Source organism: Endozoicomonas acroporae, assembly GCF_002864045.1.
In the GTDB taxonomy this organism is placed as follows: domain Bacteria; phylum Pseudomonadota; class Gammaproteobacteria; order Pseudomonadales; family Endozoicomonadaceae; genus Endozoicomonas; species Endozoicomonas acroporae.
Genome location: NZ_PJPV01000068.1, coordinates 1 through 50,668 on the forward strand (window position 1 = coordinate 1; position 50,668 = coordinate 50,668).

Annotated in this window: 42 protein-coding genes, 2 tRNA genes and 1 riboswitch; of the genes, 17 read left to right on the top strand and 27 right to left on the bottom strand. The window is 49.1% G+C overall.

The features are described 5' to 3' along the window. Positions 1-98: 98 nt before the first annotated feature. Both CX664_RS11845 and CX664_RS11850 read right to left on the bottom strand, forming a co-directional pair. A complete protein-coding gene (locus tag CX664_RS11845; protein ID WP_101746940.1) occupies positions 99-1,643 on the bottom strand; it encodes an ArnT family glycosyltransferase in 1,545 nt (514 codons plus the stop codon). Next, on the bottom strand, positions 1,640-2,674 hold the full coding sequence (locus tag CX664_RS11850; RefSeq protein ID WP_244910653.1) for a glycosyltransferase family 2 protein: 1,035 nt from the start codon (positions 2,672-2,674) through the stop codon (positions 1,640-1,642). Before CX664_RS11850 ends, CX664_RS11845 begins: the two co-directional genes overlap by 4 nt. A gap of 172 nt (positions 2,675-2,846) precedes the next feature. Here CX664_RS11850 and CX664_RS11855 point away from each other — a divergent pair, with 172 nt between their 5' ends. Beyond that, a complete protein-coding gene (locus CX664_RS11855; protein WP_101746941.1) occupies positions 2,847-3,521 on the top strand; it encodes a response regulator transcription factor in 675 nt (224 codons plus the stop codon). Further along, positions 3,514-4,818, top strand: coding sequence for a sensor histidine kinase (locus CX664_RS11860; protein ID WP_101746942.1), 1,305 nt, complete (start codon positions 3,514-3,516; stop codon positions 4,816-4,818). Before CX664_RS11855 ends, CX664_RS11860 begins: the two co-directional genes overlap by 8 nt. A 25-nt stretch (positions 4,819-4,843) precedes the next feature. Here CX664_RS11860 and CX664_RS11865 read toward each other — a convergent pair whose 3' ends face one another. Then, entirely contained in the window at positions 4,844-5,269 is a 426-nt protein-coding gene (locus CX664_RS11865; protein ID WP_101746943.1) for a GtrA family protein, read from the bottom strand. 44 nt (positions 5,270-5,313) lie between these two features. On the opposite strand from CX664_RS11865, the gene CX664_RS11870 reads away from it, so the two are divergent. Further along, the gene (locus CX664_RS11870; RefSeq protein WP_101746944.1) at positions 5,314-5,589 is read left to right on the top strand and encodes a transposase; all 276 of its coding nucleotides are present in this window, start codon (positions 5,314-5,316) and stop codon (positions 5,587-5,589) included. A gap of 155 nt (positions 5,590-5,744) precedes the next feature. Here the strand turns inward: CX664_RS11870 and CX664_RS11875 are convergent, their stop codons facing one another. The 6 genes from CX664_RS11875 to CX664_RS11890 all read right to left on the bottom strand — a co-directional run bounded on the left by CX664_RS11875 (position 5,745) and on the right by CX664_RS11890 (position 10,625). After that, positions 5,745-7,208 (bottom strand): S41 family peptidase, encoded by a 1,464-nt coding sequence (locus tag CX664_RS11875; protein WP_101746945.1) that lies wholly within the window; start codon positions 7,206-7,208, stop codon positions 5,745-5,747. A 122-nt stretch (positions 7,209-7,330) separates the two neighbouring features. Beyond that, positions 7,331-8,494 carry a murein hydrolase activator EnvC family protein gene (locus CX664_RS11880; protein WP_101746946.1) on the bottom strand — a complete coding sequence of 388 codons (1,164 nt, stop codon included), beginning with the start codon at positions 8,492-8,494 and terminating at the stop codon, positions 7,331-7,333. Between the two features lie 158 nt (positions 8,495-8,652). Continuing rightward, positions 8,653-8,781 (bottom strand): hypothetical protein, encoded by a 129-nt coding sequence (locus CX664_RS27775; protein ID WP_276328483.1) that lies wholly within the window; start codon positions 8,779-8,781, stop codon positions 8,653-8,655. Then, a complete protein-coding gene (locus CX664_RS11885) occupies positions 8,765-9,538 on the bottom strand; it encodes a hypothetical protein (protein ID WP_244910654.1) in 774 nt (257 codons plus the stop codon). The genes CX664_RS27775 and CX664_RS11885 overlap by 17 nt, the downstream gene beginning before the upstream one ends. A gap of 17 nt (positions 9,539-9,555) precedes the next feature. Beyond that, positions 9,556-9,705, bottom strand: coding sequence for an ATP-binding cassette domain-containing protein (locus CX664_RS25665; RefSeq protein ID WP_145999957.1), 150 nt, complete (start codon positions 9,703-9,705; stop codon positions 9,556-9,558). A gap of 140 nt (positions 9,706-9,845) precedes the next feature. After that, the gene (locus tag CX664_RS11890) at positions 9,846-10,625 is read right to left on the bottom strand and encodes a hypothetical protein (RefSeq protein ID WP_101746947.1); all 780 of its coding nucleotides are present in this window, start codon (positions 10,623-10,625) and stop codon (positions 9,846-9,848) included. A gap of 260 nt (positions 10,626-10,885) precedes the next feature. On the opposite strand from CX664_RS11890, the gene CX664_RS11895 reads away from it, so the two are divergent. Beyond that, positions 10,886-11,857, top strand: coding sequence for a ribonuclease Z (locus CX664_RS11895; RefSeq protein ID WP_101746948.1), 972 nt, complete (start codon positions 10,886-10,888; stop codon positions 11,855-11,857). 74 nt (positions 11,858-11,931) lie between these two features. Here the strand turns inward: CX664_RS11895 and CX664_RS11900 are convergent, their stop codons facing one another. The 10 genes from CX664_RS11900 to CX664_RS11945 all read right to left on the bottom strand — a co-directional run bounded on the left by CX664_RS11900 (position 11,932) and on the right by CX664_RS11945 (position 21,450). Continuing rightward, entirely contained in the window at positions 11,932-12,702 is a 771-nt protein-coding gene (locus CX664_RS11900; RefSeq protein WP_101746949.1) for a hypothetical protein, read from the bottom strand. Between the two features lie 145 nt (positions 12,703-12,847). Further along, the gene (locus tag CX664_RS11905) at positions 12,848-13,834 is read right to left on the bottom strand and encodes an ABC transporter substrate-binding protein (protein ID WP_101746950.1); all 987 of its coding nucleotides are present in this window, start codon (positions 13,832-13,834) and stop codon (positions 12,848-12,850) included. 3 nt (positions 13,835-13,837) lie between these two features. Further along, a complete protein-coding gene (locus CX664_RS11910; protein WP_101746951.1) occupies positions 13,838-14,590 on the bottom strand; it encodes an ABC transporter permease in 753 nt (250 codons plus the stop codon). 3 nt (positions 14,591-14,593) lie between these two features. After that, on the bottom strand, positions 14,594-15,376 hold the full coding sequence (locus CX664_RS11915) for an ABC transporter ATP-binding protein (protein ID WP_101746952.1): 783 nt from the start codon (positions 15,374-15,376) through the stop codon (positions 14,594-14,596). Positions 15,377-15,391: 15 nt separating this feature from the next. Next, positions 15,392-16,210: a bifunctional hydroxymethylpyrimidine kinase/phosphomethylpyrimidine kinase gene (thiD, locus tag CX664_RS11920; protein ID WP_101746953.1), complete on the bottom strand. Its 819-nt coding sequence runs from the start codon at positions 16,208-16,210 to the stop codon at positions 15,392-15,394. Positions 16,211-16,353: 143 nt separating this feature from the next. Further along, a riboswitch (TPP riboswitch) is annotated at positions 16,354-16,454 on the bottom strand. A gap of 53 nt (positions 16,455-16,507) precedes the next feature. Beyond that, the gene (locus tag CX664_RS11925) at positions 16,508-17,287 is read right to left on the bottom strand and encodes an SDR family NAD(P)-dependent oxidoreductase (protein ID WP_101746954.1); all 780 of its coding nucleotides are present in this window, start codon (positions 17,285-17,287) and stop codon (positions 16,508-16,510) included. A gap of 11 nt (positions 17,288-17,298) precedes the next feature. Continuing rightward, positions 17,299-17,874 carry a DUF3833 domain-containing protein gene (locus tag CX664_RS11930; RefSeq protein WP_101746955.1) on the bottom strand — a complete coding sequence of 192 codons (576 nt, stop codon included), beginning with the start codon at positions 17,872-17,874 and terminating at the stop codon, positions 17,299-17,301. Next, the gene (locus CX664_RS11935; RefSeq protein WP_101746956.1) at positions 17,859-19,106 is read right to left on the bottom strand and encodes an SAM-dependent methyltransferase; all 1,248 of its coding nucleotides are present in this window, start codon (positions 19,104-19,106) and stop codon (positions 17,859-17,861) included. The genes CX664_RS11930 and CX664_RS11935 overlap by 16 nt, the downstream gene beginning before the upstream one ends. Further along, positions 19,103-20,038, bottom strand: coding sequence for a DUF1365 domain-containing protein (locus CX664_RS11940; RefSeq protein ID WP_101746957.1), 936 nt, complete (start codon positions 20,036-20,038; stop codon positions 19,103-19,105). Before CX664_RS11940 ends, CX664_RS11935 begins: the two co-directional genes overlap by 4 nt. 2 nt (positions 20,039-20,040) lie before the next feature. Continuing rightward, positions 20,041-21,450, bottom strand: coding sequence for an NAD(P)/FAD-dependent oxidoreductase (locus CX664_RS11945; RefSeq protein WP_241693345.1), 1,410 nt, complete (start codon positions 21,448-21,450; stop codon positions 20,041-20,043). 600 nt (positions 21,451-22,050) lie between these two features. Between CX664_RS11945 and CX664_RS27010 the strand changes: the two genes are divergently transcribed. The 8 genes from CX664_RS27010 (at position 22,051) to CX664_RS11985 (ending at position 32,916) form a co-directional block, all read left to right on the top strand. After that, the gene (locus CX664_RS27010) at positions 22,051-23,094 is read left to right on the top strand and encodes a J domain-containing protein (protein WP_206679241.1); all 1,044 of its coding nucleotides are present in this window, start codon (positions 22,051-22,053) and stop codon (positions 23,092-23,094) included. A gap of 271 nt (positions 23,095-23,365) precedes the next feature. Beyond that, positions 23,366-26,839: a coiled-coil domain-containing protein gene (locus CX664_RS11955; RefSeq protein WP_101746959.1), complete on the top strand. Its 3,474-nt coding sequence runs from the start codon at positions 23,366-23,368 to the stop codon at positions 26,837-26,839. A 424-nt stretch (positions 26,840-27,263) separates the two neighbouring features. After that, complete coding sequence (locus CX664_RS11960) at positions 27,264-27,851, top strand: sigma-70 family RNA polymerase sigma factor (RefSeq protein ID WP_101746960.1); 588 nt, start codon at positions 27,264-27,266, stop codon at positions 27,849-27,851. Continuing rightward, the gene (locus CX664_RS11965) at positions 27,848-28,504 is read left to right on the top strand and encodes a ChrR family anti-sigma-E factor (RefSeq protein WP_101746961.1); all 657 of its coding nucleotides are present in this window, start codon (positions 27,848-27,850) and stop codon (positions 28,502-28,504) included. Before CX664_RS11960 ends, CX664_RS11965 begins: the two co-directional genes overlap by 4 nt. Positions 28,505-28,610: 106 nt before the next feature. Then, on the top strand, positions 28,611-30,731 hold the full coding sequence (gene rmuC, locus CX664_RS11970) for a DNA recombination protein RmuC (RefSeq protein WP_101746962.1): 2,121 nt from the start codon (positions 28,611-28,613) through the stop codon (positions 30,729-30,731). A gap of 277 nt (positions 30,732-31,008) precedes the next feature. Further along, on the top strand, positions 31,009-31,515 hold the full coding sequence (locus tag CX664_RS11975) for a lactoylglutathione lyase family protein (RefSeq protein WP_101746963.1): 507 nt from the start codon (positions 31,009-31,011) through the stop codon (positions 31,513-31,515). A 244-nt stretch (positions 31,516-31,759) separates the two neighbouring features. Continuing rightward, positions 31,760-31,850 (top strand) — tRNA-Ser (locus tag CX664_RS11980). 442 nt (positions 31,851-32,292) lie between these two features. Then, positions 32,293-32,916: a MarC family protein gene (locus CX664_RS11985; RefSeq protein ID WP_244910656.1), complete on the top strand. Its 624-nt coding sequence runs from the start codon at positions 32,293-32,295 to the stop codon at positions 32,914-32,916. A 237-nt stretch (positions 32,917-33,153) separates the two neighbouring features. On the opposite strand, the gene CX664_RS11990 is transcribed toward CX664_RS11985, so the two are convergent. Beyond that, on the bottom strand, positions 33,154-33,903 hold the full coding sequence (locus CX664_RS11990) for a hypothetical protein (protein ID WP_145999958.1): 750 nt from the start codon (positions 33,901-33,903) through the stop codon (positions 33,154-33,156). 410 nt (positions 33,904-34,313) lie between these two features. Between CX664_RS11990 and CX664_RS11995 the strand changes: the two genes are divergently transcribed. Both CX664_RS11995 and CX664_RS12000 read left to right on the top strand, forming a co-directional pair. Continuing rightward, entirely contained in the window at positions 34,314-35,309 is a 996-nt protein-coding gene (locus tag CX664_RS11995) for a hypothetical protein (protein ID WP_145999959.1), read from the top strand. 275 nt (positions 35,310-35,584) lie between these two features. Further along, the gene (locus tag CX664_RS12000; RefSeq protein WP_101746967.1) at positions 35,585-36,205 is read left to right on the top strand and encodes a sugar O-acetyltransferase; all 621 of its coding nucleotides are present in this window, start codon (positions 35,585-35,587) and stop codon (positions 36,203-36,205) included. A gap of 506 nt (positions 36,206-36,711) precedes the next feature. Here the strand turns inward: CX664_RS12000 and CX664_RS12010 are convergent. Beyond that, positions 36,712-38,706, bottom strand: coding sequence for an F-box/WD repeat-containing protein (locus tag CX664_RS12010; RefSeq protein ID WP_101746968.1), 1,995 nt, complete (start codon positions 38,704-38,706; stop codon positions 36,712-36,714). Between the two features lie 260 nt (positions 38,707-38,966). On the opposite strand from CX664_RS12010, the gene CX664_RS12015 reads away from it, so the two are divergent. Continuing rightward, positions 38,967-39,542 (top strand): hypothetical protein, encoded by a 576-nt coding sequence (locus CX664_RS12015; protein ID WP_101746969.1) that lies wholly within the window; start codon positions 38,967-38,969, stop codon positions 39,540-39,542. 135 nt (positions 39,543-39,677) lie between these two features. Further along, positions 39,678-39,754, top strand: a tRNA-Arg gene (locus tag CX664_RS12020). 226 nt (positions 39,755-39,980) lie between these two features. Here CX664_RS12020 and CX664_RS12025 read toward each other — a convergent pair. The 5 genes from CX664_RS12025 to CX664_RS28125 form a co-directional block, all read right to left on the bottom strand. After that, positions 39,981-40,922, bottom strand: coding sequence for an ankyrin repeat domain-containing protein (locus CX664_RS12025; RefSeq protein WP_101746970.1), 942 nt, complete (start codon positions 40,920-40,922; stop codon positions 39,981-39,983). Between the two features lie 227 nt (positions 40,923-41,149). Continuing rightward, on the bottom strand, positions 41,150-42,973 hold the full coding sequence (locus CX664_RS12030; protein WP_101746971.1) for an ABC transporter ATP-binding protein: 1,824 nt from the start codon (positions 42,971-42,973) through the stop codon (positions 41,150-41,152). Between the two features lie 11 nt (positions 42,974-42,984). Continuing rightward, positions 42,985-44,850: an ABC transporter transmembrane domain-containing protein gene (locus CX664_RS12035; RefSeq protein ID WP_241693347.1), complete on the bottom strand. Its 1,866-nt coding sequence runs from the start codon at positions 44,848-44,850 to the stop codon at positions 42,985-42,987. A 354-nt stretch (positions 44,851-45,204) separates the two neighbouring features. Then, positions 45,205-46,494, bottom strand: coding sequence for an SET domain-containing protein (locus CX664_RS12040; protein WP_101746972.1), 1,290 nt, complete (start codon positions 46,492-46,494; stop codon positions 45,205-45,207). A gap of 142 nt (positions 46,495-46,636) precedes the next feature. Continuing rightward, positions 46,637-46,744, bottom strand: coding sequence for an Mpo1-like protein (locus tag CX664_RS28125; protein WP_420810356.1), 108 nt, complete (start codon positions 46,742-46,744; stop codon positions 46,637-46,639). 80 nt (positions 46,745-46,824) lie between these two features. Between CX664_RS28125 and chrA the strand changes: the two genes are divergently transcribed. Next, a complete protein-coding gene (gene chrA, locus CX664_RS12050) occupies positions 46,825-47,967 on the top strand; it encodes a chromate efflux transporter (protein ID WP_101746973.1) in 1,143 nt (380 codons plus the stop codon). Between the two features lie 177 nt (positions 47,968-48,144). On the opposite strand, the gene CX664_RS12055 is transcribed toward chrA, so the two are convergent. Next, positions 48,145-50,406, bottom strand: coding sequence for an alpha-protein kinase family protein (locus CX664_RS12055; protein WP_101746974.1), 2,262 nt, complete (start codon positions 50,404-50,406; stop codon positions 48,145-48,147). Positions 50,407-50,668: the final 262 nt, after the last annotated feature.

Here is a 50,668-nt window from a genome sequence, read left to right on the forward strand (position 1 = left end):
GCTATGTGACCGGAGTTGTAACGCCGCAGAGTGACTGTCCACTTAGTCAGAAAATATGATTTCATTTGGTTAACTACTTAAAGCAGAGAGTTGTTTCATCATATTCTGGCTCCGTTTACAGGCTGGATAGCGTTTGTTGTCCACAGACTTCGCTCTCGGCCTTCCACAATCAGCCTGAGTTGTTGCTGAACTCCGGGGGGAAGACGACGATAATCTTTTGGTTTCAGAGCCAGATAAATGGGTTGTGAAGAAGGTTCGGTAACCGCTTTATTCAGTATTGCAAGAAGTGCCTCTTCGTCCCTGATTTCTATAGCTTTGCCGCTGGAATAAAACTGTCCGGAGAAAGGTCGTTTCGGCCAGAAATAGAGGGCGGAGGATGAATAATCCGGTTGCTGCCTGTACACATCGAGGATGCCTGCGGCGGAGTTTTTGTGATCCTTGATGGTGATACAGATCACCAGGATCAATAGTGGCACCAGGCTGCCGGGCAAGGCTAGCCAGTAACGGAGTTTCCGAGGATTTCCCACAGTCCGCTCAGCGGCGGATATCTTATTAACCATGTCGCCCAGGTAGTCGGCGATCAACAAAGCCAGAGCCGGAATACCCGGCAATACATATGTCCACAGGATATTACTGGCCATAGTGAAGAACAGCATCGGGCTTAACATCCAGCACCAGAGAAACAGCCGCCACTGCCGGGTCTGGTTAGCAGCCTCTGTACACTGACTGGCATGACTATCCGTCATCTGTCGACTTTTCCACCAGGCCAGGGGTAATACAATATTCCAGGGCAGGGCGGCTCCCAGCCAGAGCAGCCAGATCATGCCTTTGGGTTGAATATGGGCAGAGCCATAAAGGTCGCCCTCCCAGCCCCCTACCAGGAAACGGCGGAAATGTTCACCAACAATAAAGTAATCCAGAAAACCGGGGCTTGCCCGCTCTGCCAGAACGTACCAGGGAACGGTAATTGCCAGCATTAAACAAGTGCCTTTTATCCAGGGAAGCCTGGACCAGATAGTCAGCAACCGTTGTTCAGGCAGGCACCAGAGAAACACGGGTATTCCCGTTAAAATAAAGGTAATGGGACCTTTTGCCAGCAAGCCGATGGCCAGTCCCACAAAAAACAGGTAACCCCAGATAGCTGCACCGGGACGAAACCAGGACTGCCAGAATGACACCAGGGTCAGGGTGGTACCGGCTAACAGAACCGTATCGGTCATCACCGCACCAATGCTGATGGAAAAAACGACGGTGGTTGCCAGCACAGCTAACGCCATGGCTGCCCGGATACGGTCACCCTGGTCAGCGGCCAGTTTCCAGACCAGCGCCAGTACCAGCATCCCTGTCAGAAAGTGTGGAAAACGGGCGCTGAACTCACTGACACCGAAGAGTTTGAAACTGATGGCAGAAAGCCAGGTGTACAGGGGAGGCTTACCCCAGAACGGGACATTGTAGTCAAACTGGGGCGTAATCCAGTTGCCTGTTTCCGCCATAATACGGGCAATCTCACCGTACCGCGCTTCTGTGGTATCCATCAGCGGATAGAGACCGAGACTGATTAAGCGAACCGTCAGGGCAACCACAACCACCATTATGGATAACTGCATCATACGTAATGCCAACGACTTCTGACTGTGCATCATGAAGCAACCCCAGTGAGACGACGATTTGCAGGTTTAATGGATTTTTTCATCACCAGGTAAAGGGGGCGTTGTTTGGTTTCAATAAAAATACGCCCGATATACTCCCCCAACAGGCCAATGGCCAGCAGCTGAACGCCGCCCAAAAACAGTGTTGCCACCATCAGTGAAGCGTATCCCGGAGGTGCGATACCCAGGGTAAGCGCCTTGAACACAATCACCAGGGCATAAAGCACCGCCAGGGTGGCGGTAAGAAAACCACCCCAGGACGCCAGCCTCAGGGGTTGAATGCTGAATGAGGTAATCCCTTCAAATGCCAGGCCAAGTAACTTAAGGTAGTTCCACTTGGTCTCTCCGGCTGCCCGGGGATCGCGATCAAAGAACAGTACTTTCTGCCGGAACCCCGGCCAGGAGAAAAGCCCTTTCATATACCGGGTCTTTTCCGGCAGTGCATTGATATGATCAACCACACGGCGACTGAGCAGGCGAAAATCACCAACATTTTCCGGGATCGGTATATCTGAGAGGCGGTTTAGCAACCGATAGAAAACGTCTGCCGACGTTTTTTTCAGCCAGCTTTCACCGTGGCGCTCACGACGGCGCATATTGATAATGTCGTAGCCTTTACGCCATATATCCACCATATCGGGAATCAGTTCCGGTGGATCCTGCAGGTCGCTGTCGATCAGGATCACTGCGCTGCCCCGGGCAGCTTCAATACCAGCGCTCATGGCGGCTTCCTTGCCAAAATTACGACTGAGCCTGATTAACACCTGCTCGCTGGTATTCTGGGATAACAGCTGGAGTTTGCGCCAGGTTTCATCACTACTGCCATCATCAATGTAGATAATTTCCGAACCGGTGGACATGGCATCCAGAACACAAGTCAGACGACGATGAAACTGCTCCACCACCGCCGCTTCATTGAACAAAGGTACTATTATAGATAACTCAACATCCGTTTTTGATTGTTGTTTTATAAGTTGATAGTCGTATTCCTCCGACTGGTAAGAGGACATTGCATAGAGGGACATGAACGTACACCCTGAATTCTAATAGATGGTCAGCATCTTAAGTGGCAGGACGTGAAAAAAATGTCCGAGACATAAATTTCACTTTTTTTATGATAATTTCCGCCTCGGTACACCCTTGGAATGAATCAATCCATCCGAACATAAACCCATATGCGTTGAGAGGATACGCCCTATGCGCTTACTACTGGTGGAAGATAGCCGTGATGTTGCCGGTATCCTCTTCGACTACTTTGAAGCCCTTGATTACGAGCTTGATTATGCCGCCGATGGACGACAGGGTCTGACTTTAGGCCTGGAAAACAGTTATGACATCATCCTTCTGGATGTCATGCTGCCAGGCATGGGTGGCTTCGAAATCTGCGCCGCGCTGCGCCAGCAGGGCATCACCGCCCCCATTCTGATGCTGACCGCCCGTGATACCCGGGAAGATACCTTATGTGGCTTTGGACAGGGAGCAGACGACTACGTTATTAAACCCTTCGATCTGAATATCCTGCAGGCTCGGATTGAAGCACTGGTCCGCCGGGTTCACCCGGAACGTTTCCAGCAGACATTACGCTGTGGCTCACTGCAACTGGATATGCGCACACGGGAAGTGTTCCGCGAGGGACAGAGAATTATCCTCAACCCCACCGGATTCCGCATTCTGGCCCTGTTGGCTGGTAAAGCCCCGGCTACGGTTACCCGGGAAGAGATAAGTTATAGCCTCTGGAAGGACAATCCTCCGGATGGTGATATCCTGCGCAACCATATCTATCAACTCCGGAGCCAGGTAGACAAGCCCTTCAATAAAGCACTGATTGTCACAGTACCCAAAACCGGTTACCGGCTTGACTGCAATGAATAACACAGGGCGTAAAGGTATTGGTCAATACTCAAGGCGGTCTTTCCGGTTTCAGATCACTTCGGCATTTATCCTGATGGCTTCCGTGGTTGTGCTGATTCAAATGTTTCTTTTTGGCGTGGCTATCAAGGACTCTGAAGACGCCGTGATAGAACGCCGCCTGAGCTTATACCGGGATATCGCCCTGCGTGGCTTCCAATACCATATGGATAATAACGGAGTGTTATCCATAGATTCGCTGACCACAGCCTACAAAGGGCACGGTCATTTACCGGATCATTTGCGCGAGAACATTAATCAAGGGTGGCATGGAGTTCAGGAAATCTCCCTGAACAACGACTCGGAAGAATATATGGCGCTGACAGTTTATGAACCGTCGGTAGCCAGGGACGAGTTGATTTATATTATTGAAAATATCTCCCAGCTGGAAGCCAATGAACATCAGAGTGCACTGCAAGTCGGTGTATATTCCATCGCCGGTATTATTCTTTTTGCCCTGACCTGCCTTTCCATGGTTTTTATTGTTCGGAGGCTGACGGCTCCCTTAATAAAACTCAGTCATCAGCTGCATCATGCTGAATCCGACGATTTATCATTACTGGATATTCCAAAGTACGCGCCGGAAGAAGTACGACAACTGGTCACCAACCTCAATCATTACCGACAACGTCTGAAGCACCTGATTGAACGTGAAAGATCTTTTACCAGTTTCGCAAGCCATGAACTGAGGACACCACTGACGGTTATGCGTGGAGTCGCGACATTATTGACGATCTCTACCGAACCATCGTTTATTCAGCGACAGCAGCAGCGTCTGATCAAGGCCACAACAGACATGAATGACGTTGTAGAAACCCTGCTGGGTCTTATTCGTGACGCAGGACAGGAACGCTCTGTCCCGACAAGCATTGGCAGGGATATTCTGGAGCAGGTGCTGGAAGATAACCGTCAGCTATTGACCAGCAAAGCGGTTGATGCCGGGGTTATTCTAATCAGCAACCCCATTGTCCGGGCACCAGAATCGGTTATACGGATCCTGCTTTCTAACCTGGTGCGTAATGCAATGGCCCATACGTCCCACGGCAGTGTCACGGTGGAGGTCAATGATCAATACCTCAGGGTCATTGATAGCGGAAGTGGTCTGAACACACAATCACAGACCCATGAAGGATATGGTATCGGACTGCTGATCGTTAATGACATATGTCGTAAATATGGCTGGACATTTTCACTGACCGGTAACAACGGGCAACCGGGCTGTACCGCATCGGTACAGTTCAATCCCGGTCCTGACCAATAGCCTCGAAATGCTACAAGGCATTTCCTCAGGTTTTCATAAAAATAAACCGCCGGGTTAACAGGTAGTTGAAAATAAGACCCACACTAATACCCAGAGCCTGAGCCAGCAGCGGCCAGTACGACAGCGGCGTAAAGTGGATCAACAGCCAGAATGTACCTACATTGGGCAGAAAACCTGCTCCCGACAGCACCATATAACTGAACCACTGCCTTATAAGGGATAAAACAGTCTGGCCTGTCAGGGTTTGCCCGTAGGTAAACACCCGGTTGCAGAGCCAATTACAGCTTGCCGCTCCCCAGAAAGCAATAATCCGGGCATCCATCACCTCCATACCCGCTTTCATCAGGATCATTAACAACAGGCTGTCCACTACAAACCCTGATCCTCCCACTAGACAGAAACGCAGGAAATAACGCTGATGCTCCTGCCCTCGGCTGATAAATATCTGCATATAAAAAAACGCAACAATTAATGGCTTCAGGCTCCGTACCCTACATGAACCTGTGTGAAAGAAACGTCTTCGGACGCAATTTTCACATTACTCACGTCCACTGCGGTCTGATCATCACCCGCCATGTGAGTCAGTCACCCAACGATAAAAAAGAAGTTACCCCTACACTAAACCAGCTAAAAATTCTGGAGCCGGTACTTGGTAAAGCCAAAGGACTTCTGGGAGACACAGGCTACTTCAGCGCATCGAATGTTTTGGCTGTGGATAAAGCGGGTGTGACACCCTATATTGCTGTCAAAAGAGATGTCCACAACCAATGACTGGCTTCAGAAGGCTTGTGGAGACTTCTGAGGCCAGACTGGTCAAAAATCACATTATGAGCAGCCTGTGACCGTCAGTCCGGCAGGCTGCTAGTGCAGAAAGGCGCTAATACCACACAGCTATCAGGAACCCGGTGACGAGGCGCAGGCGTCTTCTACGGTGTAGTTTTCATTGGCTTGAGCGCAGCCGTCTTCTTTTCTTCCGGTTTAACGGCAGTAATCGTATTAATGTGCATCCCTTTTAATACATTCAACGCCTGATTCAGCTGATAATCCTCGGCCAATAGCTCCGCTACCTCTTTCTCTGCCTTACTGGCCCTGGCTTTCTTACTGTTGGATACATCATCTTTATTGCCATTGCTAAGATGTCGTTGCAAATCGGCTTCCTTATACTGCTGAGGGGCATCAATCGGGGTTACTTTGGCACGCTGGACCAAAATATCCGGCTTAATCCCTTCGGCCTGGATGGATCGGCCATTGGGCGTATAATACAAGGCAGTGGTCAGTTTTAATCCCTTGGCTGCATCAACACTCAACGGTAAAACGGTTTGTACCGACCCCTTGCCAAAAGACTCGGTTCCCATCAGCACAGCACGCTTATGATCCTGCAGGGCACCGGCAACAATTTCGGAGGCTGAGGCTGAACCGCCATTGATTAACACCACCAACGGGACGCCCTCTGACGGGTCATCAACCGATGCGCTAAACCTCAACTCAGAGTTTGGAATACGACCTTTGGTGTAAACAATCAACCCTTCGCTGATAAAGGCATCGGTAACGCCAACCGCAGCCTGCAGCACACCACCCGGATTGTTACGCAGGTCAAGAACCAGCCCGTTAAGTTTGCTGTCTTTCTGTGCTTGTTTGAGTTCTTTCAAGGTATCCACCAGCTCATGGCCGGTATCCGCCTGGAACTGACTGACACGAATATAACCATAACCCGGCTCAAGATGCCTGGCCCTGACACTCTGGACTCGGATAACCGCCCGCTCCAGGGCAATCTCAAGGGGCTTCTCCACACCCTCACGGACAATCGTCAGCTTGATCGGGGTGCCTGCCTTACCGCGCATCTTATCCACCGACTCTCCCAGGCTCATTCCCTTAACCGATACATCATCCAACTTGATGATCAGATCCCCTGCCTGAATGCCGGCCTTGGAGGCAGGAGTGTCATCAATGGGGCTCACCACCTTGATAAAGCCATCTTCCATGCCCACTTCAATACCCAGGCCACCAAATTCTCCGGAGGTATTTTCTTCCAGCTCCTTGAAGTCATCCGGTTTCAGATAAGCAGAATGAGGATCAAGCCCGCTGAGCATTCCCTGAATGGCATTTTCCAGCAACGTCCTGTCATCGACTTCCTCAACATAGGCTTTTTTGATGCGTTCCATGACTTCGGTGAAGGCCCGAAGTTCATCAAGAGGCAGCTTTCCTTTTGGCTGCTCACCGTGCCCGGTGTCCTGAGCTACTGGAGACTGGCTGTTGATTTCAGCGGCAGGCGCCTTTGGGGTCTGTTCTTCCTGAACAGCCGTATCAGCCCAGCCATTGAATGCCAGTCCGGTAGCCAGCACCAGGGCCGATGCCTTGATAAGCCGGTGGAGGTTAAAAATCAAATTCATGAATGCTCCCGAGCATTATTTAATTCAGTGAAGTATAGAAATTACTTATCGGTATCACCGTTTGAAACTACACTGAGTTCGGGATACTCTCCGACAGTGGTACATGGTTTGGATTCCCTTCCTCACTTACGGCCAAGCCATAAAGATGGGTCTTGGGGTTTGCCCTTCAGGCGCACTTCAAAATAAACGCCCTCAGTCTGCTGCCCTCCACTCTGACCACTCAACGCCAGTGGCTCACCCGCCAGCACCGTATCACCTTCCTGCCTGAGAAGGGTGTCATTGTGAGCATACAGCGTCAGGAAATTATCGCCATGGTCAACGATCACCAACAGGCCGTAACTGCTCAGCCAGTCGGCAAAGATAACCCGGCCATCATGAACGGCATTAACCGTTGTTCCGGAGGTTGCGGCAATGAACATGCCCTGCCAGCGCATGCGTGTTTCCGGATTCTGATCGTTGAACTTAAACAACACACGCCCTTTTACCGGCCATAACAGCTTGCCTTTACGACTGTTGAAAGACTCACTGTTACCGAGCTGCCGACTGATAATACTGGCCAGCACCTTATCCAGCTTCTCTCGCTCCTGTTCCAGTTGTTTAAGTGCTTTTCCTCCCTTTTGATAACGACTCGCCAACTCACTCAACCGCTGTTTACGTTCAGACTGCTGTTTGACCAGGGACTGCTTTTTCTGGTCAATCACGGCTTTTTCCTGATTCAGTCGGGTGAGGAGGGTTTGCTGGTCATGTTCCACAGATTTCAGTTCCGCAAGGGTTTTCTCATACTCACGGATGGACTGAAGTTGTGCCTTTTGAAAGTAATCAAGATAAACCAGTTGTCGGGAAACAGTGTCCGGATCTTCCTGGTTCAGCAATAGCTTGATGCGGCTGTCACCCAGACTCTTATAAAGCGATTGCAGACTCCGGGCAACCTGAACCTTCTGTTGTTCACTCTTTGCCGTCAGTCGCTGCTGACGGCTCTGGAGCTTTTTTATTTCGCCCTGCCCCTCCTTAAGGCGAGCTTCCAGCGTGATGATATCGGTGTTCAGTTGTTGAATGGCCTTGTCGTTCTTCTGCACCTGTTTCTGGGCAGAAGTTCGTGCCGCATTGAGGGATTCCAACAGCTCTTTCGTATGTTGGATATCACTTTCAATGGCTTTGATTTCTGCCTCGGTTGCCACCTGTTCATTACTGATACCCAACTGAGGAATGATTGAGCAGGCAGCAAACAACAGTGCTGTGAACATTTTTTTATATCTGCCCGGGAGCAGCGAATTGAAAAGCATCATGGGAGGTGTCTTTGGCTATTGGCGAAAATTCTAAGTAGTCAGAAAATACGATTTCATTTGGTTAACTACTTATCAGTATGCCTGCAATTAAAGACCAGATATAGACAGGGAAAGGGTGACACTCATTTGAATGAATGAGTGTCACGGACGTTTACTGTTCAGGCATTGGCCTGTGCAATGAGTATTTTCTGGATGGTGGCGGGAACCTGTTCATAGCGACGGAAGGTCATGGCAAACTCACCCTCACCAGAGGTCATGGATTTCAGCGCATTACTGAACTCCATCATAAACAACCACCCGAATATCCTGCATCGGGTAACCGGCAATGGCCCCGGTGTTCATCACTTCACGCACCCCTTTTTCTACTGCCGGAATATACTGGCTGGGTATCACACCGCCGACCACCTCACTGGCAAATTGAAAACCGGCCCCACGTGGTAATGGCTCAATTCTCAGGAAAACCTCGCCGAACTGACCAGAGCCACCACTTTGTTTCTTATGTCGATGATGACCCACTGATGCTTCGAGAATAGTTTCACGGTATGGGATTCCCGGTAACCGCGTCCCCACATCGATGTTATAAACAGCCTGCAGTTTTTCCAGAACCACCTGCAGGTGCGTGCTGCCCAGACCACTGATGATGGTTTCATTCTGCGACTCCCGATGCTCAACCATCAGGCTGGGGTCTTCAAGTGTCATGCGATGCAAGGCATCGGATAATTTCCGCTCATCACCATGACGGATGGTATCAATGGCCAAACTGCTCATGGGCTCAGGACAAGCCAGCGGTTCCAGATAGAAATGGTCTTTATCATGGGAGTCGTGCAATACCGCATCAAAGTGAATGTTATCGACTTTTGCCACGGCACAGATATCTCCCGGCCCGGCAGAACTCACTTCCTGCGACTGGCTTCCCTGCAGTTTCAGCAGATGATTTACCCTGAAAGCCTTGCGTCCATCGCCAATATAGAGCTGGCTGCCTGTTGTTACGGTGCCCTGGTGGATTCTGAATACCCCCATACGGCCAATAAAGGGGTCAGTCACCACCTTGAAAACATGGGCTATCTGGGCTGACGGATCAGCGGTAACTGTAGCAAAAGCGCTTCAATCAACGAGGATTTACCACAACCAGCGTGCCCAAGCAGGGCGATATTTCGGATAGGGTCGCAGTGTAACTCAGCCCTGTCGGCACCGGCGATACCACTTTTCATAATGTGCGCCTCACATCTTCATTGTTATATTGGCGCTAAGTATATGGAGGCTGTGAGAGGCTTATCTTGCCAGATGTCAATAAACCGGAGTAAACATAACACAAATCGTGTTCTGGAGAAGCACGTTCCCCACATCATCTTTACGGAGTCAGTTTGTGACTGTCATTGATTGACTTAAGCGATATTTTCATTTTGTACAAAAGGTTTTTCGCACTACACTGCTCGAAATCCAACTGAAATAGTTTATTGATCAGGTTTGTGACATTCCTTATGGTCCATTTACGGGCATTAATGCCAAAATCAGAGGGTTTCTGGCTTTCCAGGATTGTCCTGAGTTCCATTTTTTGTTTATCCCTTATGCGATGAGCCTTCTTGGCTTTCTTGCTGGAGATGTGATCAGATGAGCTAATTATGCCACACAGTGGCCGTGGCGTTGGATGTTGTCTAAAGAGTCTGGACAGTTCCAGCTCTTTCCTGCTTCCCGACAAAAAATCCCGAATATACTCATCAAGGGCGTTTTTAGGTAAGACTTTTTTCGATTCCTCAATCAGACCCTTATATTCTTTTAACTCTGCTAAACGTTGAAAGTACTCCTGCTCCCGGGTACAAGAATCCGCTGTTGCAGATTCCGGAGGGTTATAGCAGTCCATATCGTTAGCAGTCGGAGGGGTTCTTTGCTCACTGTTATTTCCGGGAAAGTCAGTTTCTACTATTGGCATTTCATATCGTTCGAACGTCTGATTACCCATTATGTTGAACGATGGTTTATTATGTTCGCTAAAATCATAATATTGCTGACCTGTGAAGCCCTCGCCAAAATACCCCCCGGAATAAACAGGCCGAACAGAACGATAACCTCTCTCAAAACAGCAAGAATCGCCTTCAATCCGGTCACCCACACTGGCAGCCATTGCCCTCATGGGCACCACCTCTGTGCATTGATATGTGCAAAAGCGGGCAGGTTCACCCGCAATCCGTGGTAACTCAACGTTGCCATAACTTACGAAGGTCGGTATTGGAGCTAAATAAATATATCCGGGATAAATCATGAAGAAAGCCCAAATAAACAATAATTAACGTAATCGATATCAATTAGACAACTAAATTGGCAAGAGATTTCATAAGTTCGAAGTATTCCTCTGGTACAATAGAAATTACATTGTGATTAAAGCAGGTGTTCATGAAACTGACTTTTCTGGGAACTTCGGCCGGCATGCCCACCACCGAAAGAAATGTCACGGCACTGGCGCTGGCCATCGATGATGCCAGACAATGGTATCTTGTGGACTGTGGTGAAGGTACGCAACATCAGCTGCTTCGCTGTCGCTATACCCTCAACAATCTTAAAACCATCTTTATTACTCATGTTCACGGCGATCACATGTATGGCCTGCCCGGGCTGATTACCTCTGCCAGCATGCAGGGTCGCCAGGCTCCCCTGACCATCTGCGCGCCTGACGGCGTTCGGCAGTTTGTGGAGGCGGCATTACACTATGCCGATGTTCTGGAACTGCCATTCAGTATTGAGTTTATTCGCAGCGACCAGTCGGCTTTTCACTATCAGGATACCCGGGTTGCTGTCACGGCTCACCAGCTCTCCCATCGTGTGCCAAGCTTTGCCTATCGTTTTGCGGAAAAAACACTCAGCACCCAGCTGAACATTCAGCAACTGACGGCACTGGGCGTTCCCAGGGGAGAGCTATGGGGGCTTTTGCAAAAAGGGCAGAGCATTACTCTTGAAGATGGCCGGACGATACTCCCTGAACAGGTTCTGCAACCACCACCCGCCAGCCGGGTTGCCATTATTGCGGGTGATAACGATAAGCCGGAATTGCTTATTGATGCACTGCAAGGCAGCCATCTATTGGTTCACGAAGCCACACTCACCGACGCCGCCCTGCAAAAAGCCGGACCAGTCTGGATGCACAGCTCAGCCCGCATGGTTGCTGAAGCAGCAGAGGCCAGCGGTGTTCCCAATTTGATTCTTACCCACTTCAGTGGCCGCTATCAGCGCTCTGCAGAGGCTGGAGCCAACAGTATCCATGCGTTAAAAGCAGAAGCTGAAACGTACTATTCGGGTAATACAGGCATGGCCCGTGATTTCAGTACCTGGGTAGTGGATAGGGACGGTCGGCTGGTTGAAGCAGATTGAAATCTGGATTTCCATCCTGGTAAGAAGGTTTTTGAAAAGGAATACCTCCCCTGCGGGCAGCGTTTATCCCTTTCCTATTTTTTCCGTTTCACTCTGAGGTCTGCGCTGATGCCATAAATATTTACATCGACCTGTTCTACCACCATGAAGTCATTGCCAGAAGTGATAATACGGCGTGCACGATCAAGTACATCGCCTGCAGACGTGTGATCAAATTCCAGGTATTCACCGCTCAGGGCAATAACAACATCCTCCATGGAACGGGGCAGCACATCCTCGGATACGTTGATAACGATTTTTGAATCAGAATCAAGTCGGATTTTTCCAGTGGCCTTAAGCAGGGGCTTATTCCAATTATGATCTTCTGGAAAATAATCAAGTTTTGTTATGGTGATATACGTGGTTCCTCCAGAGCCATTAAAGTCAGTAACAACGGATCCCTGTTCAAACGATAACGTACCTTTATTCCTTACATTACCGCTGCTGGTGATGACCCCAAGGGAAGCGACCGCCCCCATACTGTTGACAAAGTGCCCATCACTCCAGTAACTGCCAGCGGTCAGTGTTCCCTCATTGATGGCCGTAAATATACTTCCGGAAATATTCAGCCCCATAGCAACATTAACTGAGCCACCCGCTCTATTGGTAAAAGGGCCGTTGACATTCATATTACCATTTATGTTGATTGAGCCAGCGTTATCGATACCGTTAGAATCATAATTTTCGCTCAAAGAGAGCATATTACCTCGGACCATGACCTCTTCAGCCGTCGCTGGAGAAGCCAGCGCAGCGGAAAGCCCGGCCATGACAATGAATCTGAGTACTGGTTTTTTATACCTGTCCATGGGGCTTATATCCTTTTTCCGGAGTTAAACAATAGCGATTTCAGTCCATTCGTTTTTCTGTCGGCACGCTCAGGGAGGAATTTAAAAATGAGGTGGCTATCGCAACAAGCAGGCCTTGACGATAGCCGGTGACGTCCATTCCGGATTAAAAATCCAGCATGTAGTCCTTAGTGTTTACCGGGGTTTTCAGCTCTCCAGTTGCTTGCAGATAGTCAGCAAATGCCTGATAACGGCCCGCATCCCTGGCGGCAGGTCGCAGATCAAAACGGGGAATGGTGTCAAACCAGGCGCGGCGGTTCAGTTCATTATCCAGCTTCTCCGGGCTGTAATCCCTGAAGATCTCCCAGGATTTTTCCGGGTTATTCACAATATATTGAGTGCCCAGTTCAATCGCCCTGAGAAAACGACGAATGGCGTCTTTATCGTGCTGCTTGCTGTTGGCGATAAAAATCAGTTCATCGTAAGGCGGGATATTGTTTTCCTCGTAATAGAACATACGGCCTTTACGCCCTTCAATCGCCAGCTGATTCAGCTCGAAGTTACGGTACGCGCCCATGATGGCATCCACCCGGCCACTCATCAGGGAAGAGGAGAGGTTCCAGCCCACATTGACCAGTTTTACATCCCCGGCACCAAACCCGTAAGGTGCAAACAGCGTGTCCAGAATGGCATTCTCTATGCCGCCAATATTCAAACCGATGGTTTTACCTTTCATATCCTTCAGGGATTTGATCGGGCTGTCATCCAGAACCAGCAGGCCGTCCAGGGGGGTGGCCACCAGGGTTCCGGCCCAGGCAAGGGGAAGGCCGTTGGCCACCCCGTGAATCATGCTGGGCTGATAGTAAACGGCAAGGTCCACCTTTTCTGCCGCCACCAGTTTGGGAGGAAGGTTGGGGTCTGCCGGTTCCTGAATAGTCACCGTAAGCCCCTGGTCTGCAAAGTAGCCATTCTGCCGGGCAATGATGATGGGGCCATGATCCGGGTTGACAAACCATTCCAGCATCAGGGTCAGCTCTTTCAGCTCCCTGGCCGGTGTGCTGCTGGATACCTGAGTGCTGGCGCTGGCCTGCAGGCTGATGGACAGCAGCCACGCCATTGCCCATAAAAAAGTGTGTCGCATCAGTTTATTCATTTCTTATTCCTGGGAAGTCTCCGGTTGCCACGGAATGAGTCTGCGTAAAACACGGTCGGTAGTGTAGTAAAGGGTGACGGAACAGAAGGCCAGCACGGTGAGCGCAGCAAACATCTGGTCAGTCCAGAGTCGTGCGTTGGCCTGAAGCATCAGGTAGCCAAGGCCAGCGCTGGAGCCAACCCACTCTCCGACAACGGCACCAATCGGTGCCACCACAACGGCTACCCGCAGCCCGGAAGCCAGGGCTGGCAGTGCCGCAGGCCAGCGGATATGGCGCAGAATGGCCAGCCGGTTGCCGCCCATGGTCTGGGCCATATCCAGCCAGCCCTGATGGGTATGGCGCAGTCCGTCATAACAACAGGTGGCCACGGGGAAAAAGATCACCAGAATGGTCATCACCACTTTCGACGTCAGGCCGTAACCAAACCAGAGCATCAATATCGGTGCGAGCGCGAAGACCGGAATGGCCTGGGTAATCAACAATGGCGGTAAGAGCCAGGGTCTTAACGCGGTGAAATAGACCAGCACCAGCGCCAGAATAATGCCCAGCAGAACACCAAGTAACAGACCCAGCAGCATTTCACTGAGGGTAACCAGCGTGTGTTCCCACAGCAGGCTGGCATTGTCAACCATGCTGTTGGCCACCGCCAACGGACCGGGAAGGATGTAGGATGGCATCTCAAAGGCCATCACCAGGGTATGCCAGAGCATCAGCAGGCCAATAAGGACGACAAAGGGTTTGACGGAGTCTTTCATTCTTTATGGCACTCCAGCCTGTTCATCAAACGACTCATGACGTAAACGATCCAGCAGTTTGCCCTGTAAGGCCAGCAGGTCATTATCATCCAGTGAGCGGGGTGTCTTGCCCGGTGGCGTAATGGCATCCGTCAGTCGGGCCGGATGTCCCCTCAGGTGATAAACCTCATGGCCAAGGCGCAGGGCTTCCAGGGGGTCGTGGGTGATTAACAGCACCGTACGGTTCTGTAACAGCTCACAGGCCAGGTCTTGTAAATTGAGCCGGGTGATGGCATCCAGTGCGCCGAAAGGTTCATCCATTAATACCAGTGGCCGGTTTTCCATCAGCGTCCTGGCCAGTGCTACCCGCTGGCGCTGACCGCCGGACAAGTGCTGGGGCAGAACGTCGGCTTTTGCGTTCAGTCCTACCTTTTCCAGAATGGACATGGCCTGGTCCTGAACCTCGGCTGATAAGAGCGGACGACGGGTGAACACATCGGTCAGATTGCGACGCAGGCGCTGCCCCAGGGTGATATTGTCCAGTACCGAAAACCAGGGCAGCAGCAGGTCCTGCTGCGCCATCCAGGCGATTCGGTGATGAACCGAAAAGCCATCCTGACAAACCACTTCTCCCGTTGTCTCGCCCGCAGGCAGACCGGCAATCAGACGCAGCAGACTGGTTTTACCCACCCCGCTGCCGCCCAGAAGGCAGGTCCACTGGCCGCCTTTAAGGGTCAGGTTGAGGTCGGTAAAAACACAGTGGTTGCCAAATCTCAGGCTGGCCCGGCGAATAATCACATCAAACATGCGTTGCGGTATTCTCTATGACCAGGTTCGGTAAAAGTGATGGACCGGGCCATGGCCAGAACCGATGTTCAGTTGGTCGGCATGGCCAATGGCACCGGCAATGTACTCCTTGGCAGAGCGCACGGCGTCGATCAAAGGGTAATCCCTGGCCAGCAACGCGGTGACAGCAGACGACAGTGTACAGCCTGTGCCGTGGGTATTTCGGGTTTCAATCCATGGAGACTCAAGTTGGTGCAGGGTGTTACCGTCATGGAACAGATCAACGGCCTGGTTATTGCCCCGGTCTGAGGCAAGGTGGCCGCCTTTGAGCAATACTGCACTGGCTCCCAGCGCCATCAACGGGTCAATCATAGCGACCATGTCTGCCAGTGACTCAGGTCGGGGGCAGTTCAGCAGCACCGCCGCTTCCGGCAGGTTGGGGGTAATCAGGGTGGCTTTGGGAATCAGTTTGCGACGCAGGTTATCGATGGCAGCTTCCTGAAGCAAAACATCACCGCTGGTGGCCACCATCACCGGGTCAACCACCAGGTATTTCGGCTGGTAATCACTGACCGCGCGGGCAACCGCATCAATCACTTCAGGCTGGCTCAGCATGCCCACCTTGGCGGCAGAAATGTTCAGGTCGGAAAAGACCGAGTCCAGCTGCTCCCGGACAAAGGCGGGTGAGACATCAAAAATACCCTGAACACCCACCGTGTTCTGGGCGGTCAACGCAGTGATCACACTGCAGCCATAGGCACCAAGGGCCGAGAAGGTTTTCAGGTCTGCCTGAATGCCGGCACCACCACCACTGTCAGAACCGGCAATGGTCAATGCGATGGGTGTAGAAGACATAAGCTCGCGCCGCTCCACAAGAGAAACTCCATATCATTAGGACTGGCGGGAACAACGGGCGGGGTGTTGCGGTTCCTGTCGAGGCAATAAAATGCATTGATTAACAGGCATGCACGATGGTCAGTACATCAGGGTTTTAGCAGCTCTCAGGCCCGTCGGTTTCCTACGCCAGCATTATCTGGTTCAGGTTCAATGGGTGTATCTCAGTTCTGCCATCACTGGCAGAACACCCCAACCAACACCGGCGGAGTCTATGGGGTTTGCCAAAGGCTGTCCAGCGATTGAATGAATTGGTGCTTATCCGGTCTTACGGACCAACCAGAAATACAGCGGGTAAGGAAGATGACGCAGAAGCCCCAGGATGGCGGCAAAAATGCGCGGGAAGCGAATCTCGAACTGCCGGCCCTTCATCCCCTGGACGATGACCTCTGCGGCCTTATCCACCTCCATCAGAAAAGGCATGGGGAACCGGTTCTTGCTGGTCAATGGTGTTTTGACAAAACCCGGGTTGATCACTTTGATATCAATACCCTCTCGCCAGAGCTCCGAGTTCAGGGATTCCGCCATATTGATTAACGCCGCCTTGCTGGCACCATAGCCCGCCGCTTTGGGCAGGCCTCGATAGCCTGCCAGCGACGCATTAATGGCAATCACCCCTTTACCCTGTTTTTTCATGGCAGCGATCAGTAGCTCAAGGCAGTGGCAGACACCCATCAGATTCAGTTCCATCTGTTGGCGCACCACATTGCTGGTAAACTCCGCTGCGGGCGAAGCGATATAGGTGCCGGCATTTAAAATCGCCTGGTCAATGGCACCATGATTGGCAATGATTTTGTTGACCGTCTCATGCACGGCTGTTTGATCAGTCACATCCAGCGGATAGGGAACGATCCTGCCTGGCAGTGCATCTGATTGCCTGGCCAGTGCTGCCAGCCGTTCCTCATTTCGGGCACTGGCCGCTACGGTCACTCCTTCCCGGGCCAGGGCAATGGCAACGGCTTCGCCAATGCCCTGGCTGGCTCCGGTGATCCAGACCACCGGAGCATTAAAAGGTGCTGTATCCTGAGTAGAGTTCATATCTGCTGCCTTTATGGTTCTTCTTCTGGCCCGGTTTTTTCAAAGGCGACCGTTAGAGTACCCAGCTTGATCCCCCATTTGCTCATGGTGGCCACATTCAGTAGTACGCCATCTTCCTGCAGGAACATCCAGTCATCAAAGGTCACCACCCACTCCCGGCCACGGATGGGCAGTCGCATCTGGTATTTGAAGTTAAAGGCATTGCCGGCACTGCGGCCAATGGCCTGGCCAACGATATCTCCGGCGGTGCCCAGGTACTGTCCGTAACCCATAATGTTGACCTTCCAGATACGGGTTGACTCGTTACCATCGGAATAGATGAAGCGTTCATCCAGAGTCAGTACACCGTCTTTGACTTCTCCGGTCATCAACACCTTGAACCGCTGTTGAACATTGCCGAACCGGTCCTGAAACATGCCCCAGGCGACGGTTTCCCCGGCAAAGTAGTGTTCAATTTTCAGACTTGGTTCACTAGCTGCATAATCTTCAATATTCATGGCTGAGCACCCCGTCAGCATAAACAGTAGGGTCAGGAGCCAGGCTCGTCCCGACGTCCAATCTTTTATTGTTGTTAACGCGACTCGCATGATGCGCCCTCCCCTGACACAGGTTTGGTGAGTTTGTAGAGGCAAACATCAATACTCCTGAATTGGAAACCGGTCGTGCAGTAATCCAGGTAAAACTGCCACAGGCGTTTAAAGCGCTGATCAAATCCGAGCTGTTCAATGGCAGGCCAGGCCGAAAGAAAAAGCCGTTTCCATTCATCCAGCGTTCTTGCATAGTCGAGACCGAAAGAGAGGGTATTGGTTATGGCCAAACCGGCCTTTTTGGCCTGATCTTTCATTACCCTGTCACTGGGCAACATGCCGCCCGGGAAGATGTAGCGCTGAATAAAGTCAACACCGCGGCGATACTCCTCGAAACGGGCGTCGTCAATCAGAATGGCCTGGATAACGGCGGAACCTCCGGGTTTCAGGCTGCGGTACAGTTTTTCAAAATAGACCGGCCAGTGCTCTTCACCCACGGCCTCAATCATTTCGATGGAAACGATACGGTCATACTGCTCATGGAGATCCCGGTAATCCGTGAGACTGAACTGATGGGACTGGTTGTCCGACATCTGTTGTGCATAGGCCAGCTGTTCCTGCGACAGTGTTATCCCTTTGTATGCGCCCTGGTGCCGTTGATTCAGTGCCCGGGCAAAGCCGCCCCAGCCACAGCCTATCTCAAGCACGGAATGCCCCGGACGAAGCTCAAGCCAGTCGACAATGGTGTTGTACTTATTGCCCTGTGCGGTTTCCAGGTCCTCATGCTCATCAAAATAGAGGGCACTTGAATAGGTCATGGTCGGGTCAAGCCATAGCTGGTAAAAGTCGTTGCCCAGGTCATAATGCGCGGCAATATTGCGACGGCTGCCGGAGCGACTGTTGCGGCGTATTTTGTGCAACACCCGGTTAAACAGATTGCTGAACCAGTTGGCTGTCATCACCTCCAGCAGATTGTCTTCATTGGCCATGGCCCAGTCGGTCAGCGCTTTCAGGTCCGGAGTGCTCCAGTCGCCATTAATAAACGACTCTGACCAGCCCAGTAACCCCTGGCTGCCTTGCTGGATTAACCCCACCGGATTATGGATATGCAGACAGGGGATGGGAGTGCCTGACCGGAACTGCCCCACCATCACATTTTCGTTGCCATCAATGCGCAGCTCAATTCTGCTCACCCCCGCCTTGACCAATCTTTTTTCCAGCCAGGAGAGTACATTTCTCAGCGCAGGGAACCAGGGTTTGCTGGTGATCTCCGTGGAGCTGGTTGAGTTCATGGTTTCTTCCCCCTGTTCGCTGTATTGTTTTGTGAAAAATATTTTGCTTTCTCACCGTTCATCGCGGCGTAGGGCGCAAAATTTTTTTCTTTTGCTTTTGGCGTTTCTGCACGGGTATGGCTGAAAAAAAAATGTCTCGGCGAGTGTGAGTAAATCGATATGCCCTTTAGCCAGAGCCGCAAGGCTTCCCAATGGATGGCCACCATGACTTTCACGGTTTGCAGTGGCAGCAGCATGGTCTGTTTTACGATAAAACGATCGGTGATGGTTTTGCGCAGCCCTTTGAACACGGCAGTGAACAGCTTGCCGCTGGCATCGTTCAGGTTAATGGCGAGAGTAACCTTCTCTTTGGGGGGCTGGATCCGGAAATGGTAATAGCAGTCCATGGGAAAGAAAGGGGAAACATGCAGAGCTTTATCGGCCTGTTGTTGAATGGTTGGTTGAACAATCTGCCTGCTATGCTCTATCAGTCGTTGATCGTCCGATGGCTTTTCAGGCTGCTCTCCAGACTCGACGGCCGCCACATAGGAGTGCCTTTCGCCAAAGGTATTGCTGACTTCATAGACGATGGCGGTCAGCTGTTGATCCCGATAGCAAAAGTACACCGCCAGTGGGTTGAAGGTATAGCCAAACATCCGTGGATAACAAAGTAAGCTGACGTTATCCGGTGTCTCAATATTATAGTCGTGAAGCAACCGATTGATCTGTTCCCGCAACGGTGTCTCTGAACCATCACCATGATCACGGGGGTAAAAAGACACAACATTAAACCGGTTAAGGGAAAACAGGGAGAGCTGCTGATCCAGCGCCTCAATGGTATCCAGATCCAGCAACCAGGAAGCCACCTGATAAGAAAACCGATGTTTCTTCGGTTTGAACCGGTGGTGCATCAGCTCGCCAACATAAATAGAAGAACCTGAGGAAGACTCCATTCTCAAGATTCCTGCTGCCGAGGCTCAGAGGATTCAAGTTGCGTGCTGGCAACACCCGGGTCAAAAAAGCTGCGGCCAAACAGATCCGGACGATGGAGCCGGTCATTTTCCCCTTTGACCTGCCAGGGGCGGCGAATGCCTCCAAGGCTCTCTGCGACAGCCAGGCCAGACTGAAGTCCATCTTCATGGAAACCATAGCCCATCCATGCACCACAATACCAGGTGCGGTTTCTGCCCTGGAGCTTCCAGATTTTCTCCTGGGCTTCGATCGCGGCGCGATCAAACACAGGGTGGTCGTACAGGTAGCAACCATGAATCAGATCGGTGGCCGGCTCCTGCTGGGGATTCAGCGTGACAAACAGTGGCGGACCGTCAAGATGCTGCAGATTATTCATCCAGTAGGTAACCGCTGGGCCCTGCTCATTGCCGGGGTCTGATGTATGTGAACCCAGATAGTTCCAGCTGGCCCAGGCCTTTTTGTTGTCAGGCATCAGTCGTTCATCGCTGTGCAGCAGAGCCTTGTTGCGTTGAAACGTAAAAGCGCCCAGCAAATGCTGTTCAAACTCGTCTGGCTCAGAAAGCAGGCTGAGCGTGGTGTCAGCATGGCAGGCCATGACAACATGGTCAAAATGCCAGTCTTTACCCTGGAAATCGGTCAATTGAACCCGGTCAGGAAACCGTTTTATTTTGCGGATACAGCGATTAGTGAGCGCCGATGTACTCAGCTCATCAATAATCCGCTGAACATACTCCCGACTGCCTCCTTTCACGGTTTGCCACTGAGGGCGATCCGATAGTTGCAGCAGACCATGATTTGAGCAAAAGCGCAGAAAAGCCAAAGCCGGGTAGTCCAGCATTTTGTCCGCAGGTGTTGACCAGATAGCAGCGCCCATGGGAATCAGGTGGTCATGAATAAACCGTTGACTGAAGCGCTCACGATGCAGTAGCTGGCCAAGGGTCAGGGAGGCATCTATACCCTGTTCATGCTCAAGGCTGCCCATCCATTTTTCGCTGTTGCGATAGAAACGCAGAATATCAGCCAGCATTAGCCAGAAGCCCGGACGAAGCAGGTTGCTCTTCTGGGCAAATAGTCCGGAAAGATCAGTACCAGCGTACTCAGTAGAGCCGTTGTTCAGAGAAACGGCAAAAGACATATCCGTAGGGACAAAAGGCACCTTCAGGTGCTTGAAAAAAGCGATCAGGTTTGGATAGGTTTTCTCATTAAAAACAATAAAGCCGGTATCGACGGGAATGGGCTTCTCATCGCCCACAGACACAGTATGGCTGTGGCCGCCGAAGCGATCATCCTTTTCAAATAAGGTAACGTTATGTTGTTTGGAAAGTAGCCAGGCGCAGGAGAGTCCGCTAATACCGGAACCGACGACAGCTATGTTCATTCCTTTTGTGGACACAAATGAGACTCCCTGTTGATTTTATTCGCTATAAAAAGGTTTGAGTGCCAATAAGTAATTCTTATCTACAAAAACCTTTCATCAGAGCAGTAAGGTACCATGCAGAAAATTTACGAACAGAGTGTCGTAATGGTTCACCCATTTATATGGAAAATCAATCAATAATGTTTCAGCCACTGTAAATAAAGGAGCATGGGCGCAATCAGGCAAGTGGAGCATGACAAAAATGCTCATAAACTATAAGGGCTCGGACTGGAGAGCCCCGGTATAGAATTCTCAAGAAGAATATTTCCCGCAGTTATTACTGCCCGCAGGGAGTTAAGACTAACATCAATTACCCCGATAACCTGACTAAGTAAATCACCAAATGAAATCATAAATATTTTCTTGATTTCGGGCTGAATAAAGCTTGAGGAATTGCCTGAAAAGCAAACTTCATGTTCTGATCATCGGGAAAGGGAGCGATCAATGAATGGTGTTGGGGGCATAAACGGACATAATAAATACCCTGTAGAAGATAATACACAACCTGCTCAGGTGCCTACGGGCAAAACCAGATCTGGACGAAAAATTCAAAAATTTAAAAGGGCTTACTGTCACATGGCTCGTACATTTGCGAGGGATTTGGGGCATGAAAGCACTGGGTTTATGAGGGCGTTGGGGCATGAAAGCACGGGGTTTATGAGGGAGTTGGGGCATGAAACCACGGGGTTTATGAGGGTATTGGGGCATGAAACCACGGAGAAAATGAGAGCCACAACCAGACCTTTGCATTCGAGGAGAATCACCAAATCTTCGGAACGGCCTCGTCAGGTTCCGGGGTTACGAGGCAATCAACCTCAGCAACAGCCAGTCAACAACAGTAGCAAGGTTGACCAGCCGGTAGCCAAAGACCCTCTTCGTGGGCAATGGTTTGACTGGAGTGCCAAGCAATTTCAAGGCAAAGGGTATGCCCCCCATGTTGCCAAAACAATGGCCGATACGGTGTTATCCCGGTGTGGCTCTGATTATCGAGCAGTGGAAGTCATGGTAAACAGCACACCATTGAGCCCACAGGCCGCCTTCAGGCAAGAACAGCAGAAAAATTATCAGTGGGCAATGGGGCAATTTACCGCCAAAGGCTATGACCCTGATCATGCCCGCCAGGCCATTACCGATGCTCTGAGCATGGCAGGCACTAATCTGACGGATTTTCAGCGGTGGGTTGTTGCTGCTCCTGATGTCCGTGGTAGCGCAGTGGCAAGCCCCGAATACATCAAAAACGAACTGCGTCCCTGGATGATTCAGGAGATTGAGAAAAAAGGCTTTGCCCCGGCAGAGGCGCAAGCCGTGGCGGATAACTTAATAGAACTGTCCACCGGGAATGTGGATGAACTGCGCCAATCTGTCCAGGAAATTCGGCCAAAAGATGCCAGACCGCAGGTACCGGCAAATGAGATGGAACAGCGTAATGAAGAGGCACTGGAAACCCTGGGATTGACGAAAGATGCCAGCCTGAATGATGTAAAAAAAGCCTATCGAAAACTGGCATTAAAGCATCACCCGGATAAAAATTCCGGGAACGTAGAGAGCAATCAGTTCTTTAAAAAAATCTCTGAAGCACACAGGCACCTGACTGAGGATTCAAACTTATTCAAAAACTAAGCGTTTTATTATTCAGCTTTATTCTTAGCCTTTCGTACCAAATTCAAACCTTAATTGTGTAAAGTTAAAAGTGATTGTGATTTTTGGTCTTCAGGTTTCATTTAAATGAATCAATGAGTGAGTTTGCAATAAAACATGGCTTGCCTCTTCAATCAAAAGTCCTGCTATGAAAAAAAATTAAAATGAAAAAGCTATCTAAGTAAATAGTTGAACTTTTCTTTGACCGAAGAATCAAACTTGTCAGAAAAACTTTCAACCAGGAGCATTTTTCATGAATACACCGCAATTTCCTACCCGGAGTCCGGTATTTCCGACACAGCCTCCAGAGGTACCAGGTTTCAATAAAGCACCAGGCTTTAACGAGGGTGGGGGTATAAATGCGACAACTGTTGTTTTTAATGGCAAAAATGTCAATAAATATGTTTTAAGTAATTTCTTCAAGGAAATGACGCAAGGGGGAATGAAGCAGCTCGCAGAGGATACTTGTGCTCAGGCTGCAAGAGTTCATGACAAACTCTGGAAAAGGGATAATCTTGTCACAGACCTTAAGGCGTATGGATTGCCCGTAGACTGTGATCGCCGTGCACAATTAAAGGATCGTAAGACCAGTGCCATAATGAATGTTTTTCTAAAAGTTAAAGAAGAAAGCGAGAAAGCGATTGATCAGGGGGGGAGTGGCGATAATTTGGAGGTCGCGAAAGGTTTATGTGATCTTTTGAATGGCACAGATGTAAGAGTGAATGGGAAACCCCACAAGCCCTATTTTGTTGACATGAATTTCTTTGCTGGTGAAATGAACAAATGTCAACAGAAACTGGATGCCGCTCGCTCTGCCATTGGTAGCCTTGGGCAAGAGAGTCAGGGGGTAAACGAGCCAGGCTTGCCACCTGCTGAAAACCCGGCATTTACCATGGAGGGGCAACCATTATTACCTTCGGGGAATGCTCCGACAATGACACCCTCGGCGCCACCGAACTACGATGTAGTTCAAGCTGAAATTAAGTTAGCGGAATTGAACACTCAAATTGCTCATTTACAGCAGGGAGTAACGCAGGATTTTCAAAGTCCACATTTCCAGCATCAATTAAGTTTGGTTCAAATGGACATAATGAGACTTGGTTTTAACTTGCCGGTGAATCTACAGGAACAATATATTCAAGCTAAAGCCGATCTTGATGGCCTCCAGCAACAACAGTTAGCCATGCAAGAGGGGGCCAGGGTGATTGAGTTCCATGGTCAGATAGATGGGCTGAAACAGACGTTGGCTCAGAGTGAGCCAAAAATAGACAACAAAACTGAAATAAAGGCTCTGGAACGGAAAGTTAAAGCGTTGGATGATCAGATTGGCAAGCTCAGTTCTCCAGAGTCCGGGCCCCATAAGGAAGAACTCAAGGAGCGATTGAGCGAGTTAAATATCAGTATCAGTCAGTGGTTTTCAGTGGTTACTGCTTTTGAAATCCTGGAAGGCCTGAAAAGTGACCTTAAGGGTTTTCAGTATCAACAATTACCAGCGGAAGTTAGTTCTTTTTCTGCCAAACGTGATGCCCTTGATGCAATTGTCAGAAAGATTCCTTCTGGAGAGCTGCGAAATCAATTGATCAAGGAGTCCAGTATTCTAAAACAAAGTTTTTCTGAAATTCAGAAAAACGTCCAACAAAATCATTTAATCACTGAGCTTGAGAAAGCTGAAAATATCATAAAAGTGATGGAATGTGATTTTAGCGGTGGTACTAAGTTGCATCAGGTTGAACAGGCCAGAGCAGCATTGGTGAATGCCGAGTCACTCTCTCTGGAAGAGGGTGCGGATCATTGTTTTGTCAGGCTGAGTAATTTGAAGGAGAGGTTGAGTAAGTTTGAAGGCTCCGCAGCCGCTGCACAAATGCAATCTTCTGCCCGGGGGGATGCTGAGAAGGTGATTGCGCACATTGATCAATTAATTAGCGAGGCTGAAGTCCGGTTAAGCGGTCAAGAAAAAAATCGTGAAGCCGTTAATGGAATTCCTCTTAATCAAACTCACATGGATGAAGTTCAGGCGAATCTGCATCAGATCAGTGAAAAAATAATTCAAGAGTTGACTGGGAGGGATCTTCGTGATGAACGTGAACGATTGCAAAGTATGTGTTCGTCTTTGCTCAGCAGACTGGATAAGCTTCAGGGAGGAGGGGCAAGCAGCGGTCAACCCACTGCTGCCAGCGCTCAGACTGTAAGTGGTAATCAGGATCACACCGAAGTAGATAACATCAGTAAAGTGCTGGATGTTGCAGAAGCACCAATTGAAGCTTTAACCAGCAACCCGAATTCCTCTGCTAAAGATGATCTTATTACCAAGGCGAGAAGTAATCTGGAAAAAGCAACACAGATGATTGGCAGGCTCACTGATGATGCACTCAGACCTTTACGGACAGAGTTGTCAACCAGACTTGGCCACTTGAATAAACAGTTAAGTCTCATTGAATCAGGTGGGGGCCAGGGGCAGGTGACTCCAGCTGAGCCTCAACCGGAGGTTTTGCTGCAAAAAGGGGTCGCTGCGTTTAAAAAAGAGATGGATGAATTTGGCAAGAAGGGAGCCGTTTCAAACGCGGGGTTTGCGGCGGCGACAGCCAATATGTCCGCACTGTTAGGCCAATTTGCTTCATCACATTCTGCCATTCCGGCCGTGCCGAGCAGCCAAAACGTCCTCCAGCCACCAGTTGCACATACTCCGGTCAGGCAAAGTACTCTTCTGCATGCAGGGCCTGTGATGACCAGACCTGTTCGTGCCAATGGCGATAGCCTGGCGTCATTTGCCAATGCGTTGAACTTCACCAACACGATCATATCTCATAACAGTTACTCTATTGCCAGTGTGGGCATCAAGCCTTCGTCTGAGAAGATCAAATCCCTTGTCACCAGTACAGATATTCCTTTTGAATCTCTGCCTTTCGATGTCCAGGAAAGAATGATGGAAGCATATAATTGCGGCAATCACCAGCCGACAAAGATCAAGCTTGTGCAGGTGTACGCTTTTGCTCCTGACCAGAGCGATTTTAACGGCGCCAGCTTTCAGGTGAGACTTGATAGCATCTTGCCTAATGACCATCGTCAAATTTACCTGCGTAGCTCTCTTGCACGATACTACAGTCCTCTTGGGGCAAATCTTCGGATGCCTGAGGGCTTAAAGCAAGGGAATCCCTTTTATGAGGCACGCTGGTCTTTAAATGAAAATCTGGACAGACAAAATACAGTCAGTTTTGCCCATGGTTCAGGAGGGGATAGCCATAGCAACCTGGAAGATATTGGTTTTACCCTGGTCGCACCAGTGCTCAAAGCTCTGGGTGCGAGCACTGAAGAAGCGACATCCGCAGAAGCCGGTTTTGGTATCCCCTTTGGGATTGATTTGAGGAAGCAGCCGCAAACCGTGCTGAATGAGTTGCAGCAGTACACAACACAGCGTCATTTTGGTTTTCAGGTGCCAGATGTTACCGATGGTGTGGTGCCTGATGGTGGTGCCCTGGATTCTGACGTCGTATCAGATTCAGAGTCTTTGGGCTCCAGTGGAATAAATCCGCTGGCCCTTCATACAAAGAGCACTCATGGCATTTCTTCACGGGTATTGACCAGCGAGATATTTGCAAGAGAGGTGGGTATCTTATGGGTGAAAACGGTCACAGACTTACCAGAGGTAAATAGCCAGAGTAGTTTGATTGACTGGGTGGTGAGTAATAAACCTGAGTCTGAAAACCTGCGTCTCCCGCAGTTGCTATAGTACGTCTGATGCATGGGTGCAGGAGCAGTTGTCGTGTAGGGCATCCTATTCTCGGTCAGCCTCCTGGATTTGAGTGAACTTGGCTGTTCAATCAACCTCTCTCTACCTCTCAGATAAGGTAGAGAGAAATTCCCCCATTCGATCCACGGACCCCGGTGAGTTGAATGTATCTCTTCGCTTTTTGTTCAATATTTTTCCCGCAACTAAGCTGTTACCAAACTTGGGTATCTCCCAAACGAGTGGAGATATAAACGTCAAGCATTAATGAAGCAGATACCCAGAGAACCGCTATTTTCTGTTGAGGAAATGCTACGCAGGACGTTTAATAGAGGTATTATGCAGGACAGTGGCTGTATTCATCGTAAAAGATCCTTGTTAGCACTTTTTACGTATAACCACTTATGTATAAGAAATTTAAAGAATTATGGCACATCTTCGGCTTGTTGAAACCTCTATGGAATTCAAACCTGATCAGGTAGCACAAAAGCAGGACTTCAGGCACGTTCTTGTTGATCTGGCGAAAAGTCGTGATAAACAGCTGTTTATGCAGATTTACGACTACTTCGCCCCGCGGCTGAAAAGCTTTCTGGTCAGAAAAGGAGCTAATGAAGAACTGGCTGAAGAGCTGGTTCAGGAAACCCTGTTATCGGTATGGCGCAAGACTTCCAGCTATGATCCGGCAAAAGCAACAGCGTCCACATGGATTTTTCGTATTGCCAGAAATCTATGGATTGATCGGCTTCGTAAAGAGAAGCCTGACATGCTCTCCCCGCTGAACAGTTATCCCGAGGCAGGTTACACACCCAGCATGGCGGCCTGTGATTCAGGGCGATTAAAAGATGCCCTGGGTGCCCTGCCTCAGCAACAGGCTCAATTGGTTTATAAAGTGTATTACGAAGGAAAATCCCATCGAGAAATCGCCGAAGATATGGACATGCCCATTGGCAGTGTCAAGTCTGGCCTCAGGCTCGCATTTGATAAATTACGGGTTCGCATTGGAGGTGGGTCATGAACTGCAATCACCACCCCGATGACAGCACCCTGCTCAGCTACGGTGCCTGCAGCCTGCCGGACGCACTGTCCATGGTCGTTGCCTGTCATCTGGCGGTTTGTGACCACTGTCACGACAAGGTTGCGGACGCTGAGCTGATCGGCCTTGGGCTGATGGAGCAGGAACCGGTGGAATCCATATCCAAAAGCTCCCGGGATTCGATGCTGGCCATGTTGGACGAACCGATCGACGAGGCATATTCCGAGACACGGACAATTCCAGACGATCAACCTGACGGCGATATTCCGGCTCCTCTGCGCCCAATGATTGGCCAATGGTTCAGTGATCTCCACTGGCGTACCATGGCTCCGGGCATGAAGCAGTTTATTCTGCCAGCCTCTCAGGGCAAACTGCGACTGCTGAAAATTTCCCCGGGCACCTTTATGCCGTCCCACGGCCACAGTGGTTCTGAACTTACCCTGGTCCTAAAGGGGTCCTACAGCGATGAACTGGGTCGGTTTTCTGTGGGCGATGTGGCGGATGTGGACCCGGATATCACCCATCAGCCGGTTGCTGATACCCACGAAGGCTGTATCTGCCTTATTGCAACGGACGGCCCTCTCCGCTTCAAAGGTCTGGTTCCACGGCTCTTACAGCCATTTTTTCAGCTATAAATGCTGCAAGTCAGGTCTTTAGCAAGATTTTTTGCTATTGACCTGAACTTTTATCTCGACGAACCTGTCAAAAAGTCATTCAGTGTAATTCCAGAGAGAATGTTTCATGACGCTTACTGCCCTCGTCGTAGTTGCTCTAGCTTCACTGCTGTCGTTTGCAATGGCGTGGTTCGTCTGCCGACAGACCCAGCACAGCCTTCGATTGCAAATGGAACGGGAGGTGGATGCCCAGCATCTGCAGATTGCCCAGCTGACAGACCAGAAAGCCGATCTGCAGGACGAGCTGACGGAACAGAGTGTGGTCATGCAAGAACAGCTGGACGCTGGCAAAGCCCTTCTGCATCAGGAGACGTCACGTCTTAACGAGCTGGCCCATCAGCATCAGGTGAAGGTCGGGAGGCTGGAGGCCATGCTGATTTCAGAGCGCAAGCGTGAAGCAGAAAAAAACAGGGATCTTCAGGATCGGGTCAAAGAGCTGGCTGCTGAGCGCTCTGGCCGGAGCCAGGCTGAGCAGCGGGTAAAGGAGCTGGAAACCCGCCTTGAAGAACAACAGGCTCAGAACCAGAAAGCCCTGATGCAGCTTCAGGAAAACAAGGAAGCCCTCAAGCAGGAGTTCAAACACCTGGCCCACGAAATCTTTGAAGCCAGGGGAAAAGTGCTCTCTGATCAGCACCATGAGCAGCTGCATTCACTGCTGGCACCGTTCAGGGAGCAGCTGGGTGAATTCCGTAACAAGGTTGAACAGGCTCATCGGGAAGACAGTGCCAGCCGGGCGGCTTTGAAACAGCAGCTGGAAACCATGCATCAGCTCAACCGCAAGATGACCGACGATGCCGAGAACCTGGCAAAGGCGCTAAAGGGTGACAAGAAACTCCAGGGCAACTGGGGTGAAATGCAGGTTGAGACCATTCTTGACAGCAGTGGCCTGATCAAGGGGCAGGAATACCAGCGGGAACCCAACTTCAGGGATGAAGAAGGCCAGAACAAGCGGCCTGACTTTATTGTTCACCTGCCTGAAGGCAAACATCTGATTATCGACTCCAAGGTGTCGCTGGTGGACTACATGGCGTATGTCAACGCTGAGACCGATGCTGACCGTGATGCAGCCATGGCCCGCCATATCCAGAGCATCCGCAACCATATCAACAGCCTGAACCAGAAAGACTACCCGAGCCTGCCGGAAATAAAGGCTCCTGATTTTGTCTTTATGTTCATGCCGGTAGAGCCGGCATTTATTTCGGCATTCCAGTATGACCAGAAGTTGTTTAATGATGCCTTTGAGAAGCGCATCGTGGTTGTCACACCTACTACCCTGCTGGCCACCCTGCGCACCGTTGCCAATCTGTGGACCATTGAGCGGCAAAATGCCAACACCCGCAAGCTGGCTGACAAAGGCCGCCAGGTGTACGACAAACTTCGTGTTTTTGTAGAGAAGATGGAGAAGCTGGATATCCAGCTGGGAAATGCCCGCACCACTTACGACGATGCCATGGGCACACTGAAGCACGGTCGTGGAAACTTGATTGCCCAGGCGGATCAGTTTCTGGCTCTGGGTGTTCGGGTCAAGAAAGAATTGCCTGCCAAAACTCTGGAAACAGCCGACCTGGAGCCCCTGGAAGCAGAAGAGTTATTGGTACTTGAGGCGGAGGCACGGCCAGCCGATGCGCCGGTTGATGAAATGACTGCCCCTCAGGAGGCCGAGCCCTCTGTGCAAGAGTCTGCACCTGAGACCGCAGAGGCTTCCACTTTCTCCGACACCACTGCACAGCCGGGCACACCAGAAGCCGTCGAGGAAGAACCGGTAACCCCGCCCGTTGTGGATAACCCGGTCTCAGATGAAGCGGAACGTTATCCACAGGCTGAAACCGATGCAGCTCGGACTCCTGACAATACAGAACAGCCTGCTGTGCATCATCAGAACCCTGGCTCACCTGATCTGGCTTCACTGGAGGCAAGGCCCGGTCCGGAATTTGCTCAGGCCACTGACAGCCTGCACCAGACTGATCTTCCCACTGAAGACTGTACCGTTGCAGATGAAGATGAACTCCCGACTACGCCGGACTTTTCTGTGCTGGAGTCCAAGCTTTCAGAACTGGGCATTGACATGCCTTCGCCTGGAGGAGAGTTACCATCTCTTGAAGCTGAACTGGCGAGGCTGGAGCAGGAGAATCCTGAATATTCCTGGCCAGACTATGAGCAGCAGTTCCGGTCAGAAGATACTCCATAGATTGCGTATTTCTCCCCACGTTGGTGCAGTTGAAATTTCAGTCAGCTGGTGGCCTGTTGGTACTACATTCAACAATCTCCTGCCATTCCCGAATCACAGTTGGTTCGGGAATAGCGCATTCAGAATAAACCGGAAACTCAGAAAGATGCCGGAATTGAGCATAGTTTGATCTAAGCACCGAGGAAATATGATGGCTGGCATCGGGGTGCATAATGATAATTTTTTGTTGTCGGAGCTAGCGTCTAAACTGATGCCATTGCTGTTGAGGTAAAAGACAATGACAGACAAAATATACCCAAGAACCTTTTCTCATATCGGTATTTCTGTTCCGGATTTGGACAAGGCCGTTAAGTTTTACACCGAAGTGCTGGGCTGGTACCTGATTATGGAGCCCACCACGATTGTAGAAGACGATAGTGCAATTGGTGAAATGTGCACCGATGTATTTGGTGCCGGATGGCAGCACTTCCGCATTGCTCACTTATCCACAGGTGACAAGATCGGTGTTGAGATCTTCGAATTTAAAAACCAGGAAAACCCTGAAAATAACTTCGAATACTGGAAAACCGGCATTTTCCACTTCTGCGTACAGGATCCGGATGTCGAAGGCCTGGCAGAAAAGATTGTGGCTGCAGGTGGAAAACGGCGTATGGCAAAACCACGGTTCTACTACCCGGGTGAAAAACCATACCGCATGATCTACATGGAAGACCCGTTTGGCAACATCCTGGAAATCTACAGCCACAGCTATGAGTTGACCTACTCAGCGGGTGCCTACAACTGAGCCGGAAAGGGATATCAGGCCTGCAAGCCATAAGAATGTGGTGATTACCAGATGCTCCAACGGCATAGGCCGGTGGGGCTGGCTCTGGAGTTTCAGTAAAGAGGCTATTGTATCCGGACAAAATGTTTGGTCTGAATCGCTTTCGGTAATTTTTTTGTCGGTAGGTATATATTCTTTTTGCCTTTGTGAAGAAGGTGATATAAAGTACGCCACCTGTTCGGGGCGATAAACGTTTTGAGCAAATGGTGAGGTGTCCGAGTGGCTGAAGGAGCACGCCTGGAAAGTGTGTGTACGTTAATCGCGTACCGAGGGTTCGAATCCCTCCCTCACCGCCATTTATCTTTCTCTACCTCCTTGACTATCTCTCCTTTTATTCTACAAACTTGTTTCAGTTTTGTTCGAGAAGTGTTTTCACAAAACCTGATGATCTGAAATCACTGATTTTAAACTTGAGTTTAGAGTCAACTTTTCTCTGCAAACTCTGAGAATCCCACATTGCATTAGTTTAGTTAATGAAGGTGGGAACAGCGCAAGACCATAGTGAACCTGACCAATGACATGATAACGAGTTTCTGTCAGTCCCTAACTACGACCAGAGGGTGGCAGTCTCTAGACCAGAAATTTCAGCAGACGCCTGCTGCACCGATGAATTTAGCGTGAACTAACCGCATAACCGACAATTTCAACAGTAACATAATAATATTTGTCTATATTATTCCTGATGGTGTTTCTGATTGAATAGCACAGTTCTTTTTCTCCGAAATATTGCTGGAGCAAATGATGGGCAAAGATTTTTATACACATGCAGTGTCTGTTTTCTTAGGATTTTTTGCAATTATGAATCCAATAGCAAATACAGCCGCTTTTAATGGTTTGGTAGGAAACAGTGACAGTAGTGAGAGATTTAAAATTGCAGCAAAATCTCTCATAATAACTTTCAGCATAGTGTTACTTTTTTCCGTTTTAGGTAAAGGTATTTTTCATGTTTTCGGAATTACTCTTCCAGCATTAAGAATTTCGGGAGGCATTCTTGTTTTTCTTGTTGGTTACCACATGCTGAATGGGAGCGCTTCAAGTTTACAGTCCAGTCATAAAAGTAATCTCGAAAATATTGCAGTTTCACCTTTAGCAGTACCTTTGCTTGCAGGGCCGGGAACCATTGCAACAGCTATGAATTATTCTGCATCTGGTGAGTTAATCAGAGTTTTGATGACCATTTCCATTTTTGCTCTTTTGTGCCTGATAACTTTCTTTTGCTTTATATTCAGCTCCAGGATAATGGCACTGATTGGAAAAGGTGGGCTTGATATTGTTACCCGATTAATGGGATTAATTTTGACAGTCATTGGTGTTCAAATGTTGATAGCGGGTGTTTTGGAAATTGTAAGTCATCTGGCGTAATGTCTAAATTACAGAGTTTTTGACAGTAGCTATATTGCCTCCTTAAAGGTTGAAAATAAATTACTAAACCTCGTTAGCCAGGCGCATTGTATTGCTAGCGAAGCTTAGACCCATAAAGCCGTTTAAAGAAGACATAGCACTGATAGGGACTGATGGCTCTTTCAACGACTATCTTGTCATTGGCTTGTGAGCTAGCAATTAATTCCAGCAGACACCTGTTGCGCCACTGAAGTTACATTAACTATTTACAAAAATATCTCGCAAATATGCAATATGCTGAGCTTCTATACGTTTCAACGGACTTTCATTATCTCTATGATTTAGAACTGCATCTTCGTATGAATCAACGCCTGTAAACAGTTTGGTTACTTCATACAAATTGAGTGAAAAGGATTTTTTCCATAATTGAGATGTTAGAATGCTGCTATTTTCTGATATTGCATAATCAGGATATAAAGTGTCAAATTCAAATGACTCTTCATAATTCTCAAGGTATGTTAATCCATCAACAAACCTGAATTGAGGTAATGATCTTAATGTGCAACTGTTCGTTAGAGTGTGTTTAATGGGTACTTCTTCATAAACTTCATTAACCCACTGACTGGATTTTATAGATGTAGAGTGAGGAATCTGTGGATCAAATATTCTTAAGCCATCTTCTGTTTTACCCATAATAAAAACATGATGATTATAACTTTTTTTAAAGTAAGTGATTATTCCATTACCTTCGTGAGTTGCAATAACTACCACTAGCTTTTTGGTTAATTCATCAGGTAGTTTCTGTAGGGTCTCAAGAATATTATTGTTACATGTATGGAGATATTTTGGTTTCTTGAACTCTACAATAGCATGATCAATTCTTGATGTTTCTTGATTTGTTAAAAAGTCCAGTGAATGTTTAGTGAGTGAATGTTTATCTGTAGTTTCCGATGATTCGTATTTTTCACACTGCATGGCGCTGGAGGAGATAGTCTGTAATGGTTGCATATGAGAAGTTCCAGGAGTCGGTAAAGTTTTACTTCGCTGAGAGAAGACAAGTCATGATGAAATTAGTTCCAAATGGTTGTGTGTATCTGCAATTAACCATCCAAAACAGGAAAAAAACTGTCTTCAAAAATGATGATGAAGTAAAACCAGAAAGATTATAGTCAAATAAGAAATGTTGAATCTTTTCGAATTGGAGTTGTCTAACCGTACTGCCGATAAAATCCCAAAGAGTACGAGATTGGTACTATGCAGCCGACGTATAATGAGAATATTAATTCAGCCATTCTGACAATCCCTGGATAAGCAGTGTGATCCTTGAGGTTCTGCACAGATATCATCATTAAGAAAATAGTAAAACGGGATGTTAGCAAACTCACGTTAAGAAATCTTGTTCTCTATGAGGTAATGGTATGATTCCATCTTCTGTGAACGATCTATCATATAGGAGTTGGTATTTTGATAAAAGTAACCCTATACACAAGGGAGATATTGGGAAATTAAGTAAACGCTCTTTTCGAGTGATGAAAAGAGTATCTCCTTATCCACTGAAACTTACATACATACCTATTTCTGATAAAGTGCGAAGACCTCTCTCCTTAAGTCTGGAAAGTGACAAAAGTTCAACAACCAAAGCGCTTATTAAAGTACTTTCGGCGGGTCAGGTTGACTGGGGTAGAGCGTTAAAACTATTGCAAAGAGGAGGTGATCCTTTTGCCTATAGAGGAGGTGCTTTCAGGCCCAATGTGTTATTTAAGGTTATTGTTGATATTACCAATACTCCAAAAATTGAAGCAAAAAAAAATTTGAATTCAAAAGAGCGGCAAGGGTTCATTGCACTACTTCTGAAAAGAGAAGGAGTTGAATCTGCATTGCTTGAATTTGATACGACACCTTTTGTAAATACACCATTTACTGCGGCAATTGCAGCCAGAGATAAAAATTTATCGAGAGCTATATTTAATTTTCTGAAAGAAACACGTCATGAATTATTGACTACACCAAATCAAAAAAAACTGTCAGGACAGTTTGGAAAAAATACCCCCCTGGTATTAGCGATTAAAACAAACAATGAAGAGCTGGCTTTGGATTTATTACCTTTTTATACCAGTGAGTTGCTACGTCAGCGTATAACATGGGCAAACAGTAATGCTCTTGAACTGGCTCATTTAGCAAGATTCAATCGTCTGCTTCCCGTTATGGTGGCAACAGCTCAAGGTCTTACAATGGATGAAGCTACTCATTTTCAATCATTGTATGATGGATGTCAGCGAGGGAATAATATATGGCATGATTTATATGAATCAGATATGTTTCTCAATGACGAAGGAGATTTTATTGAGGATAGAGAGAGAGTTTCAAATCCTGTCCTCTACCATACTTCACAATATATTCATAAGTCTGTTTAACTTGATTGGTGATGTAGTCGTGAAAATTTTACTTTTCGATTGCATCTTTTATCGGATTCTCACAGTCACTTCTCACCTTGTTTATCGCGTATAGTTGTACCAGCAGAGTCTATTCAACCATGCCAGCGTCTGGTACAGTAGCGTCGAGTGATGCCTTGAAATATTGATCGTGAGTATTAATTGTTAGATGCTTGACTTTTGATTGTTAAATCAGACGAAAGCTCTCGATGGGAAAAGCAGTTTTTCTATAAACAGTGAGTTGGAGAAGTATTCACATGTCTCTCGATGAAATTAAGAGCAAAATGCACAGCGGTAAAATATATTTTTCACATGATCAAGCTCTTGTTGATGAGCAAGCGCAATGTCTGGAAACTCTTTATGATTATAATCATACCCGGCCTTCTGAAAGCAAAAAGAGAGAGCAAATTCTTTCGAGTTTTTTTGCTGAAATGGGGGAGAACTGCTACATCGAACCACCATTAAGAGCAAACTGGGGTAAGCATACCCATCTTGGAAAGCACGTTTATGCAAACTTCAATTTAACGCTTGTTGATGATACTGATATTTATATTGGTGATCATGTCATGATTGCTCCTAATGTTACCATTGCCACTGCAGGGCATCCGATTGAGCCGGGACTGCGGAAAAAAGCAGGACAATTTAATATACCAGTAACCATCAAAAATAATGTTTGGATTGGTGCAAACTCTGTAGTATTGCCGGGGGTTACCATTGGTGAAAATTCAGTCATCGGGGCCGGAAGCGTTGTAACCAAAGATATTCCTGCAAATGTTGTTGCGGTGGGGAATCCTTGCCGGGTATTGCGAGAAATCGGTCAAAAAGATAAAGAGTTTTATTACAAAGACTTAAGGTTTGGTTCAGAAGTCGGGCAGTAAAAATCCGAAAAACTGTTTCAATAGCCTTAAGTCTGTCAGTCTCCTGGTCTGCAAGCCATGAGGAAAATTGCATAACACCTGTTGTGTATCTGACGTTGCGTCCGGGATGCCTTCGGCGTCCCGTAACCCAAGTGTTATGTTTTTACCCAGCTCATTAAATATTTTAATTCAATAATGAAAGCAGTCATACTCACTACAATATCCCTCCTGGCTTTTGCCGGAAACTCCATTCTTTGCAGAATGACTTTGGGTGAACAAGAAATAGATGCTGCAAGCTTTACTTCTATTCGTCTCTTGTCTGGTATCATTTCTCTAAGAGTAAAAATGATAAGTAGTTGGCCAAATGGAATCGTATATTTCTGGCTAAGTGGGCAGTTACTATGCAAGGCACAACGTAGGGAGCATAGCCGTAGCTATGTGACCGTAGTTGTAACGCCGCAGAGTGACTGTCCACTTAGTCAGAAAATACGATTTCATTTGGTTAACTACTTAGCACCTGGCATTCATCAGTTAACCCCCAAATCAGGTGTGATCTGCCAGAAAGTGAGGACCTCTTTTCCGTTGTGATATACCCTGGTTTGTAAAGAGCGGCTGCAGGAGCTGAACTCAAAATCTCTGATCTGTCCTTCTGGCTGCCATCGGTTTTTTTCCTGCCAGGTTCCGTCGCTGCTTAACCCAAGAAGCAACAGGCTGCCGTCGTCGGTTCGTGCGGCAAGCAGGCAGCCTTGCCGGTTAAAGCGCGCCTCCAGAATAGACAGTTTAATAGGTTGCTTCCACCATTGGCCGCTATCTTTGTACTGATATATATCCGTACTCTCTGACTCCCCTGTGCACACCAGCGCATTGCCCCGGGGGCTGGCCTTCAGGAGGGTGCTGGAATTCAGTGCGTGTGCCCACTCCCACTGTCCTGACTCACCACGGTACCAGATACTGGCTCTCAGTTCATTGTCGTCTATGCTCAGCGACGATGCTGCCATCATAAAACACAGCAGCCGTGAGTTCATGGAAAACTTAATGTCTGGCAGGTCCCGCAGCACTTGCCCGGCTCCCTCAATATAAGCCTGATCCTCCATAACCGGCGAACAGCTGTCGTCGTCCAGGCTCCAGATGTCGAACCCATTGATAGTGGCAACAACCAGCAGTCTGCCATCAGGGCTAAAATCAACGCTGAGCAAAAAGCAGTGGTGTGGGTCACTGTGTGTTTTGGTAATGGTCACCTTGTGTGACCAGCGTTGGTTATGGTCAAGCCCGGCAACTTTGACATAAAACTCTTTTTCTGCACCCGGAATCGCCTCATCGTATATCCCGAGGTCATCAGACCATGCGGCAAAATGGCGACTATCCGGGCTGAATGCCATATCAAACTCCATATTGTCAAACAGTCGGTCATTGTCCAACGCTGCCCGACTGGCTGCAGCAGCATCGCAGCTCAGCCCAAAGTCAATTTTGCTGCTACATGACCATAACCCATCGTCACCCCGGGTTATGAAAGAGACCTCAGCACCGTCGAACAGGGCAAGATATTGGCTATCAGGACTAAAACGAATTTCATGGTTATCACCCCAGCTAAAAGCATTATTATGCCGCCAGTTGCCATCGGTCCCGCAACACAGGATGGCCCCTCCCGATCTGCGGTCAATGCACACCAGCGACTTGCCATCGTCGGATACGATCATTTCATTTATACGACGGCGAGCCCAGCTGTCATAAATATCGGCTCCTGTCATTTGCTGAACCTCGGACCAGTTACCGGAATCACTGCGCCTGACAACTGACAGCAAGTATTCGTGAGCACTACCACTGCGGTCGGGCTCGGATGGCAGACCGGACGACCGGCGAGAGGGGAGAAACAGAATATTGCCCCCGGGCTGGTTGTGCATGTTTATTCCCGTCGTGTAATCCATCGAATACTCCCGATGCCAGCTGCCACTGTTGTCCGGAGCCCAGATATGCATGGCTCTGGCCCGGCTGTCTTCATTGATCAGGCAGTTGTGGTTGGTGTTCAGGAAAAAAGCCGACACAATCGGCAGGAACTCCATACGCCCTGAAGCTTTCAGAGTGACTGATGGTGCATGAATCACCTGCTGACAGAAATGGTTGGTGTAATAGGCACAAAGCGCTTCTGGTCTGCACTGGACAGGGTAACAGGGACTGAAAACGGTGGGCACCGTCCTGAGGTGGTGCAGCAGTTGCTGATTCCCGGTGGCCATCGCCTGATAAAAATGCTGCTCTGCCTTTGGCAGGGATAAAAAGTACTGGTAGTACTTGTGGAGCTGGCTTACCGACAGGCCACATTTATCATGCAAAACGGTACGTACCCTGCGAGACAACAACTCCAGGTTAGCCAGATCTTGAATCGATAGATAACTTAACAGGTTAGCCAGTGAATCACCCGACAATGCGCCAATAAACCGGCCAAAGCCACTGGCCGAAAACTCAATGGGACTTTGTACTTCCTGATGGACATCGCTGGTTTTGAGGTGTTTGACGATGCAATACATAGACAGACCTTCCGGTTAACCTGATAACAGGAAGGTTCAGGATAGTAGAGCCTGCGAAGAATTAAACCGAAGATTGATGCTATTCGGAGCAGGAAAACAACATTGATGAGGGTAAAGAATTGCCGATGATGACGCGGTTTACCTCACTGGGCCGTCATTGTTGTCTGTTATCTTATCTGACTAACCTGTTAGTGATTTATGGCAAGGCAAATTGTTTACTGGTAATCCAATTACTAATGAGTTCATGGAGGTAGCGTATTATGGATGCTGCAAGTTTTCCTGTCAGTCTTGATCAAAAAATAAACCCTATCCCTTCCACTCGTGAGGCATCGGTAAGAGCTGCAAAATGCTTTGGTCGAGTTGTATGCAAGTTGTTTATAGCTGTTCCCTACGTTTTATTTGAGTCCTTAAGCATAGGTACTGAGGTCATATTTGGTGTCGGTGGTGCTGCTGTCGGTGCCGTAAGGGGTGGCTCTGTCAAGCTGGCCAGAGCGGCAGGAGCAAAGCTTGGCCTGTGCGAGAAATCAACAAAGCCCCTGAAGGAATACGTTATCAAAGATTTCCACCGGGGTGCTAATCTTGGCTGGCTTCCCGGTCAAATCGTTGGTGCGGCTGGGGTCGTGGCCTCTTTGCCGGTGCTTGTAAACCCAACCATGCTGATTGCTGAGGGTATTCATTTTGGATTTTTCGGCCTGGTAACCACTGGATTTGCCTACGATGAAATAAAACGAAATGGGCATTCATGTGCTGAAGATCATTCCAAAACTATGTTGAGCGATCTTCGCCATCAGTTTAGAGAGTTGCATGATTTCCTTTACGATGACAAAAAGCCTTGACAGTGTGCTCAGGGCTGTTGAATGTTTCTCTGAATATACGCTGGTTTGCTTAGGTCAGCCTTTCTGCCAGTGAGTTGAACGATTATTGTTGACTCCGGCAGGAATTTCAGTATGATTCGCCCTCGTTGACGCAGCGCGCTCGTAGCTCAGCTGGATAGAGTACCTGGCTACGAACCAGGCGGTCGGAGGTTCGAATCCTCCCGAGCGCGCCATATCAAAAAAGCCCATCTTCTTGATGATGGGCTTTTTTTTTGCCCGCAAAAAAGTGGCTGTTAAACTTCTGTCGTGTTGTTACGCAAGGGGCTGTCAGGTGGCTGGCTCTGCCACTGACAAAAAACAGGTTTGTGACAAATTGGTTAATCCCTACAGAAGAGTTGCGTATGACTTACTCCGGTAAGCAGTGACGTTGACGATGTAGTTAAACCCGGATAATTCTGATTATCGTAGTTTTTTAGTAATGTTAAAATATTCCCCATCTTTTTTTTGAGCGGCCTTTAGTTTCTCCTTGGCAGTGATCAGGGCTTGCTGGCAGGGCTCATTGTTCAGCAGGACAGCGAGTTTCAATGGGGTCAATCCTGGAGTCATGGTAGCCTTGATATTAGCCCCGCCATTGAGCAGGGTTTTCAAGCTGTCTACGCTGTTATTGTAGGCAGCCATGTGCAAAGAGGTGGCTCCTGAAGTCCTGGCAGCGTTGATATTAGCTCCGCTATTGAGCAGGGTTTGCAAGCATGCTATGTTGTTCTTCCAGACAGCGGCGTGCAAAGGGGTGGAACCATCCGAAATCGGAGAGAAGTTGGGATCCGCCCCTTCATTGAGCAGGGCTTGCAGGATGTCGTTCTTGTTCTCTTGGGCAGCAAGGTACAAAGGGGTAGCGCCATTAGGCAGGGCGGCGTTGACATCTGCCCCAGCATTAATCAGGGTTTGCACGCAGGCGAGATGCCCCTTTTTGGCAGCGATGTGCAGTAAATAATAAGTCATTCCTAAAATTTCAGAACTGTACTTCTTTTGGGCAATGGTTTTATCCTGCGTCAACAATTCTTGTAACGTCTCCACGTCTCCAGTTCTGCAGGCTTCAAATGGCAGATCTGCGCAATAGGGGGAGTCTTCATGAAGCAAGGCACCCGATTCTCGTACCACCGGTAACGGAAATTGCCGACAATTCGGACACGACGAGCGAGAGGTTATAGGTATTGCACGCATAGCTTTAGCGAAACAGTCCAAATGATAGCGATGCTTACATTCAGTCACGATGACGGGAGATACTTGACGCCCATAGTAGGGTTCGGCGCAGATGGGACATTCATCTTCATATGCTCTTTCTTCCGAGATCATATCCCCTAAATACTGGCACAGTTCGGTTTGGGCTGCTGAAGAATTCATAGGTCAGTCTATTCCTTATAGTGCATTTGTACTTAGGTTAGAAAAAACCGGAAAAGTTCAAACTTTCGTGTAGAAATAGAAAAACTGCCATCCTCGCTACGGTGGTGCCTGGACGGGCGCTATTCTCGGTCAGCCTCCTGGTTGAGAATACCCTCAAGCCGCTATTAAGGGACTTTCTGTTTCCGGGAAGCTGAGGGCGTGATGACTGCCTGTTTATGGCCGGGTTATCAGGCGCTGGCTGCGGTCACCATCAGGCCTGACTGCGCAGTGGTGCCCAGCTGCTCTTCAGTTTGCTGTGCCAGGTAAAGATCGCGATAGTGGCCTTCCTGTTGCAGCAGCTGTTCATGGGTGCCACGCTGAACAATCTTGCCTTTATCCATCACCAGAATCTGGTCGGCATCCTGGATGGTTGACAGGCGGTGAGCCACGGCAATGGTGGTCCGGTTTTCCCGCAGAGTAATCAGTGCCTCTTTAATATGGTGCTCTGTCTCACCATCGATATTGGCGGTGGCTTCATCCAGCAGCAGAATTTTCGGATTCTGGGCAATGGTCCTGGCAAACGACAATAGCTGCCTTTCACCGGTGGACAGTGCTTTGCCTCCGGGTCCGGGTTTATGTTCATAGCCTTCTTCCAGCCCCCGGATAAACGGGGCCGCATGCACTTTTCTGGCCGCTGCCTGAATGTGTTCATCGGTGATCTGGCAATGGTTCAGGCTGATATTTTCGGCCATCGTGCCACTGAAAATATAAGGCTCCTGGAATACCAGACCCAAACCCTGACGCAATGTGTCTTCCGGCAGGGTGGACAAAGGCTGGTTATCGATCAGAATCTGGCCTTCCTGGTGTTGATAGAAGCGCATCAACAGATTGATCACCGAGCTTTTACCACTGCCACTGTGACCCACAATGGCGACAAACTGCCCCGGCTCGACGGTGAAGCTGACATTATCCAGCGCCAGGTTTTTCGAGTCATAAGACAGTGTTACGTTATTGAATGCCAGTTTACCGCTATGAATCTCCGGGCTCTGATGATTGCCCTGACCATAGTGAGTCTCTTCTGTCTTTTCGTTCAATACCTGGAACAGTCTTTCCGAGGCCACCAGAGATTGTTGCAGGCTGCTCATCTGCATGGTGATCTGCCGGAAAGGTTCAAAGAATCGCCCAAGGTAATTGATAAAGGCGTAGAGCGTACCCACTTCGACCAGAGAAAACCCGGACCGGTAGCCAAACCAGCCCACCACAACGGCCAGGGCAATACCATTGAGCAGATGCGTGAAAGGCATCAACAGCAGGCTGTCGATATTGATATTCTTTTGCTTGAGCTGGCTCCACTGTTCATTGTCCCGGTCAAACTGCTGTTGCAGGTGCACTTCCTGTCCCATGGCCTGGATAATACGCATGCCATTGAGGGATTCGTTGACACGGGTATTGATGTTGGCCAGCTGGCTGCGAACTCCGTGAATGACGGGGTGGCTGATTTTCTGGTAGAGGTGAATCGCCAGCAGCATGACCGGAATCAGCAGCGCCGTCATCAACATCAGTCGGATATCCAGCAGGGCCATGGCAATAAAGATACCCACCACCCGGAAAAAGGCCTGCAGAATCGCCGGAATCACGCCCACAAACATCTGGCGCAGCACTTCCGAGTCATTGGTAATACGGGACACCAGACGGCCGGTTGGTTCGCTGTCAAAATAGTGCATGGGCAGCTTCAGCACATGGGCAAATAGCATCCGTCGAATGTCGTGCACCACCTTCAGGGCATTTTCCTGAAACATCACATTTTGTATGTATTGTAGAATGGCCGAACCCAGATAAGTACCAAACAGGGCTGCACCCATGATGGCAAGGCCCATGGAATCACTCACTCCGGGGGCGATATGTTCATCCAGAATGATCTTCATCAGCCACGGTGCCAGCATTTCCAGGCTGGTGGCCAGCAGCAGGATCAGAAAGGCACCCAGAAACGGCCATTGATAGGGTTTGGCATAGCGAACCAGCCTGGCCAGTCCCCGGTAGCCTGATGTTTTTTTCTCGTCGTTGGCGATCACTGCATTATTCCTCAGGCAACATCGGACCGTTTGTTCACGGCATTGGGCTTCACTTCCACGGGGTGCAGCAGGGTTCTTGCCTGCTGTCGGAAGATTTTTGCATACCAGTGTTCAGTCGTATTCTGTTCAGGCTGGCCGGTGGCTTCTTTAGCTTTAGAGAGCAGTTGTTCATGGTTGCCCTGCTCGATAATACGACCAAGATCCAGTACCAGAATATGGTCTGCCTTAATCAGCTCGGGTAGCCGCTGAGTGACCAGAATGATGGTTTTTTTACCTTTCATGGCCATCAGGTTTTTCAGAATACGGGCTTCGGTTTTCATATCCAGGGCACTGAAGGCATCGTCCAGCAGCAATATTTCACTGTCAGCCAGCAGGGCCCTGGCCAGTGCCAGACGTTGTTTCTGGCCTCCGGACAGGTTGATGCCGTTCTCACCCAGCAGGGTGTTGTAGCCATCCTTAAAGCCCATGATTTCGTCATCGATAGCCGCCAGTCTGGCGGCCCGTTCGACGGCTTGCTGGCTGGCGTCCGGTGTGGAGAAGCGAATGTTGTCGGTGATGGTGCCGGAGAACAGCATGGGCTCCTGGGGGACCCAGGCCAGTTTTTTCCGCAGGGATTCCACGCTCAGCTGTGGCAGCGGAATATTGCCCATTTGGATGGAGGAGCCCTCGGGCAGATCAAATTCACGCAGGATCAGCCGGAGCAGGGTACTTTTCCCGCTGCCGGTACGACCGGTAATCCCGATAAATGCGCCTGCGGGTATCTCCGCAGAGATACCCCGCAGTACCGGCTTCTGGTCAGCAACGGAGTCATAACCAAATGACCGGATGTTGATCGAAAGACTTGTGTCGTTCGGAGCCTGTCGTGCATCCGGTGCATTACTCACTTTCGGCTGGCGGGACAGCAGTTTTTCCAGACGCCCCCAGGAGGCACTGCCGCGCTGAAAGACATTGAACTGCCAGCCAAATTGCAGCATGGGGCCGAGCATCTGGCCCAGGTAGAGGGTGAAACTGGTTAACAGGCCCACCGTCATCTGTCCATGGCTGATCAGCCAGGCACCACCCACCAGGGCCAGCACAAAAGAGAGACCAAAAAACAGGCTGATACTCGGGCCAAACAGGGCATCGACCCTGGCAACGCTGCTGTTCGCTGCCACCGCCTCCATGGACAGCTGTTCAAAACGCCGGGTTTGCCGTTCAGTCAACTGGTGTGCTTTGACCGCACGAATACCGGTGATGGATTCACGGGTTTCTTCGTTCAGACTGGAAAAAGCAGCCTGAGAGCGACCAAAGCGTGAGTACAATGCCACACCGTAGCGCTTGGTCGCCCAGACCAGTACCGGGAAAGGCAGCATCGCCAGCAGGGTCAGTTGACCACTGACGAGAAATATCATGGCGAACAGAACGGTAAAGCCGGCGATCAGGGAGTCCACCAGGGTCATGATCCCGACCCCAACGCTCTCCTCAACCGCATTGAGGTCATTGGTGGCATGGGCCATCAGGTCACCGGTGGTATGGTGCTGATAAAACTCCGGAGAGAGTCGGGTGAAATGGGCAAACAACCGGCTGCGCTGCTGACGGATCAGCTCAATGGAAGCACCGTACAGTTTGGCTCTCCAGATATATCGGAAGCCATAGACGACGATACCCGTAATCAGTATCCCGGCAACATAACCGGCCAGTTCCCGGTTGGTAAGGCTGTTGTCTTTGATACTGTCAATCACATGGCCAATCAGCCAGGGTGGCAACAGGTTCAGGGCAGAGACAATCTGCAGACAGATAAAGGCCAGCAGGTATTGCTGCCAGTAGTCCTTCAGAATAAACCGGAGTTTCCAGAGTAGTTTCAATGAACGGCCTTTTGGGTGCTGGGCGTTTAACACTTTTCATATCGCTTTCTGCGTTGCCTGCTGCGACTGCTTGTTCAGGAAGATATTGGCATGCCGAGGAAGAAAGCGCGATGAATTTAATTTGGTTCTATTGTGCTAATTAATAACCGACCATTGAACTGAAAATGATTCTTATCGTCAACGAGGTGATTACCGAATTCGGTGTTCGCAGTACGAGGCAGTGAGGTGGCCAGGGGACGTAATAGGAGAATAGTTGCTGATAGTTACCGCCTGAAATACAACGACTGACGTAAGTAAGCGGCAGGTGGTTGCGGGTACTGCACCTGCCGGAAAAGTCTCGTCCAGCCTCCTAGGTCAGCACACCCACGACCTCAACCGCGAAATACGTCAATGTCGCGGGAGTAATGTTCTTTTGCGACTTGACCGCTGATTGTGTTTCCGGATTTCTTCCGACACATAATAAGCCGGTGCGGCAACAAACGGTGATATCGGCGTTTTGCCGGGCACATCATCACTGAGTTTTCTGACTATGCCAAGACGGCTTTGCAAAATCTTGTTATAACGTGCTTTTTCCTCAGCTGCGGTCCCCGTCAGGCACAATTGTTGGTGGGCATCAGGATCGACGTAGTAATCCATCAATAACTCCTGTCCGGCCGCAATGCCCTTGACGGCAATAGAGACGGGGATCGTAAAAGTGCCAAAATCGGTTGTGATAGCGATAAACTCCACAGAAGTATTGACATCTTCGGTCCTGTTGGCGGAATTAACAAAGTGAAAAGGCGTATAACGCTCGTTGTCCGGCAAAATGGCGACCAGACTAAAGGGGTCGTTAACCGCCCCTTCCTGAGTGTATTTCGACAGCGTGCGTTGCGTTTGCTCTTTACCCCTGAGACCGGCCATGATGGTTCGGCAGTAACTCATGAAATCTGGCATATCGTCAGTAAACTTCTGATGCAAATATTCCGGTTTCCAATTGTGATTTTTTTTAATCCACGATGGTTTGTTGAGTACATACCCGATACCCGAATAGATCCCGAGTAATTCTCCTTTTGGTACTTTCGCTCTGGTAAATACGCCGTAATTTTTTTCTGGCCCGTCAGGGCCGGTAAAACCATAATCAACCAGACGGTGTTCAAACCGCGCCAGAAAGTCTTGCCGGGCCTCAGCCTCTGACATCCGCAGCTGATCAATGATCCAATGCTGAATACCTGCATACTGCCCAATAGTGGGAGTCAGCAGACGAAGGGCAAAAGGGGATAGCCAGACATATGGCTGGTAAGTGTGCCCGCAAGGGAGGTCAGAATCGTCACAGACCACAGTCTTGCCAATTGGTTTACTGAGCGCCTCGGGTCGATAATTGCCAGCGGTGATAACCTTAATACCGCCATGGGGTAATGGCTCATTCCGGGCTGACAAAACTTTTGTTTCTGTTATTACCCGGGCGATTAAGTCGGTGTCTGGCGGTGTATCTGCATCATCTGCGGGTCGCTCCCCGGTAACGCTATGTTCGCAGCCATGCCCCGGGTGGGCGAGTCCGGGTAAACGACTGTGAGCAGCAACGACGTTACGGGCGTAGGCCACACCCTCGGGCTGGCTATCCTCTGGTTTAGCGGTGTTGGATGACTGTCCTTCCACAAAACTGGCCATCCCTTGAGATGATAAGGTATTGGGCTGCATAATTGGTCACTTGAAGCTGACAAGAGTGTTGGATCAGACACATTATTCGCCCGAAAATTCAATATCCGGGTTAACCTTTGCGAAAGCGCCCGAGCAGAAAGTCTTTAAGCATGACCCAGTCGCCCAGAAAACTGTAAACAGGTTATTTAAAGGTGGCGGGTTTGTTGTGCTCAAAAAAGAAATGCCCGACCCAGGCACAGGCATAGCCGACAATCAGGGCCAGAATGATTAATGGTATTGTTTTGATCAGGCAAAAGAATCAATATACATAATAAACAACAGCTGTTTATCATCGGCTAATAACATTATTAATATTTTGGTAAGTTGCCTGTGGCTACGTTATTCACTATTTTCTGGCGGTTTTTCCTGCTGGGCTGGACCAGCTTTGGCGGCCCGGCTGCCCATATCGGATATTTTCGTAATACCTTCGTTGAAAAACGCCAGTGGTTAACCGATGTTGAATATGCTCAACTGATTGCTCTCAGTCAGTTCCTGCCAGGCCCCGGTTCCAGCCAGATCGGCTTTGCCCTGGGCTACCGGAAGGCAGGATTGCCCGGCGGCATTGCAGCGTTTGCCGGTTTTACCTTACCGTCTTTTGCGATTCTGCTGGCGGTAGCCATGAGCAGTCAGCTGTTTCTGACTGCTGACTGGTATCAGGGGATGATTGCCGGTTTGAAACTGCTGGCTGTTGTTGTGGTGGCGGATGCCACTGTGCAGATGTTCCGGTCTTTCTGTAAAAGTCAGTTGACTATTAGTCTGTGTATTTTCAGTGCCGCCCTGTTGCTGGTGTTTCCTGGCATTCTGGTTCAGATGGCTATTCTGATTGCCGCTGCCCTGATTGGTTATCGCTGGTTGCCGGGTAAGGACGACAACCAGATCAGGTCCCGCTTTGTGTTCTGGCCACTTATTCTGTTTGCCATTTTACTGTTTGGCCTGCCTTTGCTGGCTGATTATTCCCCCCTGGCAGCCGTGATCAGTGACTTCTATCAGGCGGGCAGTATGGTGTTTGGCGGTGGCCATGTGGTTCTGCCATTGCTGCAGAGCACAACGGAAGGCATGATCAGCACCGATACCTTCCTGACTGGCTATGCCGCAGCCCAGGCGGTACCTGGCCCGATGTTTACCCTGGCAACGTATCTCGGATATTTTGCTTCCGGGTCGACTCCGGTTCTGGGAGCTATTGCCGCAACGCTGGCTATTTTCCTGCCCGGTTTTCTGCTGGTGATTGGTGTCCTTCCTGCCTGGCAGGCTCTGGCTGCACGGGCCCGGATTGCCGGGGCGATTGCCGGTATTAACGCTGCTGTTGTCGGGCTGCTGCTGTCTGCACTTTACTCACCGGTATTTACCTCTGCGGTGCATTCGGCGATGGCGATGGCTCTGGTTCTGATTGGCTGTTTCCTGCTGCGTGCATTGAAGATTTCTGTTTTCTGGCTGGTGGTGATATTTATTGGCGTTGGCGTGTTGGTGCTTTAAACCACCGTAAGTAGCTAACCATATGAAATCATATATTTCTGACTAAGTTGTCAGTCACTCTGCGGCGTTGCAACTCCGGTCACATAGCTACGGCTATGCTCCCTACGTTGCGCCTTGCATAGCAACTGCCCACTTAGCCAGAAATATACGATTCCATTTGGCCAACTACTTATGTAGTTACATTTTATCCAATTCACTTTGTTGGTATTTGCAGTCTGGTGGAAAGACGATAAAGGCGTGACATTTTTCAATCTTCTCCTCATTCGTTATATCCAACAATGTCAGGTTCTCATCACACATATTGTTCTTATCAGTTATGATGATTCCTTTAATCTGATAGCCATCTTTATGGAAATATTTTTTTGCTTTTATTCTTGCAAATTGAGTACCAGAGGACGTTGTATTGCCAATTTGGTATCCTCTAGGACTTCCAATCCTCCAGTGCCCTGGTAAATCTTTGGAATCTGTATCTACCTTGTACATCGCCTCCATTGAATTCAGGTGTTTGGTTGACAACACCATTTCAAGAACCCGGATATTTTCGGTTATCTGTTGCAGCTTAGCCAATGTTAACGTGTCCTCCATCCCCATACGCCGGGTAAGTGTTTGCAGTAAATCACCCTGTGCTTCGACAGGGTGAATTGAAATCACTTTGGCTATGTCTTCCAGGTTGACCGAGAGCTGCCCGGTGGTGAGTAATTGTTGATGCTTAAAGGGTGACGTCGCAAAGTTAACGACTGCTGCTCTGTGGTTAACACGTAAAAATGGTAAGCCCGCGAATGCAAGTTCTATATCAATGAGATTGTATGGGTTTTGATCGAGAATGATGGACCAAAAATGCTTATCTACGATGGTTTTCAACAGGGTCTGATCCAGGTTAGCGAGATTGGCCAGGCAGGTGAGGGCCAATGGGTGAGAATATTTGCCGTGTAAAAAATTACCGGCCCAGTTGCTGTCAAGAAAACCGTGCTGTTTGGCAATAGCGTTGGCAATGACCGGCGGAATAAATCCAATAAAAATGGGCGCTGAGCCCGGGCGTAAATCACTGCCGCTGTCTGCACAGACTTTGTTCATGGCCTTGCGAACGATGCCCTGCATTTGTTCCCGTTGGAAAAAGCGCTGTTCATGGTTCGTGCCATTATTGCCAGCAAGTAAAGAGTAGGTATTGAGATGTTGCGACATATTCAGGGCGAGCAGACGTTTGGGAGTGTCGAGTTCATCGCTCAGGATAGATTCCCAGCGAATAGCAGCAGGAAATTTCTGGACATAGTAACGATCCGCTACGGTGCCATTGGGTTTTGGGATATTTTGCGCTTGAAGTAATGCTTCTATCTCAGCACCGACCCTGGCAAGTACCGGTATTTGAGTACTGAACTCTATCATCGAACGGCAACACCTGGTAAGCGCTGTAAGTTTCTCAGGAGTGTCAACATCATTGAATATGTGTTCAGCAATATATTGGACGACAAAGTTTCGTACATTATCGATATCCTGGCATAGCGCAGGACTGAGAAATGCTTCCGGTAAAATCAGGGCGCTCTCACTGAAGGCAGAGTAATTGATGCCATTTTCATTAAACAGGCGACACAGGGCCGGTGGAAACAGGCGTTCTTTTTCCCCGGCAGTTAACTGGTCGCCAGCCATGAACGCTAAAAAGTCCTGCGCATAAATCAGTGTGGTGAGTTGGTGATCGGGCCCAAATGCCATCAGATTATTCGGGTGGAAAATTTTATTGTGCTCACTGGGATCCGTCTGTGGAATCCGGCAGATTGGGCAGGATTCGGCAATATTTTTTGTTGCTTTGCCATCAACAAGCCCAAAGTACTCCTCATTTTCACTGGCCACAGGAAATGATAATTGTCTGGTAGAGCTTTCTGGCAGATGTGATGCATTCTGCGCGCGAAATACATCCAGCCAGACGTTGTCGCCTGCACGCTCTGCTTGCTTCAATAGCCCGCTTTCTTCAATAAGGCTGCCTGTGAAGCCCACCATAAACTGGTCTGACGTTGGCCGGGAAACCAGATATTGACCGGTTTGACTGGCTATAGCGGATTGGAGGTCAGGGCGGTTAAGGCCATTAAACAGTATCCAGGTGAGCTTTGATGTTTCTTCGGCATTCAGTGATTTGATTTTTTCGACCGTGTCGGCATTGTTCAGATAATGAATCAATTCAGTAACACCCTTGTTAATCAATTCATTCGCTTTTTCCACAATGCAAGCAAATAACTTGTCAGAATTGTTGGTTGGCAAGGGGGCGGTAATGCTTTCAATGTTCTTGTATTCTCTGATTTTTTTTGGGTAATTTGCAGGTTGGTACTCAATATCGGGGTGGCTGACAGACAGACCGGCGCTAACCTGTTTTTCTGTTTCACTGTTCGCTTTCAGTACATCTTTAAAATGAACAAGGGGAGGAAATGGGGCCAATTTAGAATGGATCATATCGATACTCAGCAACAGTTTGAATTATTGTGCAATATAAGTAGTTAACCAAATGAAATCATATTTTCTGACTAAGTTGACAGTCACTCTGCGGCGTTACAACTCCGGTCACATAGCTACGGCTATGCTCCCTGCGTTGTGCCTTGCATAGTAACTGTCCACTTAGCCAGAAATATACGATTCCATTTGGCCAACTACTTAGAACCACTCGAATAGGGAATAGTTCCAATACCGGGAGCGCTTCAGATTCCACCTGGTAAAG

Excerpts from the sequence above, each read along its gene's own strand:
- CX664_RS11845 (WP_101746940.1), bottom strand. The coding sequence starts at position 1,643 with ATGATGCACAGTCAGAAGTCGTTGGCATTACGTATGATGCAGTTATCC.
- CX664_RS11850 (WP_244910653.1), bottom strand. The coding sequence starts at position 2,674 with ATGTCCCTCTATGCAATGTCCTCTTACCAGTCGGAGGAATACGACTAT.
- CX664_RS11855 (WP_101746941.1), top strand. The coding sequence starts at position 2,847 with ATGCGCTTACTACTGGTGGAAGATAGCCGTGATGTTGCCGGTATCCTC.
- CX664_RS11860 (WP_101746942.1), top strand. The coding sequence starts at position 3,514 with ATGAATAACACAGGGCGTAAAGGTATTGGTCAATACTCAAGGCGGTCT.
- CX664_RS11865 (WP_101746943.1), bottom strand. The coding sequence starts at position 5,269 with ATGCAGATATTTATCAGCCGAGGGCAGGAGCATCAGCGTTATTTCCTG.
- CX664_RS11870 (WP_101746944.1), top strand. The coding sequence starts at position 5,314 with ATGAACCTGTGTGAAAGAAACGTCTTCGGACGCAATTTTCACATTACT.
- CX664_RS11875 (WP_101746945.1), bottom strand. The coding sequence starts at position 7,208 with ATGAATTTGATTTTTAACCTCCACCGGCTTATCAAGGCATCGGCCCTG.
- CX664_RS11880 (WP_101746946.1), bottom strand. The coding sequence starts at position 8,494 with ATGATGCTTTTCAATTCGCTGCTCCCGGGCAGATATAAAAAAATGTTC.
- CX664_RS27775 (WP_276328483.1), bottom strand. The coding sequence starts at position 8,781 with ATGATGGAGTTCAGTAATGCGCTGAAATCCATGACCTCTGGTGAGGGT.
- CX664_RS25665 (WP_145999957.1), bottom strand. The coding sequence starts at position 9,705 with ATGAAAAGTGGTATCGCCGGTGCCGACAGGGCTGAGTTACACTGCGAC.
- CX664_RS11890 (WP_101746947.1), bottom strand. The coding sequence starts at position 10,625 with ATGAGGGCAATGGCTGCCAGTGTGGGTGACCGGATTGAAGGCGATTCT.
- CX664_RS11895 (WP_101746948.1), top strand. The coding sequence starts at position 10,886 with ATGAAACTGACTTTTCTGGGAACTTCGGCCGGCATGCCCACCACCGAA.
- CX664_RS11900 (WP_101746949.1), bottom strand. The coding sequence starts at position 12,702 with ATGGACAGGTATAAAAAACCAGTACTCAGATTCATTGTCATGGCCGGG.
- CX664_RS11905 (WP_101746950.1), bottom strand. The coding sequence starts at position 13,834 with ATGAATAAACTGATGCGACACACTTTTTTATGGGCAATGGCGTGGCTG.
- CX664_RS11910 (WP_101746951.1), bottom strand. The coding sequence starts at position 14,590 with ATGAAAGACTCCGTCAAACCCTTTGTCGTCCTTATTGGCCTGCTGATG.
- CX664_RS11915 (WP_101746952.1), bottom strand. The coding sequence starts at position 15,376 with ATGTTTGATGTGATTATTCGCCGGGCCAGCCTGAGATTTGGCAACCAC.
- thiD (WP_101746953.1), bottom strand. The coding sequence starts at position 16,210 with ATGTCTTCTACACCCATCGCATTGACCATTGCCGGTTCTGACAGTGGT.
- CX664_RS11925 (WP_101746954.1), bottom strand. The coding sequence starts at position 17,287 with ATGAACTCTACTCAGGATACAGCACCTTTTAATGCTCCGGTGGTCTGG.
- CX664_RS11930 (WP_101746955.1), bottom strand. The coding sequence starts at position 17,874 with ATGCGAGTCGCGTTAACAACAATAAAAGATTGGACGTCGGGACGAGCC.
- CX664_RS11935 (WP_101746956.1), bottom strand. The coding sequence starts at position 19,106 with ATGAACTCAACCAGCTCCACGGAGATCACCAGCAAACCCTGGTTCCCT.
- CX664_RS11940 (WP_101746957.1), bottom strand. The coding sequence starts at position 20,038 with ATGGAGTCTTCCTCAGGTTCTTCTATTTATGTTGGCGAGCTGATGCAC.
- CX664_RS27010 (WP_206679241.1), top strand. The coding sequence starts at position 22,051 with ATGGCTCGTACATTTGCGAGGGATTTGGGGCATGAAAGCACTGGGTTT.
- CX664_RS11955 (WP_101746959.1), top strand. The coding sequence starts at position 23,366 with ATGAATACACCGCAATTTCCTACCCGGAGTCCGGTATTTCCGACACAG.
- CX664_RS11960 (WP_101746960.1), top strand. The coding sequence starts at position 27,264 with ATGGCACATCTTCGGCTTGTTGAAACCTCTATGGAATTCAAACCTGAT.
- CX664_RS11965 (WP_101746961.1), top strand. The coding sequence starts at position 27,848 with ATGAACTGCAATCACCACCCCGATGACAGCACCCTGCTCAGCTACGGT.
- rmuC (WP_101746962.1), top strand. The coding sequence starts at position 28,611 with ATGACGCTTACTGCCCTCGTCGTAGTTGCTCTAGCTTCACTGCTGTCG.
- CX664_RS11975 (WP_101746963.1), top strand. The coding sequence starts at position 31,009 with ATGACAGACAAAATATACCCAAGAACCTTTTCTCATATCGGTATTTCT.
- CX664_RS11985 (WP_244910656.1), top strand. The coding sequence starts at position 32,293 with ATGATGGGCAAAGATTTTTATACACATGCAGTGTCTGTTTTCTTAGGA.
- CX664_RS11990 (WP_145999958.1), bottom strand. The coding sequence starts at position 33,903 with ATGCAACCATTACAGACTATCTCCTCCAGCGCCATGCAGTGTGAAAAA.
- CX664_RS11995 (WP_145999959.1), top strand. The coding sequence starts at position 34,314 with ATGATTCCATCTTCTGTGAACGATCTATCATATAGGAGTTGGTATTTT.
- CX664_RS12000 (WP_101746967.1), top strand. The coding sequence starts at position 35,585 with ATGTCTCTCGATGAAATTAAGAGCAAAATGCACAGCGGTAAAATATAT.
- CX664_RS12010 (WP_101746968.1), bottom strand. The coding sequence starts at position 38,706 with ATGTATTGCATCGTCAAACACCTCAAAACCAGCGATGTCCATCAGGAA.
- CX664_RS12015 (WP_101746969.1), top strand. The coding sequence starts at position 38,967 with ATGGATGCTGCAAGTTTTCCTGTCAGTCTTGATCAAAAAATAAACCCT.
- CX664_RS12025 (WP_101746970.1), bottom strand. The coding sequence starts at position 40,922 with ATGAATTCTTCAGCAGCCCAAACCGAACTGTGCCAGTATTTAGGGGAT.
- CX664_RS12040 (WP_101746972.1), bottom strand. The coding sequence starts at position 46,494 with ATGCAGCCCAATACCTTATCATCTCAAGGGATGGCCAGTTTTGTGGAA.
- CX664_RS12055 (WP_101746974.1), bottom strand. The coding sequence starts at position 50,406 with ATGATCCATTCTAAATTGGCCCCATTTCCTCCCCTTGTTCATTTTAAA.